General features: G+C 59.0%; 52 protein-coding genes (1 of these 52 cut by a window edge). 16 read left to right on the top strand and 36 right to left on the bottom strand.

Translation table 11 applies throughout. The annotated features are described in order from the left end of the window. The 6 genes in view from H8S56_RS20665 to H8S56_RS20640 are tightly spaced (at most 11 nt apart) and all read right to left on the bottom strand, a layout consistent with a single transcriptional unit that may run on beyond the window. A protein-coding gene (locus H8S56_RS20665; RefSeq protein WP_024688922.1) for a type IV pilin protein crosses the window boundary here: on the bottom strand, positions 1-157 show its 5' portion. 245 nt of this gene lie to the left of the window's left edge; 157 of the gene's 402 nt are visible here — the first part of the coding sequence; its start codon is at positions 155-157; the stop codon falls past the left edge of the window. 10 nt (positions 158-167) lie between these two features. Further along, the gene (locus H8S56_RS20660; protein ID WP_187519626.1) at positions 168-3386 is read right to left on the bottom strand and encodes a pilus assembly protein; all 3219 of its coding nucleotides are present in this window, start codon (positions 3384-3386) and stop codon (positions 168-170) included. Then, positions 3370-3873: a pilus assembly PilX family protein gene (locus H8S56_RS20655; RefSeq protein WP_187519625.1), complete on the bottom strand. Its 504-nt coding sequence runs from the start codon at positions 3871-3873 to the stop codon at positions 3370-3372. Before H8S56_RS20655 ends, H8S56_RS20660 begins: the two co-directional genes overlap by 17 nt. 11 nt (positions 3874-3884) lie before the next feature. Next, positions 3885-4589, bottom strand: a complete 705-nt coding sequence (locus H8S56_RS20650) for a PilW family protein (protein WP_024696062.1) — start codon at positions 4587-4589, stop codon at positions 3885-3887. Continuing rightward, positions 4586-5101: a type IV pilus modification protein PilV gene (gene pilV / locus H8S56_RS20645; RefSeq protein WP_187519624.1), complete on the bottom strand. Its 516-nt coding sequence runs from the start codon at positions 5099-5101 to the stop codon at positions 4586-4588. Before pilV ends, H8S56_RS20650 begins: the two co-directional genes overlap by 4 nt. Further along, positions 5101-5562, bottom strand: coding sequence for a GspH/FimT family pseudopilin (locus H8S56_RS20640; RefSeq protein WP_024696060.1), 462 nt, complete (start codon positions 5560-5562; stop codon positions 5101-5103). Before H8S56_RS20640 ends, pilV begins: the two co-directional genes overlap by 1 nt. Before the next feature lie 131 nt (positions 5563-5693). On the opposite strand from H8S56_RS20640, the gene H8S56_RS20635 reads away from it, so the two are divergent. Then, positions 5694-6194, top strand: coding sequence for a GspH/FimT family protein (locus H8S56_RS20635; protein WP_187519623.1), 501 nt, complete (start codon positions 5694-5696; stop codon positions 6192-6194). A gap of 6 nt (positions 6195-6200) precedes the next feature. Here H8S56_RS20635 and ispH read toward each other — a convergent pair whose 3' ends face one another. The 6 genes from ispH to murJ all read right to left on the bottom strand — a co-directional run bounded on the left by ispH (position 6201) and on the right by murJ (position 13633). Further along, the gene (gene ispH, locus H8S56_RS20630; protein ID WP_187519622.1) at positions 6201-7148 is read right to left on the bottom strand and encodes a 4-hydroxy-3-methylbut-2-enyl diphosphate reductase; all 948 of its coding nucleotides are present in this window, start codon (positions 7146-7148) and stop codon (positions 6201-6203) included. A gap of 58 nt (positions 7149-7206) precedes the next feature. After that, positions 7207-7683, bottom strand: coding sequence for an FKBP-type peptidyl-prolyl cis-trans isomerase (locus H8S56_RS20625; RefSeq protein WP_024688930.1), 477 nt, complete (start codon positions 7681-7683; stop codon positions 7207-7209). Further along, the gene (lspA, locus tag H8S56_RS20620) at positions 7676-8191 is read right to left on the bottom strand and encodes a signal peptidase II (RefSeq protein ID WP_187519621.1); all 516 of its coding nucleotides are present in this window, start codon (positions 8189-8191) and stop codon (positions 7676-7678) included. Before lspA ends, H8S56_RS20625 begins: the two co-directional genes overlap by 8 nt. Next, a complete protein-coding gene (gene ileS, locus H8S56_RS20615) occupies positions 8184-11015 on the bottom strand; it encodes an isoleucine--tRNA ligase (protein WP_024688932.1) in 2832 nt (943 codons plus the stop codon). The genes lspA and ileS overlap by 8 nt, the downstream gene beginning before the upstream one ends. Next, positions 11012-11962, bottom strand: coding sequence for a bifunctional riboflavin kinase/FAD synthetase (gene ribF / locus H8S56_RS20610; protein WP_187519620.1), 951 nt, complete (start codon positions 11960-11962; stop codon positions 11012-11014). Before ribF ends, ileS begins: the two co-directional genes overlap by 4 nt. A gap of 132 nt (positions 11963-12094) precedes the next feature. Beyond that, a complete protein-coding gene (gene murJ / locus H8S56_RS20605; protein ID WP_187519619.1) occupies positions 12095-13633 on the bottom strand; it encodes a murein biosynthesis integral membrane protein MurJ in 1539 nt (512 codons plus the stop codon). 251 nt (positions 13634-13884) lie between these two features. On the opposite strand from murJ, the gene rpsT reads away from it, so the two are divergent. After that, the gene (gene rpsT / locus H8S56_RS20600) at positions 13885-14163 is read left to right on the top strand and encodes a 30S ribosomal protein S20 (protein WP_024688935.1); all 279 of its coding nucleotides are present in this window, start codon (positions 13885-13887) and stop codon (positions 14161-14163) included. Between the two features lie 308 nt (positions 14164-14471). On the opposite strand, the gene H8S56_RS20595 is transcribed toward rpsT, so the two are convergent. The 6 genes from H8S56_RS20595 to rplU form a co-directional block, all read right to left on the bottom strand. After that, positions 14472-15548, bottom strand: a complete 1077-nt coding sequence (locus H8S56_RS20595; protein ID WP_187519636.1) for an acyltransferase family protein — start codon at positions 15546-15548, stop codon at positions 14472-14474. A 575-nt stretch (positions 15549-16123) separates the two neighbouring features. Next, on the bottom strand, positions 16124-16594 hold the full coding sequence (locus H8S56_RS20590; protein ID WP_187519618.1) for a CreA family protein: 471 nt from the start codon (positions 16592-16594) through the stop codon (positions 16124-16126). A gap of 29 nt (positions 16595-16623) precedes the next feature. Beyond that, positions 16624-17742, bottom strand: a complete 1119-nt coding sequence (gene proB, locus H8S56_RS20585) for a glutamate 5-kinase (RefSeq protein ID WP_187519635.1) — start codon at positions 17740-17742, stop codon at positions 16624-16626. Positions 17743-17832: 90 nt separating this feature from the next. Beyond that, complete coding sequence (cgtA, locus tag H8S56_RS20580; protein ID WP_004884053.1) at positions 17833-19056, bottom strand: Obg family GTPase CgtA; 1224 nt, start codon at positions 19054-19056, stop codon at positions 17833-17835. Between the two features lie 216 nt (positions 19057-19272). Beyond that, positions 19273-19548, bottom strand: a complete 276-nt coding sequence (gene rpmA / locus H8S56_RS20575) for a 50S ribosomal protein L27 (RefSeq protein WP_002551972.1) — start codon at positions 19546-19548, stop codon at positions 19273-19275. Positions 19549-19580: 32 nt separating this feature from the next. Beyond that, positions 19581-19892 carry a 50S ribosomal protein L21 gene (gene rplU / locus H8S56_RS20570; RefSeq protein WP_002551971.1) on the bottom strand — a complete coding sequence of 104 codons (312 nt, stop codon included), beginning with the start codon at positions 19890-19892 and terminating at the stop codon, positions 19581-19583. Positions 19893-20132: 240 nt separating this feature from the next. Here rplU and H8S56_RS20565 point away from each other — a divergent pair, with 240 nt between their 5' ends. Next, complete coding sequence (locus H8S56_RS20565) at positions 20133-21101, top strand: polyprenyl synthetase family protein (protein WP_024688939.1); 969 nt, start codon at positions 20133-20135, stop codon at positions 21099-21101. A 370-nt stretch (positions 21102-21471) separates the two neighbouring features. Next, complete coding sequence (locus tag H8S56_RS20560; protein ID WP_024685451.1) at positions 21472-21714, top strand: PA4570 family protein; 243 nt, start codon at positions 21472-21474, stop codon at positions 21712-21714. Between the two features lie 80 nt (positions 21715-21794). Here the strand turns inward: H8S56_RS20560 and H8S56_RS20555 are convergent, their stop codons facing one another. The 5 genes from H8S56_RS20555 to H8S56_RS20535 all read right to left on the bottom strand — a co-directional run bounded on the left by H8S56_RS20555 (position 21795) and on the right by H8S56_RS20535 (position 26562). Continuing rightward, entirely contained in the window at positions 21795-22412 is a 618-nt protein-coding gene (locus H8S56_RS20555) for an FKBP-type peptidyl-prolyl cis-trans isomerase (protein WP_004884050.1), read from the bottom strand. 152 nt (positions 22413-22564) lie between these two features. Further along, positions 22565-22873, bottom strand: coding sequence for a DUF6482 family protein (locus H8S56_RS20550; protein ID WP_024685452.1), 309 nt, complete (start codon positions 22871-22873; stop codon positions 22565-22567). Between the two features lie 145 nt (positions 22874-23018). Further along, the gene (locus H8S56_RS20545; protein WP_004884048.1) at positions 23019-23525 is read right to left on the bottom strand and encodes a TIGR00645 family protein; all 507 of its coding nucleotides are present in this window, start codon (positions 23523-23525) and stop codon (positions 23019-23021) included. Positions 23526-23617: 92 nt separating this feature from the next. Further along, complete coding sequence (locus H8S56_RS20540) at positions 23618-23953, bottom strand: PA4575 family protein (RefSeq protein WP_187519617.1); 336 nt, start codon at positions 23951-23953, stop codon at positions 23618-23620. Positions 23954-24126: 173 nt separating this feature from the next. Beyond that, the gene (locus H8S56_RS20535; RefSeq protein WP_024685454.1) at positions 24127-26562 is read right to left on the bottom strand and encodes a Lon protease family protein; all 2436 of its coding nucleotides are present in this window, start codon (positions 26560-26562) and stop codon (positions 24127-24129) included. 290 nt (positions 26563-26852) lie between these two features. Between H8S56_RS20535 and H8S56_RS20530 the strand changes: the two genes are divergently transcribed. From H8S56_RS20530 to H8S56_RS20515, 4 genes are all read left to right on the top strand, one after another. Continuing rightward, positions 26853-27341, top strand: coding sequence for a DUF3015 domain-containing protein (locus H8S56_RS20530; RefSeq protein WP_024685455.1), 489 nt, complete (start codon positions 26853-26855; stop codon positions 27339-27341). 61 nt (positions 27342-27402) lie between these two features. After that, the gene (locus H8S56_RS20525; protein WP_187519616.1) at positions 27403-29256 is read left to right on the top strand and encodes an Lnb N-terminal periplasmic domain-containing protein; all 1854 of its coding nucleotides are present in this window, start codon (positions 27403-27405) and stop codon (positions 29254-29256) included. Positions 29257-29620: 364 nt separating this feature from the next. After that, a complete protein-coding gene (locus tag H8S56_RS20520) occupies positions 29621-29974 on the top strand; it encodes a hypothetical protein (RefSeq protein WP_024685457.1) in 354 nt (117 codons plus the stop codon). 78 nt (positions 29975-30052) lie between these two features. Further along, on the top strand, positions 30053-30553 hold the full coding sequence (locus H8S56_RS20515) for a GreA/GreB family elongation factor (RefSeq protein WP_024685458.1): 501 nt from the start codon (positions 30053-30055) through the stop codon (positions 30551-30553). Positions 30554-30803: 250 nt separating this feature from the next. On the opposite strand, the gene ettA is transcribed toward H8S56_RS20515, so the two are convergent. Next, complete coding sequence (gene ettA, locus H8S56_RS20510; protein WP_073168757.1) at positions 30804-32468, bottom strand: energy-dependent translational throttle protein EttA; 1665 nt, start codon at positions 32466-32468, stop codon at positions 30804-30806. A gap of 382 nt (positions 32469-32850) precedes the next feature. On the opposite strand from ettA, the gene H8S56_RS20505 reads away from it, so the two are divergent. Beyond that, positions 32851-36690, top strand: coding sequence for a sensor domain-containing protein (locus H8S56_RS20505; protein WP_328803440.1), 3840 nt, complete (start codon positions 32851-32853; stop codon positions 36688-36690). A 476-nt stretch (positions 36691-37166) separates the two neighbouring features. Continuing rightward, positions 37167-38420, top strand: coding sequence for a serine hydroxymethyltransferase (gene glyA, locus H8S56_RS20500; RefSeq protein ID WP_024684991.1), 1254 nt, complete (start codon positions 37167-37169; stop codon positions 38418-38420). Positions 38421-38513: 93 nt separating this feature from the next. Here the strand turns inward: glyA and yjiA are convergent, their stop codons facing one another. The 3 genes from yjiA to H8S56_RS20485 form a co-directional block, all read right to left on the bottom strand. After that, positions 38514-39491 (bottom strand): GTPase, encoded by a 978-nt coding sequence (gene yjiA / locus H8S56_RS20495; protein ID WP_187519615.1) that lies wholly within the window; start codon positions 39489-39491, stop codon positions 38514-38516. A gap of 95 nt (positions 39492-39586) precedes the next feature. Then, a complete protein-coding gene (locus H8S56_RS20490) occupies positions 39587-39784 on the bottom strand; it encodes a YbdD/YjiX family protein (protein WP_004884022.1) in 198 nt (65 codons plus the stop codon). 27 nt (positions 39785-39811) lie between these two features. Beyond that, positions 39812-41887, bottom strand: coding sequence for a carbon starvation CstA family protein (locus H8S56_RS20485; RefSeq protein WP_024684989.1), 2076 nt, complete (start codon positions 41885-41887; stop codon positions 39812-39814). Between the two features lie 282 nt (positions 41888-42169). On the opposite strand from H8S56_RS20485, the gene H8S56_RS20480 reads away from it, so the two are divergent. Next, positions 42170-42538: a PilZ domain-containing protein gene (locus H8S56_RS20480; protein WP_187519614.1), complete on the top strand. Its 369-nt coding sequence runs from the start codon at positions 42170-42172 to the stop codon at positions 42536-42538. A 6-nt stretch (positions 42539-42544) separates the two neighbouring features. Here the strand turns inward: H8S56_RS20480 and radA are convergent, their stop codons facing one another. After that, a complete protein-coding gene (gene radA / locus H8S56_RS20475) occupies positions 42545-43912 on the bottom strand; it encodes a DNA repair protein RadA (RefSeq protein WP_024684987.1) in 1368 nt (455 codons plus the stop codon). Positions 43913-44102: 190 nt separating this feature from the next. Between radA and mscL the strand changes: the two genes are divergently transcribed. After that, on the top strand, positions 44103-44549 hold the full coding sequence (gene mscL / locus H8S56_RS20470; protein WP_024694619.1) for a large-conductance mechanosensitive channel protein MscL: 447 nt from the start codon (positions 44103-44105) through the stop codon (positions 44547-44549). 185 nt (positions 44550-44734) lie between these two features. Here the strand turns inward: mscL and H8S56_RS20465 are convergent, their stop codons facing one another. After that, positions 44735-45511: a ferredoxin--NADP reductase gene (locus H8S56_RS20465; protein ID WP_024684985.1), complete on the bottom strand. Its 777-nt coding sequence runs from the start codon at positions 45509-45511 to the stop codon at positions 44735-44737. A 348-nt stretch (positions 45512-45859) separates the two neighbouring features. Between H8S56_RS20465 and H8S56_RS20460 the strand changes: the two genes are divergently transcribed. Continuing rightward, complete coding sequence (locus H8S56_RS20460; protein ID WP_235986828.1) at positions 45860-46096, top strand: helix-turn-helix domain-containing protein; 237 nt, start codon at positions 45860-45862, stop codon at positions 46094-46096. 108 nt (positions 46097-46204) lie between these two features. Beyond that, the gene (locus H8S56_RS20455) at positions 46205-47329 is read left to right on the top strand and encodes a methyltransferase (RefSeq protein ID WP_024684983.1); all 1125 of its coding nucleotides are present in this window, start codon (positions 46205-46207) and stop codon (positions 47327-47329) included. A 96-nt stretch (positions 47330-47425) separates the two neighbouring features. Here H8S56_RS20455 and H8S56_RS20450 read toward each other — a convergent pair whose 3' ends face one another. The 6 genes from H8S56_RS20450 to H8S56_RS20425 form a co-directional block, all read right to left on the bottom strand. Beyond that, positions 47426-47593: a DUF2474 domain-containing protein gene (locus H8S56_RS20450; RefSeq protein WP_032622535.1), complete on the bottom strand. Its 168-nt coding sequence runs from the start codon at positions 47591-47593 to the stop codon at positions 47426-47428. 21 nt (positions 47594-47614) lie between these two features. After that, positions 47615-48622 (bottom strand): cytochrome d ubiquinol oxidase subunit II, encoded by a 1008-nt coding sequence (cydB, locus tag H8S56_RS20445; protein ID WP_187519612.1) that lies wholly within the window; start codon positions 48620-48622, stop codon positions 47615-47617. 3 nt (positions 48623-48625) lie between these two features. Next, on the bottom strand, positions 48626-50065 hold the full coding sequence (locus H8S56_RS20440; RefSeq protein ID WP_187519611.1) for a cytochrome ubiquinol oxidase subunit I: 1440 nt from the start codon (positions 50063-50065) through the stop codon (positions 48626-48628). A gap of 405 nt (positions 50066-50470) precedes the next feature. Further along, positions 50471-52672 carry a xanthine dehydrogenase family protein molybdopterin-binding subunit gene (locus H8S56_RS20435; protein WP_187519610.1) on the bottom strand — a complete coding sequence of 734 codons (2202 nt, stop codon included), beginning with the start codon at positions 52670-52672 and terminating at the stop codon, positions 50471-50473. Next, entirely contained in the window at positions 52669-53658 is a 990-nt protein-coding gene (locus H8S56_RS20430; protein WP_187519609.1) for an FAD binding domain-containing protein, read from the bottom strand. Before H8S56_RS20430 ends, H8S56_RS20435 begins: the two co-directional genes overlap by 4 nt. After that, complete coding sequence (locus tag H8S56_RS20425) at positions 53655-54185, bottom strand: (2Fe-2S)-binding protein (protein WP_187519608.1); 531 nt, start codon at positions 54183-54185, stop codon at positions 53655-53657. The genes H8S56_RS20430 and H8S56_RS20425 overlap by 4 nt, the downstream gene beginning before the upstream one ends. Positions 54186-54462: 277 nt before the next feature. Between H8S56_RS20425 and H8S56_RS20420 the strand changes: the two genes are divergently transcribed. After that, positions 54463-55758, top strand: coding sequence for an NCS2 family permease (locus tag H8S56_RS20420; protein WP_187519607.1), 1296 nt, complete (start codon positions 54463-54465; stop codon positions 55756-55758). After that, positions 55755-56840 (top strand): tRNA (uridine(54)-C5)-methyltransferase TrmA, encoded by a 1086-nt coding sequence (trmA, locus tag H8S56_RS20415; RefSeq protein WP_187519606.1) that lies wholly within the window; start codon positions 55755-55757, stop codon positions 56838-56840. The genes H8S56_RS20420 and trmA overlap by 4 nt, the downstream gene beginning before the upstream one ends. Here the strand turns inward: trmA and H8S56_RS24430 are convergent. Further along, positions 56830-57130 (bottom strand): hypothetical protein (locus H8S56_RS24430; RefSeq protein ID WP_408003838.1); only part of this gene is annotated, 301 nt, incomplete at its 5' end. The genes trmA and H8S56_RS24430 overlap by 11 nt on opposite strands.

Raw genomic sequence — 57130 nt, 5'->3', positions numbered from 1 at the left:
CCTGGGTCTGTTCGGACAGCAGGCTGGCAATTTCAGCACGATGGGAGCGCTTCACGTACTCGGTGTAACTGGGGTACGCCACTGCGGCAAGAATACCGACAATCGCCACGACGATCATGAGTTCGATCAACGTAAAGCCCCTGGATGTTGCTCGCATGATTTTCTTCCTATTGGATTTGTCGCCACATGATGCGCTGGTTGACGCCACCCTTCTCCTGAAGGGGAAACGGCGCGGCAGCACTGGACGTACTGACGACTTTGATCTCAGGGGCCTCAGGGCCTGAACGGGTGGGCGAAACGATGACGGAGACGACCGGAATACCGGTACCGAACCCCAGACCGGCCACGTTCAGGTCAAAGCCGTTGATGCTGTTGTCTCCATTGGTGTCCAGCACCTGATAGTTGAGCATGCTGCCTGTTGCCGCATCGAGCTCGAAGAGTCGCCCGGTCCCGGTGCTTTCACAAGGGTCGGTGGAATTCACCGATGCGGTGGTAAAAATGATCCGCTCCCGGCTGGTCTGGGCCGGGTAGATGATCCGCTCTCCCGGATAAGGCGCTTGGGTCGCCAGCGGCATGAACCAGCCTTTTTTGGTGGCCCAATCGACATCGCGGCTGGTGGACGTGAAATAGGTGTTGCCGTTGCTCACCACACTGCCACTGACAGCTTGTGGCTGAAGATTCGCTTCGACGACACGGCCCGCGCCACCATCGCTGTCCCAGATCGCATAAAAGTCCTGAAGCGCGGTCGTCTGCTTATCAGCGGCTTCCAGAAACTTGCCCGTACCGAAGTAGACCAGTTTGCCGTTGAGTGGATGATTGAGTAGCAGCGGCTGAACCGTGATCGGCTGGTCAGCCCCTCTTGGCGCTGTGAACAACGGTGCACCACCAAAGGCCACAGACCAGCTCGAGGGATTGGATGCGCTCATGTCGAACTTCCAGAGACGCCCTTTCAAGTCTCCGGCATAAGCAGCCTGCACGATGTTCTGGGAATTGACGCGCAACTTCACCGACGACAGTCCGTTATCTGTTTCATTGCCGATGACGGGTGTGGGTATCTCGGCAATGAACGCCCCGGTATTGGCATTGAGGACAAACAGGGAAGCCCGGCCTGTGAAGCTGCCATAGCCGTTACCCACCACTACGATCCCGGTGCCATCGGCCATACGGGCAACCTCAGGCTTGGAGTAGGCATAACCCAGGTTGTTGAAAACGTTGGTGGTGGTGGAAGCATCAGGTGCCTTGACCTCCCAAAGCGCAACGGGCGTATTGCTGGCCACGTCATACAGCTTGATCGCAAAGAACGCCTTGCCGCCTGCCCCGGTACCGCCATAGGCAACGGTTCGCCAGGCCGACCCGGCGGACACCTGCGTGTCGAAGACCGAAATCTGACCGTCGACCGTGAACCGGTGAACGCCTGACCCATAAGTGCTGGAAGCGATGGTCGCCAGCGAGCCCAGCGCCGTCGATGGCATGTAGGCGTAACGGCGGGAACCGTTGGCAGGATTAATAATATTGAAATAGCCATCGTTGGCATTGACCAGAAGGCTGGCAGACATGCCCCTGGCTTTGGCCGCCAGATAGGTGGTGTAGCTGTCGTCACCCAGCAGGTCGACAGCGGTTTTCTGGGTCGGCAACCCAGAGCCCAGCGGACCGTTGATAATGTCCCCCAGCAATCGGGTTCGCGACCTCAGCTTGGCATTGGTGGCACCTTTGGACCATGCAATCAGCTCGGTGCCGGAGACATTGCTCGGCAACGTGGCGTTGAAAGCCGTTTGCTGGGGAGCGCTCAGGTTGGCGTAGTCGAGCGTGATCCTGGCGGACGTTGCGGTATTCCAGGACTCGAAAACAGGCGCAGTCGAACCGCTGACAATTACGCTGTCCGTGTTCCAGGCGACCGCGCCAAGCGCGCCGGTTATGGGGTCCAGGCTGTATGCCTTGATCGTACCGTGCCAGTCACTCGGGTCATAAATGGCCTGATAGAACTGGGTTCCGCTGGTAAGTGTGAACGAGTTAGCTGTGCCAGAGCTGCCCGACCCGACCTTGGCATAGATGTCGGTCAAGGCCAGGTTCAGCGCAGCGCTGAGGCCTGCGCTGTCATTGGCCTGGAAGTACTTGCCATGCCCATGATTGTCATCGGCGGCATCCAGCAGCATCTGGTTGTCGGTCGTGAAACCGATGGTGTAGGTCGACAGGTTCTGCCTGGTAAAGCCTGCGTTGTCCCAACTCTTGCCCGTCAGGTCCCCCGTCGAGTTCGAAGCGTCCTTGCGCAGATCGATGTCGTAGGCAAATTTCGCCAGATCGTCCAGATAAAGCGTATCGCCCTCGCCGTCGCCCTGCAGGTTGGGTCCATCGTTGGCGGCATTCAGGTCCCAATTGGGCAGCGAGCGCGCCGTATCAGCGAGGTCTTCAGGGTCATCATTGGGGAAGGTACGGTCGTAAGTCGGCAAGCCATCGGTGATCACCACGCCATAGTTCTTTTGGCAGCGGTACTGAATCGGGCTCGTGTACGTGGAACCGCTCGGATAATAGGGCGTCATCCCACGGAAATAACGAGTGATTTCGTAGTAGGTTTCTGCCAGCGGCGTGTTGGCAGACGGCGTCAACGCGGTAATCGCCTGCTTGAGAGCATTGACGTTGGTGGTGGCCTGCGTCTGGCTGACACCATTGGGCTGATAGGTTGTCGCGGGTACAGGAGACAAGTCCGAAACAACCCGGGCGATCTTGCCACCAGGCCCTCGGTCCGAGTTGTTCGGTTCGTTGAAAGACGCCAGCCCGATTCTTAGCGACAGATTATTGGAGACCAGTGTGCTCGCCACGGTTTTCGCCACGTTCATGCGGAAATCGTTCGGAATCACACCGTTGGTGTAGTTGCGAACGCCCCCATCAAGCAACCCCGGGGTAACCAGGTCGATCAGGTAGGACAGGTAGTCCGCGGTGTAACGTGTCAGCCCGTTGCCTGCCGGGTCAGGCAACACCATGCAATACCGTATGCCATTGCGGAAGATCGGGCGCCCGCCGAACAGGCACGACAAATTGACCCCGACAATGCTGGTGGAGTTGATGTCGCCCACTGACAGCGTCTGCTCTCCGGATATGGTGCTGCTGAACGGGCAAGGGACGGTAAAGAAACCATTGGTGCATTGAGTGGAGTAATAGCTGATGCTGGGCCGGACTACATTCTGGTCAAAACCGGACGCCCAGATAATGTTGTACATACTCCCCGAGTTGTCGACCATCAGCATGAGATTGGGTGGCACAGCCGAGGAGCTGAGCAGCGGGACTTGCGCAGGCGTGAACGCGTACACGGGCGTGGTCAGGTACAACGCCAGCAATGCACCGTAGACGTACTTCAGGGCACGACGAAGTGTCTTAGCAATTCGTGGCATAAATACTCTCCAGAACAGTTCGCGTTGGCCCCTGAATGGAAACGGCCGTGACCCGATACAGCGTGACCAGACTCGGATTCAACGTCTGGCACTTAAAGAGCGCAGCAGACGGATTGCCCAGATTCTGAACACCATAAAACCCCCCACCGTCTGCAATCCAGGTCACCCCTGAAGCGGCATTGCGTCCCGCAGCTGTCAAGACAGTGGATTCGACCGGAGGCGCGCACGTAGCAGGGCTGGTGCAGGGGGCCACGGCAAGGTTGGCTATCGCAGCTTCCCCCAGCCTCAGTACAGCCTCAGACTTTTGAAACGAGAGATTACGCACCGTCACGCTGCCCGCCATTTTTTCCTGCAGGGTCGCATTCTGCATGGAAGAAATACCCAGCAGTGTGAGCAACAAGAGGAACACCAGACTGACCAGTAACACCATGCCCCGCTGGTGGGCGGGAAAGGTTTTCATCCGTGTGAATCGTGCGGTCTTGATCATGCCAGGCCCGTTCAAAAGCGGTTACGCACATGGGCGACAACGCTGTAGCGCTGCTCCCTTACCCGATTGTTCGGGTCTTGCAGGGTCAATTCGATACGAATACTGCGTATATCGGCGGCATTGGCGACGTTGATGGTCGGGGTGTAGGACATGGGATCTCCCGCCATACCAAAGGTCACTACAAAGCGGCTGACGTTCTGCAGCAACGGCTGTGCATTGCCTCCCGCACCGAACCTTATCGTCAGGTCCGTACCATTGAGGGTGTAGACCAACTGGCGCAGTGGGAACGCCGTTTCCCCCGCCAGCGGCGCCCTTGTACCTGCGTACAGCTGGGTGTTGGTCCTGCAGTCCGAAATGATGGTCCAGGTGGGCGCACCGCCGGTGAAACCCACATCGGTGGTCACCAGGGTGAGGGTGTTGTTGGCGTTGTCCCACAGGACGGGATTATCGAGCGCCACAGGCCAGGCAATGGCCGGCGCTACCGGAGCGTAATTATTGAAGCTCAGGCACCCGTAGGTGCCCGCCATACGGATTTCCTGCACCAGTTTGCTCAGTACGAACCGGGCATCTTCCTGCATGCTCGCCGCCGCGTTCTGGCTCTGATACGTCGCTCTGGCGGCCGTGAATATCTGGATGATGCCCAGCGTCACGACCAGCCCGAGCACCACCGCCACCATGATTTCGATCAGGCCAAAACCTTTGCTCGATCGCCTCATGGGTTGACCCCAATGCGTGAAGTCAGGGTAAAGGTCTGCGTGGACACGGTCGCCGTGGCAGGTCCGGTGGCCTTGTCGCTCGCCACCGCAGCACGTGTGTCATCCCAGCCTATGGTAATGGTCACCTCCGGCGCTCTACTGACGTTGATGATTCCGGTCCCTGAGGTGCCGGCGAACGCCGTAATGTTGGTTCTGAAGTCCGCCAGGTCCTGATCGCGGGCGACGTTAAGGTTGGCGACAGGGGCAGCGGCCAGATTGGCCAGCGCGTAGGTCGCCAGGACATTGGTCGTGCCATTGTCAGAGGCATTGCCGTCCACGTTCGCACGAATCCGGTCCATCATGTCGTACGCGATAAAACTGGCCTGACTGCGCAGCGTAGCGCTGTCGGTGTACTTCAACGCGTTGAGCTGAATGGCAGCGGCTCCCAGCAAACCGATGGCGAGGATCAACACCGACACCAGCACTTCGATCAGGGTCATGCCATTCTGGCGATGTCGGTTTGTTCTAGGCATCAGCAACTTCCACCGAGCACGATCCGGCCGGTCAGACAGATATTCATGGTTCTGATGATCGAGCCTCGGGTGTAGGTCATCGCCACAGCATTGCCGGGCGCGATGAGACCGCCCAGGTTATTGAAATCCATTGCATTGACGTTGGCGGCCACAAGGGTGCCGCCGCTGCTCATGGGTGCGACCTTGCGCAGGACATTGTTCGCATCGGAGGCCGGATACACCTGCAGTTCGGTATTCCATGCATTTCCTGCAGTCGGAGCGATTCTTATGGTCACACCCCTGTTTATCGCCTCAAGCCGCGCATAGTTGAGCGCCCGCTGCAAATCATTGAGCTCGGTGTCGGCTTTGTTGCTCTGCAAGGTGCTGCTGAAATTGGGGATAGCGATAGCCGCCAGAATGCCCACGAGGGACACAGCGACTAACAATTCAACAAGACTGAATCCCTTGGCTCTATGACGCATTGAGTGTCTCCTAGACGTTACGACTATAAGGCAGCAATGCCGTCGGGAAATCTATAGCGGGACGTACGGTTGTTTTGCGACGACGAACGCCCGCACGCTTTTGTAACAGCCTTTCCAGGGAAGGAAAACAAATGAAGCAGGCAGGATTCACGCTCGTTGAATTGTTGGTGGTCGTCGCCCTGGTGGCGATTCTGGCCAATATCGCGATGCCCTCTGTGACAGAGTTGGTGGATGATCACCGCAGGCTCGTTGCGGCCCAGGAACTGGCTAGCGGCATCCGGTCGGCAAGGGTGGCGGCCATCACGCATAACCAATGGGTGACGATTCACGCTATCGAGAACGACTGGAGCAACGGCTGGCGGATGATTCTCGACGCAGACGGCAGGGGCCCTGACGATCAGGACGTGCTGCTCATCGAGCGTGCGAGGTCGGCAAACACCCGAATCGTCGGCAATACAAAAGTGGCTGAACACCTGACATTTACCGGGCTGGGCGGCCTGCGTAACGCGGCCAACGGGACAATACACGTGTGTATCAGGGATCAGCCGGTCAGTCACTATCGCGTGATAGTGGCCAGAACCGGCCGGGTCAGAATCGAGGATACGAAAGCTGAAGCGCCGCTGTGCGGCTGAGCAACCTCAGAGCAGCGATTTGACCCGCAACTCTTTGGGCATCGAGAACGTAATGTTCTCTTCACGACCCGCCAGCTCATCGGCTCCGGTTGCGCCCCATGCCTGCAACTGCCGGATCACACCCCGTACCAGCACTTCCGGTGCCGAAGCACCTGCGGTGATGCCGATGCGCTCGACGCCGTCGAACCAGCTGCGCTGCATGTCTTCGGCACCGTCGATGAGATAGGCAGGTGTGGCCATGCGCTCGGCCAGCTCACGCAGACGGTTGGAGTTGGAGCTGTTCGGGCTGCCGACCACCAGCACTACGTCGCATTCATCGGCCAGTTGCTTGACCGCATCCTGACGGTTTTGAGTGGCATAGCAGATGTCATCCTTGCGCGGTCCGCCGATGGCCGGGAATTTCTGACGCAATGCATCGATGACGCGACTGGTGTCATCCATCGACAACGTAGTCTGGGTCACGAACGCCAGCGAATCCGGGTTGCGCACCTGCAGGCTTGCAACGTCGGCTTCATCCTCGACCAGATAAATCGCCCCGCCATTGGCGGCATCGTACTGCCCCATGGTGCCTTCGACTTCCGGATGGCCTTCGTGGCCGATCAGAATGCATTCGCGACCATCACGGCTGTAGCGGGCGACTTCGATGTGGACCTTGGTCACCAGCGGGCAAGTGGCATCGAATACCTTCAGGCCACGGCTGGCGGCTTCAGTACGCACTGCCTGGGAAACACCGTGGGCACTGAAGATGACGATGACGTCGTCCGGTACCTGCTCCAGCTCTTCGACGAAGATCGCGCCACGCGAGCGAAGGTCTTCGACGACGAATTTGTTATGAACCACTTCATGGCGCACATAGATTGGCGGACCAAACACTTCCAGAGCGCGATTGACGATTTCGATCGCGCGATCCACACCTGCGCAAAAGCCGCGGGGGTTGGCGAGTTTGATTTGCATGCTGTGCCTCATGGTTACGTGCGAAGCAGCCCGGCCAAAGCCGGGCTCGATATCGGGATCAGGACGCCAGAATCGCCTTCACTTCGAAGATTTGCACTTCAAAGCTCAGCGTTTTGCCTGCCAGCGGATGATTGAAGTCGATGGTGACCTGCTCATCATCGAATACTTTCACCACGCCGGGCAGCTCAGTGTTCGCTGCGTCATTGAAGATCACCAGCAACCCTTCAGACAGTTCCATTCCCGCAAACTGCGAGCGTGGCATGATCTGCACGTTTTGTGGGTTGGGCTGACCAAAGGCGTTTTCCGGCAGAATCTGCACGGTCTTCCGGTCGCCTGCCTTAAAACCGAAAATGGCGGCTTCAAAACCTGGCAGCAGGTTGCCGTCACCGACCTTGAACGTGGCGGGTGCTTTGTCGAAGGTGCTGTCGACGGTGTCACCGTTTTCCAGACGCAGGGCAAAATGCAGTGTGACCTGCGTATTCTGGCCGATGCGCAGCTCGTCGGACGAACCTTGAATCGAAGACTGTTCAGTCATGGGCAGGCTCTCCGGTTTTCTTGCTTTTGAACATGTCCAGCGCCAGCATGATCGCACCCACGGTAATACCGCTGTCGGCCACATTGAACGCCGGGAAATGCCAGCGATTCTGCCAGTGGACCAGAATGAAGTCGATCACGTGGCCCAGCACGATACGGTCGTAAAGGTTACCCAGCGCGCCGCCCAGTACCAGCGCCAGCGCGATGGCCAGCCAGGTGTCGTCGCGCCCCAGACGCTTGAGCCAGACCACCAGCACGGCGCTGACCACGATGGCGATCAGGGCAAACAACCAGCGCTGCCAGCCAGCACCGTCAGCCAGGAAGCTGAACGCAGCACCGGTGTTGTACGCCAGCATCCAGCTGAAATAGTCAGGAATCACCACAATCTGTTCGTACAGGCCCAGGCGGTTCTCGAAGTAGAACTTGCTGGCCTGGTCGATGACCAGAACCAGCACGCTCAACCACAAGCAGCTCAGGCGGCCAAAACGGCCTGGAGCAGAATCACGCATAGTGACGCACCTCGCCCGCACCGCTGATGTTGTCCACACAGCGACCGCAGATCTCAGGATGCTCAGGGTTCACGCCCACGTCCTCACGGTGATGCCAGCAACGCGCGCATTTGGCGTGACCGGACTTGACCACTTTGAGCTTCAGACCGGCGACTTCGGTCACTACTGCATCAGCCGGGGCCGCTGCCAGAGGCGCAACGCTGGCGGTGGAGGTGATCAACACGAAACGCAGCTCGTTGCTCAGCTTCGACAGGTCCGCCACCAGCGAGTCTTCGGCGTACAGGGTCACTTCAGCCTGCAGGTTGCCGCCGATGGCCTTGGCAGCACGCAGGTTTTCCATTTCCTTGTTGACCGACGTCTTCACCGCCATGATCCGCTCCCAATAGGCGCGGTCCATTTCGAACTCGGCCGGCATCTCGGTCAGGCCTTCGTACCAGGTGTTGAGCATCACGGATTCGTTGCGCTCGCCCGGCAGGAACTGCCACAACTCGTCGGCGGTAAAGGCCAGGATCGGCGCGATCCAGCGCACCAGCGCTTCGGAGATGTGGAACAGCGCGGTCTGGCATGAACGGCGTGCCGTGCTGTTCGCCGCCGTGGTGTACTGACGGTCCTTGATGATGTCGAGGTAGAAACCGCCCAGCTCCTGCACGCAGAAGTTGTGGACCTTGGAGTACACGTTCCAGAAACGGTATTCGCCGTAGTGCTCTTGCAACTCACGCTGCAGCAGCAAGGTGCGGTCCACCGCCCAGCGGTCCAGCGCGAGCATTTCTTCGGCCGGCAAAATGTCGGTCGCCGGGTTGAAGCCAGACAGGTTGGAGAGCAGGAAGCGAGCCGTGTTGCGGATACGACGATAGGCATCGGCGCTACGCTGCAGGATCTGGTCCGACACCGCCATCTCGCCCGAATAGTCGGTAGCCGAAACCCAAAGACGCATGATGTCAGCGCCCAGCGAGTCGTTGACCTTTTGCGGGGCAACCACGTTGTTCAGCGACTTGGACATCTTGCGACCGTTCTCGTCGACCACAAAGCCGTGGGTCAGCAGCTCACGATACGGCGCATGGTTGTCGATGGCGCAACCGGTCAGCAGCGACGAGTGGAACCAGCCACGATGCTGGTCGGAGCCTTCCAGGTACAGGTCGGCACGCGGGCCGCTTTCGTGACCCATCGGGTGCGAGCCGCGCAGCACGTGCCAGTGCGTAGTGCCTGAGTCGAACCAGACATCCAGTGTGTCGGAGATCTTGTCGTACTTGGCTGCTTCGTCACCCAGCAACTCGCTGGCGTCCAGCTTGAACCACGCCTCGATGCCTTCTTTCTCGACGCGCTGAGCCACTTCCTCCATCAGCTCGACGGTACGTGGATGCAGCTCGCCGCTTTCCTTGTGCAGGAAGAACGGAATCGGCACGCCCCAGTTGCGCTGGCGCGAGATGCACCAGTCAGGACGGTTGGCGATCATCGAGTGCAGGCGCGCCTGGCCCCAGGCCGGAACGAACTCGGTGTCTTCGATGGCCTTGACCGCACGCTCACGCAGCGTATCGCCAGTGGCGGGCTGCTTGTCCATGCCGACGAACCACTGCGCAGTGGCGCGGTAGATCAGCGGCGACTTGTGACGCCAGCAGTGCATGTAGCTGTGGCTGATGGTTTCGGTGTCCATCAGGCTGCCGACTTCGGCCAGCTTGTCGATGATGTTCTGGTTGGCCTTGAAGATGAACTGGCCACCGAAGAATTCCAGCGATTCGACATACACGCCGTTGCTCTGCACTGGACTGATGATGTCGTCGTTGCTGATGCCGTAGGCCTTGCAGATGTTGAAGTCATCCACGCCATAGGCAGGCGAGCAGTGAACGATACCGGTGCCAGCGCCCAGCTCGACGTAGTCAGCCAGGTAGATCGGCGACAGGCGGTCGTAGAACGGGTGACGGAAGTTGATCAGTTCCAGCGACTGGCCGGTGGTGGTCGCGATGACCGTGCCTTCCAGCTTGTAGCGAGCCATGCAGGACTCGACCAGCTCTTCGGCCAGCACCAGCAGCTTGTCGCCGACATCGACCAGCGCGTAGTTGAATTCAGGATGGACGTTCAGCGCCTGGTTCGCCGGAATGGTCCACGGGGTGGTGGTCCAGATGACGATGGACGCAGGCTTGTCCAGCGACGTCAGGCCGAACGCAGCGGCCAGTTTCGCTTCATCGACGATCGGGAATGCGACGTCGATGGTCGAGGACTTCTTGTCCTGATATTCGACTTCAGCTTCGGCCAGTGCAGAGCCGCAATCGAAACACCAGTTGACCGGCTTCAGGCCCTTGAAGACGAAACCGCCCTTGACCATCTCGGCCAGCGCGCGGATTTCCCCGGCTTCGTTGGAGAAGTTCATGGTCAGGTACGGATTGCTCCAGTCACCCAGCACACCCAGACGGATGAACTCGGACTTCTGGCCTTCGATCTGCTCGGCCGCGTAGGCACGGCACAGCTCACGGGTTTTATCGGCAGACAGGTTCTTGCCGTGGGTCACTTCGACCTTGTGCTCGATCGGCAGACCATGGCAGTCCCAGCCCGGCACGTACGGGGCATCGAAGCCCGCCAGGGTCTTGGAACGCAGAATCATGTCCTTGAGAATCTTGTTGACGGCATGACCGATGTGAATATTGCCGTTGGCGTACGGAGGGCCGTCGTGCAGGACGAACTTCGGACGATCCTTGCCAATTTCGCGCAGCTTCTGGTACAGGCCAATGCTGTCCCAGCGCTGCAGAGTTTGCGGCTCGCGCTGGGGCAGGCCGGCCTTCATAGGGAAGGCGGTGTCCGGAAGGTTTAGCGTGGCTTTATAGTCGGTCATTTCAGGCTCTTGGTTAGCGGTTGACCATGCCAATGGGCACGGGCGGCGGCGACGTCCGCATTGATCGCCGTCTTGAGCGCCTCCAGAGAGGCAAAACGCTGCTCATCACGCAGCTTGTGGTGGAAAGCCACCGTCAAACGCCGGCCGTAAAGGTCGCCGGCAAAATCCAGAAGATGCACCTCAAGGTGGGCACTGCCATCACCCGCCACAGTCGGGCGCACGCCTATATTGGCGACGCCCGGCCAGGCCTTGCCATCAATGTCCACACTGACCAGGTAAACCCCGCGCAGCGGAACGCGACGACGCTTGAGTTGCACATTGGCGGTGGGCGTACCCAACTGACGCGCCAGCTTCTGGCCATGCAAGACCCGTCCGGTAATCTGGAACGGGCGACCGAGCATGCGCTCGGCCAAGGCAAAATCCGCGGCAGCCAAGGCTTTACGCACCTTGGTACTGCTGACCCGCAGGCCATCGATTTCTACGGTCTGCGCCGCTTCCACCGTAAATCCACACGCCGTTCCAGCCTGCTGCAGGAAGTCGAAATCGCCGACCCGGTCGCAGCCAAAACGAAAATCATCGCCGACCTCAAGGTGCTGGATACCCAGCCCGTCGATCAGGACGGTTTCCACGAAGCTGGCGGCACTGAGCTTGCTCAGGCGCTGATTGAAGGACAGGCACAGGACCCGGTCCACACCTTCGGCGCTCAGCAGTTCGAGCTTGTCGCGCAGACGTGCCAGACGCGCCGGAGCGGTCTCAGGCGCGAAAAACTCACGCGGCTGGGGTTCGAAGATGACCACGCAGCTGGGCACACCCAACTCGACAGCGCGTTCACGCAAGCGCGCCAGGATGGCCTGGTGGCCGCGGTGAACACCGTCGAAATTGCCAATCGTGGCGACGCAACCCCGATGCTGGGGACGCAGGTTGTGAAGACCTCTAACCAGCTGCATAACGCACTTCTTGCTCATAAAGTGGCCGATTATAACCACACAAGTCCCCGGACGACAGGCAACACGCCAGGACCCGATCAAAGCGGTCGGTGCACAACGCGCAAACCCGACTGCCCACCTTTGAAATACCGCCTACATGATCGCCTTGCGGGCAAAATCCCGTAGCCTGAAACCCAGCAGCAAAAGCATGACAAAGTAGGTCACCACACCCGCCGCCACCAACGCGCCCAGGCGCAGGAACCGCTCAAGCATGCGCCCTTCATCCCAGGCCGGCATGAAATGCATCATGCCCAGCAGGACGCCTGACATCACGGCCACCGCAACCAACAGTTTAAACAGAAACTTCGCCCAGCCCGGCTGCGGCTGAAACAACGCCTGCTTGCGCAATTGCCAGAACAACAGGCCTGCATTAATGCAAGCCCCGACACTGATCGCCAGCGCCAGACCCGCATGCTGCAACGGCACGATAAAGGCCAGATTGAGCAGCTGAGTCACTATGAGGGTGAAGATCGCGATTTTCACCGGGGTGCGAATATTTTGCTGCGCATAAAAGCCGGGAGCCAGCACCTTGATGAGGATGATACCCAGCAAGCCAACCGAATAGGCCACCAGCGCACGCTGGGTCATGGCCGCGTCCAGCGCATCGAATTTGCCGTATTGAAACAGCGACACGGTCAGTGGCTCAGCCAGTAACCCTAGCGCCAGGGTGCAAGGCAACACCAGCACGAAGCACAGGCGCAGCCCCCAGTCGAGAATCCGCGAATACTCCTGACGATCACGCTGGGCGTAGGTTTTCGACAGGATCGGCAGCAGGATTGTGCCCAGTGCGACACCCAGCACCCCGGACGGCAACTCCATCAAGCGGTCGGCATAGTACATCCACGACACTGACCCGGCGACGAGGAATGAAGCAAATATCGTGTTGATAATCAGAGAAATCTGACTGACGGAGACGCCAAGGATGGCCGGCAGCATCTGCTTCATCACTCGCCACACACCCGAGTCACGCAGATTCAGACGTGGCAGCACCAGCATGCCGATCTTTTTCAGGTGGGGCAGTTGATACAAAAGCTGCAAAAGCCCGCCCACCAGTACCGCCCAACCCAGCGCCATGACCGGCGGGTCGAAATAGGGCGTCAGGAACAGCGCGAAAAAGATCATGCTGACATTGAGCAGGGTCGGCACGAAGGCGGGCACCGAGAAACGGTTCCATGTGTTGAGGATCGCGCCCGCCAGCGAGGACAGCGAGATCAGCAATATATAAGGAAACGTCACCCGCAACAGATCCGAGGTGAGCGCAAACTTCTCGGGCGTATCGACAAAGCCCGGCGCCGTGGCCCAGATCACCCAAGGCGCAAAGATCACACCCAATAGCGTCACCAGCGCCAGGGCAAGCGTCAGCAGCCCGGTGACATACGCCACGAACGTGCGCGTCGCCTCCTCGCCCTGCTGACTCTTGTATTCAGCCAGAATCGGCACGAATGCCTGTGAAAACGCCCCTTCGGCAAAGATACGGCGTAACAGATTGGGCAGCTTGAACGCGATAAAGAACGCATCGGTCGCCATTCCGGCTCCGAACGTGCGCGCAATAATGGTGTCGCGGATAAAACCCAGAACCCGGGAAACCATTGTGATAGAGCTGACGGCGGCGAGTGACTTGAGTAGATTCATGGAAAGAGTTGTGTGCCTTGGCAAAGGATGGGCGATTAAGCTCTCCATTTATGCGATACTTCGCGCCGCTAAAAAGCCCGAAGCCAAAGGCCGCGAGTTTACAGGTCATACGCCGGAAATGAATCATCCGGAAAAATGTAGCGACCACTCGGCGGAACACCTTAACTGCCCTTGACAAGACTTCAACTCATCGGCATGATTCGCGGCCTATTTTGTTTGCTATTTCACAAAGTCTTTCGAGGAGCTCGACGGTGGCCAACACACCTTCCGCCAAAAAACGTGCAAAACAGGCTGAGAAGCGTCGCAGCCACAACGCCAGCATGCGTTCCATGGTTCGTACCTACATCAAGAATGTAGTGAAAGCCATCGAAGCAAAAGACGCCGAAAAAGCGCAAGCTGCTTATGTTCTGGCTGTACCTGTTATCGACCGTATGGCCGATAAAGGCATCATCCACAAGAACAAAGCTGCTCGCCATAAAGGTCGCCTGAACGGTCACATCAAGGCTCTGAACCTTGCTGCTGCAGCCTAAGCGATCCGCTTGTTAAAAAACCGACCCCAGGGTCGGTTTTTTATTGCCTGCGGGAAAGCCACCCCGACCCAGGCGTATCACCGATCATTTCCGGACAAGCCGACTGGCTCGCAACTCGGTGGCTACAGATATTGCGGCAACGGCTTTTAATGCGTTGAGCGAGACTGCGCAGAGCGCTCATGTCCCGACCCAGAAAGGCTGCACTCCACAAGGAATAGCCTCTTTGGCGGCCGCACCGACAGCGAACACAGGCCGTTCAAATCTCCCCTCCTGAGCTCACCACAATCAGCACGCACACCGCCCAGACTTTAGCGCGGAGGAAATTTCTGCCGAACAGATAACATACGAGCCACTTTTCTCCCCACATTGATGGACGGTTTTTCAACCCACTCAAACATGAAAAAAGCCAACACGATGCTTGCAGCGATCGACAGGATGAACACCCCTGCCTTCTCAATGGAGAGCTCATTGCCAGGAAAAAATTGAATCAAGAAAACCATCAGGGAGTAATGAACAAGATAAAGCGAGTAGGAGATATCACCGAGAAAAACCAATGTAGCATTACCCCCTGCTTCAGAGCGATCACCGAGTATAACAGCCGACGACACAATGATTAATGCGAGCCAAAAACCACCACTGATACCGAGGGGCTGCTCACCCACAATGAAAACACTTAGTGTCGCCAACAAAAGGATCAGCCGCACAAGCATTCGCCCTGGCGGCGCCAGATCTGGCAGCCTGTTCGCAAGCATTAACTCGGCCAGCATCATGCCGGCGACAAACTCGAACGTGATGGTGTTGCTCATCAGCTTAATCCAGACCTGCCATACATGCTCGACAACAATATCGGGCGAGGACTGTGATGAAAAATCAAAATGACCATTGTAATACAGCTGAAACCCTACCGAAGACACCAGAAAAACCAGTGCGCAGACGTAGCTGCGGTAGCGGTAGCTGAGACTCATTGAAAGGGTGAATACAAGGTAGAACATGATCTCGTAGGTGAGGGTCCAGGGCGGTCCCAGCGCACTGTATCCGAACGAAGGTGCCGCGAGACTGTAGTCCTGCAGACAAAAATACAGAATGCATGCCATCTGATCGAGGGCTCTTTCAGGGTAAACAAATAGATAGGAAATCAGCCACACCACACACAAGGCCGGCCAGACCCGAAAGAAGCGCCTGACCATAAAAGATATCGACCCTTCAGGCGACTGGTAAGTGATTAACGTCATAATGAAACCACTTACAATGAAAAAAATATCCACGCCCAGCGGGGCAGGTATATGCGCATTCCAATCCGTCCCCCAAAAAAGAAATACGCCATGCCCCACCACCACAAGTAATGCAGCGAGCCCCCGCAAATACTGTAATGAGACCATCCTCACTGGCTTATTATTCATCGGGCCCACCTAACGCTTTAACTAAGTAAGCTTTATTGAACGCGACTATTACCTCATAACGTTTTTGACACACCACACTTAACAGCCATAGAAATGGTAGTTGCAGCCTGATAAACCCGGACAGGGTATTAACAGCCACCACGATTGCTCATGGTGTATTCAAACCAGAACGACAGTCGACTATTAGGCAATCGCTACATCAAGCCACTTCGCTCATCCAACCGTCTACTGTCAGAAATAACAGGTGGGGCGTTTTTTCGATCAGCGGCAGCAAGCCTGATGCCACTTACCAAACGACGCGATTAAGCGGCCCGTACAAGCTTCCGGGCAAGGGACAGGGCTGGCTGGCAGCAAGACTCAATGCACGCTGGCGCTTTTTTTGAGGCGAGCGACGAAAAAGTGCAGCCTGACGGGTCTGGCACCAGCAGTGGCAGTGGCGCCTTGCCAAAAGCATAAGCCGTACCCGTGATGCACCCTCTATTGCAAAGGGCTGCGGATAGCCGACGCAGAGCGCCGCCACCATGCCTTGACATGGCAGGCGCACCCCACGCCGAGGAGGATCAAGGTGCGGGCGCGGGCGACCATGGCAGGATCGGGATGGCCGTTACCGCATTCTGTGGACTACCTTCGATGATACGGTCGCTATAGACCAGATACACCAGCGAATTGCGCTTCTTGTCGAAGAAACGCACCACCTGCATGGTCTTGAACACCAGCGAGGTACGCTCCTTGAACACCTCATCACCATCCTTGAGGCTTTCCTTGAAGTGGATCGGCCCCACCTGACGACAGGCAATCGATGCTTCCGCCCGATCCTCAGCCAACCCCAGACCACCTTTGATTCCACCCGTCTTGGCTCGCGACAGATAACAGGTCACACCGTCAACTTTCGGATCATCGAACGCTTCGACCACGATACGATCGTTAGGCCCGACCATTTTGAATACTGTCGAAACCTGACCGATCTCCTCTGCCGAAACCAGCACAGGCACGAACAACAGAGCAGCCAAAACACTTTTCATGACGCGCATCGAGCCTTCCTTCCTGAGAGTGACCTGAATCAGACGAGAATCAGATTGTCGCGATGAATCAATTCCGGCTCAGCCATATACCCCAACGCCTTAACAATAGCCTCAGATGACTGACCGATGATCTTTTGCGACTCGACCGCACTGTAATTGCTCAAGCCACGAGCGATTTCCCGGCCATCCTGCGCCACACACACCACCATCTCGCCACGTCGAAAGCTGCCCTGCACCAACTTGACGCCGACCGGCAGCAAGCTCTTGTGATCGCGAGCAAGCGCCGAGACTGCGCCATCGTCCAGCACCAGGGTGCCACGCGTCTGCAGATGCCCTGCCAGCCACTGCTTGCGCGCCGCCAGCATGCCGCGCTCAGGCGACAGCAATGTACCCAGTCGCTCACCGCTCTTGAGCCGCGCCAGGACACGCTCGATGCGACCACCGACGATCACGGTGTGCGCCCCGGAACGGGCCGCCAGGCGCGCAGCGCGCAGCTTGGTCTGCATTCCGCCACGCCCCAGCGCACCACCGGTGCCGCCCGCAACGGCATCCAGCGCAGGATCATCGGCACGCGCTTCGTAAATCAGTTGTGCGTCAGGATTGTTGCGCGGATCAGCATCGAACATACCGTCGCGATCCGTGAGGATCACCAGCAGATCCGCCTCGACCAGATTGGCAACCAGCGCCGCGAGCGTATCGTTATCACCGAAACGGATCTCATCAGTGACCACCGTATCGTTTTCGTTGATAACTGGCACGACGCCCAGCTCGACCAGGGTGCGCAGCGTGCTTCGGGCGTTCAGGTAGCGCTTGCGATCCGACAGGTCATCATGGGTCAGCAGAATCTGCGCAGTGTGCCGGTCATGCTCGGCAAAGCTCGACTCCCACGCCTGGACCAAGCCCATCTGACCAATCGCAGCAGCCGCCTGCAGCTCGTGCATCGCACTGGGTCGAACGGTCCAGCCAAGGCGACTCATCCCGGCAGCCACCGCCCCGGAAGAAACCAGCACCAGCTCGACGCCCGCCTCATGCAGCGCCACCATCTGCTCAACCCACACACCCATCGCCGTGCGATCCAGCCCCTTGCCATCCGCCGTCAGCAAAGCACTGCCAATCTTCACAACCCAGCGCTGGGCACTCGTCACTTTGCTGCGCATCATCTTCCAACCTTAGCCAGAGAGTTTTCAAATTCGGGATACAAAAACGCCGCTAACAAACGTAGCGGCGTTCAAGTTTACTTCAAGCGATCAGTCACGGACGTAAATGATTTCCGGACCATCTTCATCGTCCACATCTTCTTCATCCCAGTCATCATCGCCGATGTCATGCACGCTCTTCACACCACTGCGACGCAGTGCGCGCTGATCATCCAGCGCCTGCAGCTGCGCACGCGCCTCATCTTCGATGCGCTGATCCAGCTCGGCCAGCTCTTCGGCGTAACCAGGCTCCTCGGCGATGCGCAGGCTGCGCTCTTCGAGATAACGCATGATGTCGCGCGTCAGTTGCTCAGTGCCTTCTTTGGCGATGGCCGAGATCACGTAGACCGGACCGGTCCACTCCAGACGATCAACGATTTCTTGCTTGCGGGCTTCGTGCTCTTCTTCAAGCAACTGATCGCACTTGTTCAGCACCAGCCAGCGATCACGATCTGCCAGGGACGGACTGAACTTGACCAGTTCGTTGACGATGATTTCAGCCGAATCAGCGGCACTGGTTTCATCCAGTGGAGCCATGTCGACGAGGTGCAGCAGCAGACGCGTACGCGCCAAATGCTTGAGGAAACGAATCCCCAGGCCAGCGCCATCGGATGCACCTTCGATCAACCCTGGAATGTCGGCAACGACGAAGCTCTTCCAGCGATCGACACTGACCACACCCAGGTTCGGCACCAGCGTGGTGAACGGATAGTCGGCCACTTTCGGCTTGGCAGCGGACACCGAGCGAATGAAGGTACTTTTGCCTGCGTTCGGCAGACCCAGCAGACCGACGTCAGCCAGCACTTTCAATTCCAGCTTGAGATCACGCTGATCGCCAGGCTTGCCCGGCGTAGTCTGACGTGGAGCACGGTTGGTACTGGACTTGAAACGCGTGTTACCCAGACCGTGCCAGCCGCCCTGGGCAACCATGATGCGCTGACCGTCTTTGGTCAGGTCACCGATGATTTCCTGAGTGGTGGCGTCGATGATGGTGGTGCCGACCGGTACGCGCAGCACCAGCTCCTCACCCTTGCGCCCCGTGCAATCGGTGCTGCCACCGTTGGAACCGCGCTCGGCATCGAAGTGACGCGTGTAGCGGTAGTCGACCAGCGTGTTCAGGTTGACATCGGCCATCATGTAGACCGAACCACCATCACCACCGTCGCCACCGTTAGGGCCACCGTTCTCGATGAATTTTTCGCGACGGAAGCTCATGCAACCGTTGCCGCCGTCACCAGCCTTTACTCGAATGGATACTTCATCTACAAATTTCATAACGCACGCCTCCCGCCACAGGGACGAGCAGAACCACATAAATTACATAAGACTCTTGCAAAAATGAGCGTTGCGATACCGATCAGAAACCAGCGACCCCAAGGGTCAACATCACAACAGCCCGCACAAACAGTTTTGCAAGAGACTCACCTGACTCTCTACCTCTACAAACGAAAAAGCCCCGTCGCAAGACAGGGCTTTTAAGCTACTGCGTGATTACGCTGCGGAGACTTCAGTCTTCGGAACGATGCTCACGTAGCGGCGACCGAAGGCGCCCTTGACTTGAAACTTGATCACGCCTTCCACTTTCGCGAACAGGGTGTGATCTTTACCCATGCCAACGCCGTAGCCAGCGTGGAATTGGGTGCCGCGCTGACGCACGATGATGTTGCCCGGAATGATAGCCTGGCCGCCATACATCTTCACGCCAAGGCGTTTGGCTTCTGAGTCGCGCCCGTTACGGGTACTACCACCAGCTTTTTTGTGTGCCATGAGTCAATTCTCCAAATGAGGATTAGGCTGAATTAAGCCTGAATACCTGTGATTTTGATCTCGGTGTACCACTGGCGGTGGCCCATGCGCTTCATGTGGTGCTTACGACGACGGAACTTGATGATGCGAACCTTATCGTGACGACCTTGCGAAACCACTTCTGCCACGACAGTAGCGCCAGCAACAACCGGAGCACCGATATTGACGTCGTCGCCATTACCGACCAGCAGAACGCGGTCGAAAGTGACGGATTCGCCAGTAGCGATTTCCAGCTTTTCAATTTTCAGGTATTCACCTGGGGCGACTTTGTACTGCTTGCCACCGGTAACAATTACTGCGTACATGGTATTTCTCCGAAAATCCTGCTCACCCAGCTCTTTATAAGAAGAGTATCGGCTGGCATGGCTGCATAGGGCTGGAACGGCCCGTTTGCAATTGCGTAAGGCAGGTGCTGCCCAGGAAAGTTAGGGTGCGCGATTGTACGCAAGCCGATCATGGGTTGCAAGAGGCCGCTCGTCATACCTTGACACGCTCTACCCCGCGACCTAGCATGCGGCGCAACCTATCCGGAGCACGTGTCGCTGATGCAACCCCAAGCCTTCTACCGCGCGGTGGCGGACGACTTTAGTGCCGTTGACGTTATCATCAAAAAGCAACTGACGTCACGCGTACCGCTGGTCTCGAAAATCGGCGACTACATCACGTCCGCTGGCGGCAAACGTCTGCGTCCCCTGCTGGTGTTGCTGTGTGGCAAGGCGTTGGGCCGTGAGGGCGACGACGTGCGTCTGCTGGCCGCCACCATCGAATTCCTGCACACCGCCACCCTGCTGCACGACGATGTCGTCGACATGTCCGGCATGCGTCGCGGCCGCTCGACTGCCAACGCGCTGTGGGGCAATGCACCCAGCGTGCTGGTGGGCGACTTTCTGTACTCGCGCTCGTTCGAGATGATGGTCGAACTCGGCTCGATGGACGTGATGAAAATCCTGTCCAAGGCCACTCGCGTCATCGCTGAAGGCGAAGTGCTGCAGTTGTCCAAGGTTCGCGACGCCAGCACCACCGAAGAAACCTATATGGAAGTGATTCGCGGCAAGACAGCCATGCTGTTCGAAGCCTCGACCCATAGCGCCGCAGCCCTGTGCAACGCCTCCCCGGAGCAGAGCGAAGCGCTGCGTACGTTCGGCGATCACCTTGGCGTGGCGTTCCAGTTGGTCGACGACCTGCTGGACTACCGTGGCGATGCCGAGACACTGGGCAAGAATGTCGGTGACGACCTCGCCGAGGGCAAGCCTACGCTGCCGCTGATCTACACCATGCGCGAGGGCACCCCCGAGCAGGCAGCGCTGGTTCGTCAGGCCATTCAGAAAGGCGGCCTGGAAGATCTGGAAAGCATCCGTAACGCTGTCGAAAGCGCCGGAGCGCTGGATTACACCGCACAAATGGCCCGTGATTACGCCGCCAAAGCCATTGCCTGCCTGGACGCCCTGCCGCCCAGCGAGTACCGCGACGCACTGATCGAACTGAGTGAGTTCGCCGTAGCGCGTACCCACTGATCACTTTCAGGCAACACGAAAAAGCCCGTCCTTGTGACGGGCTTTTTGTTGCACTGATCGTTCCTCACGCTCATCGCTCCACACAAGTCTTGCTGCAACCAATGGACGGTGGGAGGCGGCTTGCCGGCGATGTTTTTTCTGGAGCGACCTATCGGTGACTGAACTGACGCCATCGCCGGCAAGCCGCCGAATTCAGTCAGGCACTTTCGCTATTGCCGCGTTTTGCATGCCTTCCACACTTGCGCCGATCATCATCCGAATTCACTGACCCAAATCAACCACTCGGCGCAAAATGAGAATTAATCTCAATAGAGCCTTGCTATTATCCCAATACGAATTATTCTCATCAAACCGATACAGGAGATGGAACATGACTTATTTGATCGATGCATGGCTGGACCGGCCCCACCCTTACCTGAGAATTCTTCATCGAGAAACCGGGGAGGTGTGTGCCGTACTTGAGGAGGAAGCGCTGGAGGAGTTGCGCGATCAGGGCGATCTGGATGTGCACAGCCTGAGCTCCAGCGAGCCGGTGGTGCTCAAGGAACTGGTGCGCAATCTGTTTCTGTTTTGCTATGCGCGGGCGTTGCGCCCGATGGGCGAGTTGCACTGAGCATGAAGCATCAGCACAACTCCCCTTGCTGAACGAATCGGGAAGACTCGTTCAGCAGCCTTGCGTACCGCCTGAAAACCTTACAGAACGGCCAGCAGCTCCACATCGAACACCAGCACGCTGTGCGGTGCGATGCTGCCAACGCCTTGCGCGCCGTAAGCCAGTTCGCTCGGCACATACAGACGCCATTTGCTGCCGGTATTCATCAGTTGCAGCGCCTCGGTCCAGCCAGCGATCACGCCGCCGACCGGGAATTCAGCCGGCTCACCACGATCATATGAGCTGTCGAAGACGGTGCCGTCGATCAGCGTGCCGTGGTAATGAGTGCGAACCTGATCTTCACGCGTCGGCTTTGGACCCGTACCCGCAGTCAGCACTTCGAACTGCAGACCGGAGGCCAGTGTGGTCACGCCTTCACGCTTGGCATTTTCAGCCAGGTAAGCCAGACCGGCACCAGCAGCTTTCTCAGCCTTGGCGGCCGCTTCGGCCTGCATGATTTCACGGATGACCTTGAAGCTGGCGGACATTTCTTCCTGACCCACGCGGCTCGGCAGACCGTTGAACGCGTCGGTCAGTCCCGCCAGGATGGCGTCCAGGTTGACGCCCGGTGGTGGATTGTCGCGCAGTTGGTCGCCCAACTGACGGCCAATGCCGTAGCTGACGCGGGTTTCGTCGGTGGACAGATTGACTTCGGACATGACACTGCTCCGCAAAGGGGCGCGCTGTGGGCGGACACGAAAACCTGTGTGGCAATCACGACACGCTCAGTTGCACCCCGAACCAAAAGGGCGAGCAGACTAGCACAATTGACCTGACAGCCCCTACCGCAGCGGCGAAGCGCGCGTCAGGGTCAGGACCAGGACGAGTGAAAGGAGATCGGCAGACGCATCTCGGAGCGGTCATTGACCGGCATGCCGCACAGCTCGTCATGCACCACGCAGTGGACCAGATAGAACGGCACCACCGGCAGATTCTTGAGCAGGTCCCGCGCGTGCTCGACCGAGCGCAGATGCAGGGTTTTGCCAGCCTGATCCTTGAGCATCCCGGAGCTGCCGTCCATCAGTACCTCCAGCAGGTAGATGCCGCCTTCGATAGAGATCAGATTCAGCTCATTGATCCGACCCGCCTGGGCATGATCGGTAAATTCCTGATAATTCATGATCGAGCCTCTTTCGTCGTTTGCTGAAAGCATCACAGCGGACTTTTTACAGCACGCCGCAACAACAATCCAGAAACGAAACCGCCTGCCTCTCGCTCGTTTCAAGCGCGGGGCAGGCGGATGTGAGCCTGAAGCAGCGACGGGTTTACTGCTTGGTCATCTTGTCCAGTTTGGTCAGCTTGTCCAGATAGCCCATCGCGAACGCCGAGATCACGAAGGTCATGTGGATGATCACGTACCACATCAGGTATTCGGTCTTGATGTTAGTGGCGTCCATGAATACGCGCAGCAGGTGGATGGACGAAATCGCCACGATGGACGCTGCGACTTTCATCTTCAGCGACGAGGAATCCATGGTGCCCAGCCAGTTGAGCTTTTCCTTGTCCTCGTCGATGTCCAGTTGCGAGACGAAGTTCTCGTAGCCAGAGATCATGACCATGACCAACAGACCGCCCACCAGCGCCATGTCGATCAACGACAGCAGCACCAGGATCAGATCGGCTTCGGCCAGACTGAAGATATTGGGGAGGACGTGAAAGATTTCCTGAAAGAATTTCAGGCACAGCGCCAGCAACCCAAGGGACAAACCGAAATAGATCGGTGCCAGCAACCAGCGCGATGCATACATGGCATTTTCGAAGAAACGTTCCATTGGTACTCGCAAGTGTTTTGAAAAGACGCGCGAGTATATCAGCGGGAACGAGCGGCTCTAGAGATGCGACAAAATATCGCAGAGAACCTGCGTCAGACCTGAAACGGGGAAGACCGCTGAACACTGGATCTGCCGCTGTTGATACGACGCAACTCGGCCTGCATGTGCAACGCCCAGATCGGCATATGGTCGGTGGCCTGATAACCGCTGAGCACGAGGTTTTCAGCGATGCTGTCCAGCATGGACTGAGCCTGAGCCGTATCACTGAACGGCCCTTGAGAGCGGATGGCAGAGGGTTGCTCGCCTGACATTCCGGCAGCAAACAGCAGCATCCACAGACTCTCTTCACCCGGTACAGGCCGGATGACGCATTCGACACGGGTCATTAACCCGAGGCATTCCCGGATGAGGCAGAGGCTACGCGGCATGGCGAGCTCCTTGTCAGCAGCGGTATCACCCTCCTCTACAGCAGGAAGATGCGCCAGTCCATTTGGCCACCACGATCAACTGACAGAATAGAAGAAAAGTCGGGCTGTGAAACCAGGACTGATGAACGGACATCGGGTGACCCCAGGATCACCCGATATCTGTCATGACCGCATTACACCTTGAGTTCAGGCTGCAACTGGGCAGGTTCCTTCTCCAGCTCTTCCTTCAGGTCTTCATCGCTGAGCATTTCGGCGATGTCACGCAAGCGTTCCACCACCCGGGCATTGACGCTGCCCTCGGGGAACTCGCCGTGCTCGTCCGGCTCGCCAGCGGGCTCGCCCACCAGCAGGCTCAAGGCCTCGTCGGCCTGACGCACGGCGTAGATGTGGAACTGACCATCGCGAACCGCCTGCACGACCCGTTCGTCGAGCATCAAGGTCGTCACGTTGGCGTGGGGGATGATTGCACCCTGCTCGCCGGTCAGGCCACGCGCCTCGCACAGCCGGAAGAAACCTTCGATTTTCTCGTTGACCCCACCGACGGCTTGCACTTCACCGAACTGGTTGATGGAACCTGTGATCGCGAAGCACTGCTTGAGCGGCGTGCGCGACAGCGCCGAAATCAGCGTACACACCTCGCCAAGCGAAGCGCTGTCACCATCGACATAACCATAGGACTGCTCGAGCGCGATGCTCGCCGAGATCGCCAGCGGGAATTCCTGCGCGTAACGGCTGCCCAGGTAACCGGTCAGGATCATCACGCCCTTGGAGTGAATCGGCTGGCCGAGATTGACCTCGCGCTCAATATCGACGATCCCGCTGCCGCCAGGGTAAACCGTCGCAGAGATACGGGCCGGCACGCCAAAGGCCGAATCACCGACTTCCAGCACGGTCAGGCCGTTGCACTTGCCGACAGCTGCACCTTCCGTGTCGATCAGAATGACACCTGCCAGCATGTCATCGAGGATGCGTGCCGACACACGTCCGGTACGCGTAGCCTTGGCCTTCAATGCACGCTCGATGTGGCCGGCGTCCGTTTTGTCGTCGCTGGCCAGTTGGCGAATGAAATCCGCCTCACTGACCAGTTGAAACAGGTCGCCGATGCGTGCCGACAAACGACCCTGATGCTCGGCCAGACGCGCACTGTAGGTCGCCAGACGCGCAACAGCGTCGGCGGTCAACGGCGCCATGCCCTCCTCCGAGGTGCGGGTTTTCAGCAACTGGGCAAATTGCTCCAGGGTTTCGTCGACCATCGGAATTTCTTCGTCGAAGTCGACCAGCACACGGAACATCTCCTGGAAGTCCGGATCCAGGTCCTGCAGCGTGTAGTACAGCGAACGCGAGCCGATGATGACGATCTTGACGTTCCACGGGATGACCTGCGGCGTCAGTGTCACCGTTGCCACGCGCCCAAGCTCACCCAGCGGCGATTCCATTTTCAGCTTGCGCGATTGCAGGGTGCGCTTGAGCGCATCCCACACGAAAGGCTCGCTGAGCATCTTTTCCGCTTCCAGAATCAGGAAGCCGCCGTTGGCACGGTGCAACGCGCCGGGGCGCAACTGGCGGTAGGTCGTGTAGAGCGCGCCCTGATCAGTGCTGTACTCGATACGGCCAAACAGGTTGTCGTAGGTCGGATGCGGTTCGAACACCACCGGCGCGCCGCCATCGTGGGTGTTACCCACAACCAGGCTCGGGCTGTATTGCTCTTCCAGAAGCTTGCGCGCCTGGGCATCGGTCTTGCTGTCATCGACCAGTTGCTCGACCAGCGTCTTGAGCAGGTAAACCTGCATCGCCTGCAAGTAAGCGCAGACGGCGGCGTTCTCGGCGTACTTTTCAGACAGCGGTGCCAGCAAAGGCTGAAGGGTCAGGGTAATGGTTTCTTCGTTGAGCTGACGCAGCTGGTTGTTCGACTCACGCTTCCATTGCGGCAGGCTGGCCAGTTCCTCATTCAGACGTTCTTCAAGGGCAGAAATGTCTTCATGAAAACGCTCGCGGTCTGCTTCTGGCAGTTGCGAGAACTCGGCTTCGTCCAGCGCCTTGCCGTCGGCCATCGGGGTGAAGGCAATGTTGGTGCTGTCGCGGTACAGCGCAATGTCCTTTTCCAGCGACAAGCGCTCGATCACGTCCAGCGCGCGGTCATAGCGCTGATTGAACGCGCGATCAATCGAACTCTTCTTTTGCTGATACGAGGGATGCTCGAACACCGCCGGAAACGTCACCAGCAGGTTGTCGATCAGACCGCCAATGTCAGCCATGAAAGCGTGCGCAGTACCCGGCGGCAATTCCAGTGCCTTGGGCTCGCGGGGTTCGTCGAAGTTGTTGACGTAGACCCAGTCCGACGGCGTGTGCATCCGCTTGCCTTCGGCCTTGAGGTAGCGCTTCACGAACGAGAAACGGCCGGTGCCGGGCTCACCCATGACAAACACGTTGTAACCGGGACGCGGCATCGCGACCCCGAACTGCAAGGCTTCTACCGCTCGCTCCTGGCCGAGCACACCGCGAAAGGGTTCCAGATCGTTGGTGGTCGAAAAGCTGAACTGTTCAGCGGAAAACGGACGGGTCAGCGCGTGAGGCGCCAGGCGTAGGTTGGCTGCGACAGAATCGGGCATCAGTGTTCCTTACATCAGGCGGGGCAGATGTCGGCATTCTGGCGCTCGCCGCACACGACTTGCAAGGCAGGCGTTCACGCCAGAGGGCCACTGTATGATTTTCATCCCCATGAACGGCATTTCAGCCGCAATAAAAAATGCTGTTTTACGCAATATTCTGCAATCACTCACGGAACCCTTGGAACCGACCTAAGCTCAAAACTGCGCGGGTGGTTGTTAAACGGCTGTCCGCTGTGGTGTGACACCAAAGAAACTCGACCCTTGGCTGAACATAAATAGAGAAAAAAGCTATGAAACGGATTCTTCTCGGAACGCTCTTCGCTGCAGTTTCCATCAACGCCATGGCGCAAGCGCCAGGCGGCCCGGATTGCGGTTGGGGCAACATGCTGTTTGAAGGTCAACGCGGTACTCCCGCTCACTTCCTGGCTTCTACCACCAACGGTACTTCGGGCAACGCCACATTCGGCATGACCTCCGGCACCAACGGCTGCTCCACCAACAGCGCCCTGACGTATGGCGGCAAATCCTGGCTGGCCATGAACGGCATGATGGATGAGCTTTCCAAGGACATGGCCATGGGCCAAGGCGAAGCACTGACCACCTACGCGGTCGTGCTGGGCGTTGCACCGCAAGATCGTGCACGTTTCGCCGCCGTCACCCACGAGCACTTCTCGCAAATCTTCAGCAAGGCTGACGCCACTGCCGAAGACGTTCACACCAACACCGTCAACGTGTTGAAAAACGATCCAACCCTGGCCAAGTACGCTACCCAGGCTTAAAGTCGTTCGCCCGCCCTTCTTTCAGAGGGGCGGGACTCTTCTCCCTGACTAGTTGCCCTCTATGCTCAAACGTCTTGTCTTGCTGGCGCTGTTTGTGTGTGCCCCCTTGTCTGCCGCCCCACGTGTGGCTGCCGACCGTTTGCAGCAACTGGCCAACGAGCCATTCTGGATTTCACTGGGCCACTACGAGGCAGGCAAGCTCGGCGGCTGGCGCAGTTATGTTGACGACCCCAAATTCTTTCTCGCGGCTGATGGCGCGCATGACCCTAAGGCCGAGCTGAGCGCGACGCTCGATGCCATTTATGCCCCTGTCACCCACGAGCAGACCCACGCGCAGTGCGTTTACCCTGCAAGAACCCGCTGGCTGCGCGATCAGTTGAAGCTGACCGACCTGCCGGTGCTGGACTGCAAGGAATTCAAGACCTGGTACAAGGACGTGGCCCCGGACAGCACGGTGCTGATCTTCCCGGCGGCCTACCTCAACAGCCCTTCTTCGATGTTCGGCCACACGCTGCTGCGAATCGACCCCGCCAGCGCAAAAGCCAACAACACGACATTGCTCAGCTACGCGATCAACTTCGGTGCCTACATCGAAGGCATGGACAACAGCATTCTTTACGCCTGGAAGGGCCTGATGGGAGGTTATCCGGGCCTGTTCGCGCTGGTGCCTTATCAGGAAAAGCTATCGGAATACCGCAGCCTGGAGAACCGGGATCTGTGGGAATACCGATTGAACCTGACACCCGAGGAAACCGGGCGCATGGTCGAGCATGTGTGGGAGCTGAAACAGATTCGCTTCAGCTATTTCTTCTTCGATGAAAACTGCTCGTATCGTCTGCTTGAACTGCTGCAGGTCGCTCGGCCAGGGCTGCACCTGACTGAACAGTTCGGACTGACTGCCATTCCCACCGATACCGTCAAGGCAATCAAGGCTGCGGGTCTTGTGGAAAGCATCGATTACCGCCCTTCCCGCGAACGCGAACTGCTGAGCCGCGCCGAACCGCTTGATGCCGATGAGCAGCAATGGGTACTGAAGGTCAGCGCCGATCAGAAACAGCTGAAAGACAGCCAGTATCTGGCGCAGCCCAAAGAGCGTCGTGCGTTGATTCAGGACGCGGCCTATCGACTGGAGCGCTATCGCGCCAACGGCCTGGAACGTGACGCTGCGCGCTCGCAGCGCAGCTTCGAACTGCTACAGGCCATCAACCAGAATCCGCCGCCGCAACTGGACATCCAGCGCCCCGGCCTGCCAGAAGACGGGCACCAGTCACGCACCTGGCAATTGGGCGCGGGCACACGGAGCGACCGGGCTTTCGCTGAGTACGGCCTGCGCATGGCGTACCACGACCTGAACGACAATGCCTACGGCTTCCCGCTCGGCGCGCAGATCGAGATTCTGCAGCTCAAGGTGCGTCAATACGAAGGTAACGACTGGCAGGTTCAGCAACTTGATCTGGCGACGATCCGCTCGCTGACCCCACGTACCGAACTGCTGAAACCGTGGTCATGGCAAGTCACCGGCGGCCTCGAGCGCGTGCTGGGTAAACATGGCGATGAAAATCTGGTCAGCCATGTCAACGGCGGCGCAGGCGGCACCTGGCAATTGGGTGAAGAGGTACTGGGCTTCGCGCTGGGCACGGTGCGCGTCGAGCACAACAATGACTTTTCGGAATTCATCTCGCCAGCCGCCGGCTTCAATACCGGCCTGCTGTGGCGCAACCCGCTGGGCAACCTGAGCCTCGAAGCCAAGGGCGACTATTTCACCAATGGCGAAGTACGCCGCAGCATCAGCCTCAACCAGCAGTGGGAACTGTCGCGAAACGTCGGCCTGCGCCTGAGTGCCCAGCGTGAATTCAGCCAGATGAGTTCGCCACAGAACGAAGTGATGCTTGAGGTGAAGTGGTATCACTATTGATTGATACCGTGGGCGATGATGACGCCCCGCGGTAACCATCACTTGAGTTTGATGTCTGAGCGACGGTATCTCACGGTCCTGCGCCCTGTTGATACTGGCGGAATATTGACCGGCATCGGTCTGTGTAAACTCGGCAAAGCTCGCTAGCGCTCGATTTGGCTGATCTCAAGCTGCAAGTAAGATCTGATGGTGCCAGATGAGTGTCTGCGCAAGTCGTGAAAAACTGCAGCGGATGCGTGAAACCAGCGACTCAGCGTGAATCGTTCATCGGCTGGCACAGCGACACTACCTATTCCCTACATCGTTTTTACAAATAACTCACATATTCGCTTCTAGACTCACCTCATACGTCGAGGAAGTCGCCATGAAGCTGCATTGGGTGTTGTTGTCGCTGGCCATCGGGCTGGCAGGTTGTCAGTCCGCCCGTGACCAGATGCTGGCCGAAGGGTACCCGCCAGGCTTCGCCGACGGGTATCAGGATGGATGCGTCAGTGGCAAGGCGGCGGCAGGCTCGTTTTCCGGGCAGTTCCGAAAAAACGTCCCCCGTTACCTGAAGGATCGGCTTTACGCTCAAGGCTGGAGCGATGGCTTTCGTCAGTGCCAGGCGTCCGAGGACAGTCGCGACCGACTGAACCCTGGCCAGATATTCAATGACCGGGACCGCGACTGGGAGCGGGAAAAGACGCGTAGCGCCGCAAAAGCCTACCGCCCGAACTGATTGACACGTTGCATCCGGTATTTCAACGAAACCAATCACCTCGCACAGTGGCCCAAACCCAATTAGGGAGGACACTTTATGAGTCGCGCATTTGTAAACGAAGACAATGCGGCTGCGGATGCCAGTCAGCCGGTGGAGCGACTGGTCAGCGAACAGCCCAATTACGTCACTGCTCACGGCCTGGTGCTGCTGCAACGACAGGTGAGCGATCTTCAGGCTCAGCACAGCGCACAGACGGCGCTGAGCGACAACACCGACAAGCAGCGTCTGGCAGACCTGGAACGCGATCTGCGCTACTTCAATCAGCGGCTTCACAGCGCACAAGTCGTCACGCCCGCGCTTTCGACCGAAAAAGTGCAGATTGGCAGCTGGGTGACATTTGCCGATGAGGACGACCAACGACAGCGCGTGCAATTGGTCGGGGAAGATCAGGCCGATGCGGCCAATGGATTGATCAACTGGGGTTCGCCGCTTGGCCGCGCGTTGCTGGGCGCGCAATTGGGCGATGAGGTGCTGTGGAAGCGACCGCTCGGGGATCAGGTGATCGAAGTGGTGCTGATCGAGACAGACAAGGGGTGAGCTGACCAGGCGGCGTTCCGTTTGTCAGCGAATACTGTGCTTGAGTCACTGAATATTTGCCGGATGTGCCAGCCCTTTCGCGGACAAGTCCGCTCCCACAGAAAAAATATCGTTTCTTCAATGGGTTACACGTTGGCTGATGAGAGGCGGCTTGCCATTGATGGGGTTTATCCATCGCCCTGTCAGCGACTGAACTGACGCCATCGCCGGCATGCCGCCTCTCACAGTACAGCAGTGTTACAACGCTGGATTACGCCAGTTTCTTGTGACGTACGCGGTGCGGCTGGGCTGCAGCATCGCCCAGACGCTTTTTACGGTCGGCTTCGTATTCGGTGTAGTTGCCTTCGAAGAATACGGCTTGCGAGTCGTCTTCGTACGCCAGGATGTGAGTCGCGACGCGGTCAAGGAACCACCGATCGTGGGAGATCACAATGGCCGCGCCCGGGAAGTCCAGCAGCGCTTCTTCCAGTGAACGCAGGGTTTCAACGTCGAGGTCGTTGGACGGTTCGTCGAGCAGCAGCACGTTGCCGCCCTCTTTCAGGGTCAGAGCCAGGTGCAGACGACCGCGCTCACCACCAGACAGGTCCTTGACGAACTTCTGCTGATCGCCGCCCTTGAAGTTGAAGCGACCCACGTAGGTGCGCGACGGAATTTCGTAGTTGCCGATGCGGATCACGTCCGAACCATCCGACACCGCCTGGAACACCGACTTGCTGCCATCCAGGTCGTCACGGCTCTGGTCAACGCAGGCCAGTTGCACGGTTTCACCGATCTCGATGCTGCCCGAATCCGGCTGCTCCTTGCCCATCAGCATGCGGAACAGGGTCGACTTACCGGCACCGTTACCGCCGATTACGCCGACGATGGCGCCTTTAGGCATGGAGAACGACAGGTTGTCGATCAACACGCGATCGCCATAGCCCTTGGAAACGTTCTTGAACTCGATGACCTTGTCGCCCAGACGCGGGCCGGCCGGAATGTAGATTTCATTGGTTTCGCTGCGCTTCTGGAATTCCTGCGATTGCATTTCTTCGAAGCGTTGCAGACGGGCCTTGGACTTGGACTGACGCGCCTTGGCACCCTTGCGAACCCATTCCAGCTCGTCTTTCATGGCCTTTTCATGGGCCGACTGCTGCTTGGATTCCTGGGCCAGACGATCGGACTTGGCTTCAAGCCAGCCCGAATAGTTGCCCTCGTAAGGAATGCCCGCGCCGCGGTCGAGTTCCAGAATCCAGCCCGCAACGTTATCCAGGAAGTAACGGTCGTGCGTGATCGCAACCACGGTGCCCGGGAAGTCGTGCAGGAAATGCTCCAGCCAGGCGACAGAATCGGCGTCCAGGTGGTTGGTCGGTTCGTCGAGCAACAGCATGTCCGGTGCGGACAGCAGCAGGCGGCACAGCGCTACGCGGCGCTTTTCGCCACCCGACAGCACGGAAATCTGCGCATCCCAGGCGGGCAGACGCAGCGCGTCGGCGGCAACTTCCAGCTGGCGCTCCAGGTTGTGGCCGTCGCTGGCCTGCAGAATCGCTTCTAGCTTGGCCTGCTCGGCAGCCAGCTTGTCGAAGTCGGCATCAGGGTCGGCGTATTCGGCGTAGACCTGATCCAGACGCGCCTGAGCGTCCTTGATGACGCTGACCGCTTCTTCCACCACCTCACGAACGGTTTTGGTGGGGTCAAGTTGCGGCTCTTGCGGCAGATAACCCACGTTCAGTTCAGGCATCGGGCGTGCTTCGCCATCGAATTCGGTGTCGACGCCAGCCATGATTTTCAACAGCGTGGACTTACCCGAACCGTTGAGACCCAGCACGCCGATCTTGGCGCCGGGGAAGAAAGACAGAGAGATGTTTTTGAGGATTTCCCGCTTCGGCGGCACAACTTTGCTCAGCCGATGCATGGTAAAGACGTATTGGGCCATGGAATGAAAACCTGGTGTCTGTGATAAGGACCGATTAAGTGCGCGAGCTTAAAGCTCCGGCCGGAAAAAAGCTTTTATTTGTCTTTCAGACTTGCCGCCTGGCCGTTACAGGCCTTGAATCAACGCAAGCAGAAACGGATTCGAGGGTAACGGCAACTATAAAGCTGGATCAGTGTTTGCAAGCAGTGGAGTCACTCATGCAGGAGTCGGGCAGTCATCGCGCGTTGCGCAAAGCTACCCGAATGCGGCCTGCAGGGCAAACGATCCGGCCCGGCAGGACTGGCACTCTGCCACAACTCAAGGCATGCTAGCCGCCCTTCGGGCGACCGGCTTATATTGCATAACGCATCGCTGCTTCAGTTAAGTAGTCAGGAACAACGATTTGCCCACGTCAACGTCCTCCTCATTGTCATCGCGTATCGCCAAAGATTGTACGAGCGGGCCTCTGCGCGGCTCATTGAAAGGCGTATTGGCAGCGTTGGTGCTCATGATGCTGGCACTGCTGCTCTGGCAACAGCTCGACCAGTTTCATCAGACACAGGCAAGTATGCGCCAGCGTAGTCTGGACTACGCCAATCAGCTTTCCGACAGGCTGAATCTGAACATGGCACTGAATGCGCAGATCGCCATGAATTTTCTGGACGAGGGAGCCAGTGAGGAAGGCGATCTGGAGCAGGCTGCAACGCTCGATACCTTGCGCAGTGCCCTTCCCGCTCTGCGCAGCGTAGTCAGCCTCAACCCGACAGGCGAGGTGATCAAAGACAGCGCAGCCGCCACCAGTGATGGGGTTTTCCTGAAAAATGCACTCACACAGGCTTTGGGCCGCCCTTACTTCTATACCAGTGACGAACAGGGCACGCAGATCTACCTGCTGATACGTCAGGGCAATGGCAGAAGCGGCAATTACTGGGTGCTGCGTCTGGTGCCCGAAGCACTCAAGGGCTTCATCCAGCAACCCGCGCAAGACTTCCAGCACCTCTGGCGCCTGGAGAAACGCGCCACACGAAACGTGATCCTGCGTGAAACAGCGTCCGACGATGACGCGGACACAGGCCACACTGAAACCATCCTGCTGCAGTCCCTAAGTAACAGCGACTGGCAGTTGCGCGGCCTGTTCGACACACAGAAGATGCGGAGTGACCTGCTCGCACCGCTGATAGCAAAATGCCTGATAGGCCTGCTGTTCTCGATTGTACCGCTGGTGGCGCTGCTCAGTCTGCGACGTCGTCAGCGTCAGTTGCTTGAGAGCCGCCGGCGTTATCGGGATATTTTCGAGGGCGCGGGCGTTGCGATCTGTGTCATGGACATGTCCGGTCTGCCCGAGCGACTGGAGACCCTGCATATCCGCACCAGCGAGGACCTGGACCTTTTTCTCAAAACCCAGCCGGGCAGCCTCAGGCACCTGCTGCAGCACTTGCGTATCAACGAGGTCAACAATGTCGCGCTGGACCTGTTGGCGGTCCAGTCCAGCGAGCAAGCATGGCAGCGTTTGATCGAAGGCGAGTCGCGCGCGCACCCGGGTATTGGTGTCGAGGTGATTCGCGCGATTCTGGACAAGCAATCGCGACTGGAGCTGGAAACCCGTCTTGTTCAGGACAGTGGCCAGGATCAGCACTTGTGGCTGGTGCTCAGGCTGCCTGAAAGCCGCAGCGACTTCGACGCAGTGATCCTCAGCATCGGCGACATTACCAGCCGCAAGCAGATCGAGCTGTCGCTGGTGGAACGCGAAAGCTTCTGGTCGGATGTGGTGCGCACGGTCCCGGACCACCTGTATGTACAGGATGTGCTCAGCCAGCGCATGATCTACAGCAACCACCACCTTGGGCATACCCTGGGATACAGTAAATCCGAGCTGCACGCGATGGGCGAGTTCTTCTGGGAAATCCTGCTGCACCCGGACGACGCCAAGCCTTATCAGGACATGCGCCTGCGTCAGCGCCACCACGGCCACAACGAACTGCTGCAGTGCGTGCTGCGCTTTCGTGATCGTGACAACAACTGGCGGTGCTTCGATGTTCGCGAGCAGGCCCTGGCGCGCGACAGTCAGAGCCTGGTGACCCGCATCATAGGCGTGGCCAAGGACATCACCGACCAGGTTGCGTCCAGCCAGTCACTGCGTGACAGCGAGCAGCGTTATCGCATGCTCGCCGAAAGCATCAGCGACGTGATCTTCTCGACTGACAGCCAGCTTGAGGCCAACTACGTCAGCCCGTCTGTGCAGAGCGTGCTGGGCTACAGCGCCGACTGGATCCTGACCCACGGCTGGGGCGCGGCGGTCGCCAACCCGCAGCAACTGGTGGGTTTCGACGCGCTGATGAGGTCCATCAGCAAAGTACTCGACAAGCCCGAGGAACTGGCACGCCTGCGCAGCGACACAGCGCCGCGACTGTTCCTGTTCGACTGCCTGCGGGCTGACGGCCGCAAGATCCCGGTGGAGCTGCGTCTGGTGCTGGTGTGGGACGAGCACGATAACTTCGAAGGCATTCTCGGTGTCGGCCGCGACATCAGTCAGCAGCGGCGCGCCGAAAAAGACCTGCGCATGGCAGCGACGGTGTTCGAACACTCGACCTCGGCCATCCTGATCACCGATCCTGCAGGCTACATCGTCCAGGCGAACGAAGCGTTCACCCGGGTCAGTGGCTATGAGGTGGTTCAGGTGCTCGACCAGTTGCCGGGCATGCTGACGGTGGAAGCCGGGCAGGAAGCACACGTGCACTACATCCTCACACAACTCAAACAGAGCGGCTCCTGGGAAGGCGAGATCAGGCTCAAGCGACGCAGCGGCGAGCATTATCCTGCGTGGGTCGGCATCACGGCGGTGGTTGACAATGAAGGCGACCTGGCCAGCTATGTGTGCTTTTTCAGCGACATCAGCGAGCGCAAGGCCAGCGAACAGCGCATCCATCGACTGGCCTATTACGACGCCCTGACGCACCTGCCCAACCGCACGCTGTTCCAGGATCGTCTGCATTCGGCCCTGCAGCAGGCCGAACGTCAGCAGGCCTGGGTGGTGCTTATGTTTCTGGACCTTGACCGTTTCAAGCCGATCAATGATTCCCTGGGCCATGCCGCAGGCGATCGCATGCTCAAGGAAATGGCCACGCGCCTGCTGGCCTGCGTGACCGACGACGACACGGTTGCACGCATGGGCGGAGATGAATTCACCCTGTTGCTGCAGCCAGGCCCTACCCGGGACAGCGCACTGAAGCGCGCCATTCATGTGGCCGAAAAGATCCTCACCAGCCTGGTGACGCCCTTTGTGCTCGAAGGGCGAGAGTTTTTCGTGACGGCCAGTATCGGCATCGCCTTGAGCCCTCAGGACGGCAATGAACTAAGTCAGTTGATGAAAAACGCTGACACCGCGATGTACCACGCCAAAGAGCGCGGCAAGAACAACTTCCAGTTCTATCAGGCAGACATGAACGCCACGGCCCTGGAACGCCTGGAGCTGGAGAGCGACCTGCGCCATGCGCTGGAGCAGAAGGAATTTACGCTGTATTACCAGCCGCAGTTCAGCGGAGACGGCAAACGCCTGACCGGGGCCGAGGCGCTGCTGCGCTGGCGTCACCCGCGTCGCGGGCTGGTCCCGCCCAACGACTTCATTCCGGTCCTTGAAGAGCTGGGCCTGGTCGTTGAAGTGGGCGACTGGGTGCTGACCGAAGCCTGCAGCCAGCTCAAGCAGTGGCATCAGGCCAAAGTGCGCGTGCCGAAAGTCTCGGTGAACATCTCGGCACGGCAGTTCTCGGACGGCCAGCTTGGCAAACGCATCGCCAACATCCTTGATCAGACCGGCCTTTCACCCGCGTGCCTGGAGCTGGAGCTGACCGAAAGCATCCTAATGCGCGAGGTCAATGAAGCCATGCAGATTCTCGACGGCCTCAAGAACCTGGGCCTCAGCATTGCGGTGGACGATTTCGGCACGGGTTACTCGTCGCTGAACTACCTCAAGCAATTCCCGATCGACGTCTTGAAAATCGACCGCACCTTCGTCGACGGCCTGCCTTCCGGCGAACAGGATGCGCAGATCGCCCGGGCAATCATCGCCATGGCCCACAGCCTGAATCTGGCGGTGATTGCCGAAGGCGTGGAAACCCAGGAGCAACTGGATTTCCTGCGCGAACACGGCTGCGACGAAGTCCAGGGCTACCTCTTCGGCCGCCCGATGCCCGCCCACCAGTTCGAAGCACAGTTCAGCAATGATGCATTGTTCATGCTGGACTGAACGCGCTTGTGGCTGATGCTGATTGGGCGTTTTACACAGGTATCGCAGGATAAACGCACACTCTGTGGGAGTGAGCTTGCTCACGAAGAGGCCGGCACATCCGCTGAAGCAGGGTCGTCTGACCCATGGCTTTCGCGGACAAGTCCGTTCCCACGGAGTGAAAATCGGTCCCATTAGCCAGTGGGAGCGGACTTGTCCGCGAAGGGGCCAGTACACTCAGCCAATGTGTGGCGCCTGAAACTCAGTCTTCGCGGACAAGTCCGCTCCCACGGAGTGTTCAGCCAGCCATCACCGTTCAGCTCGATTCCAACGTCCTTTTTGACGTGTGCATGACGCTGAGCACTGAAGCGCGGAAACCCTTCGACTGGCCCAAGCTGCACCCCATTCATCCGTCACATGACTGCCTTTCATATGCCAGATAAAACCCGATGGGTTAGAATAGCCCCCTTTTCCGCCATGCCCCCTTGAGGACTGCCATGTTCAGCCGTGATTTGACTCTCGCGAAGTACGACGCCGATCTGTTTGCCGCCATGGAGCAAGAAGCTCTGCGTCAGGAAGAACACATCGAGTTGATCGCCTCGGAAAACTACACCAGTCCGGCCGTCATGGAAGCTCAGGGCTCGGTCCTGACCAACAAGTACGCCGAAGGCTACCCAGGCAAGCGTTACTACGGCGGCTGCGAATACGTAGACGTGGTTGAGCAACTGGCCATCGACCGTGCCAAGGAACTGTTCGGCGCCGATTATGCCAACGTCCAGCCGCACGCAGGCTCGCAAGCCAACTCGGCTGTGTACCTGGCGCTGCTGCAGGGCGGCGACACCATTCTGGGCATGAGCCTGGCCCACGGTGGTCACTTGACCCACGGCGCGAGCGTTTCGTCGTCGGGCAAGCTGTACAACGCCGTGCAGTACGGCATCGACGCCAACGGCATGATCGACTACGACGAAGTCGAGCGTCTGGCCGTTGAGCACAAGCCAAAAATGATCGTGGCCGGTTTCTCTGCCTACTCGCAGATTCTGGACTTCCCGCGCTTCCGCGCCATCGCTGACAAGGTCGGTGCCTACCTGTTCGTCGACATGGCCCACGTGGCCGGTCTGGTCGCCGCTGGTGTCTACCCGAACCCGGTGCCTTTCGCTGACGTCGTGACCACCACCACCCACAAGACCCTGCGCGGTCCACGTGGCGGTCTGATCCTGGCTCGCGCCAACGCCGACATCGAGAAAAAGCTGAACTCGGCCGTATTCCCGGGCGCACAAGGCGGCCCGCTGGAACACGTCATCGCCGCCAAGGCCGTGTGCTTCAAGGAAGCGCTGCAGCCTGAGTTCAAGGCGTACCAGCAGCAAGTGGTCAAGAACGCCAAGGCCATGGCCGGCGTGTTCATCGAGCGCGGTTTCGACGTGGTATCCGGCGGTACTGAAAACCACCTGTTCCTGCTGTCGCTGATCAAGCAGGACATTTCCGGTAAAGACGCCGACGCCGCCCTGGGTCGCGCCTTCATCACAGTCAACAAAAACTCCGTCCCGAACGATCCACGCTCCCCGTTCGTCACCTCCGGCCTGCGCTTCGGTACCCCGGCAGTGACCACTCGCGGCTTCAAGGAAGCAGAGTGCAAAGAACTGGCTGGCTGGATCTGCGACATCCTGGCTGACCTGAACAACGAAACCGTGATCGACGCGGTACGCGAGAAGGTCAAGGCCATCTGCGCCAAGCTGCCGGTTTACGGCGCTTGATCTGATCCATTTGACGCGATAACGAAAAACCCCGACTCGAAAGAGCCGGGGTTTTTTATTGCGCGCACGTTTGAGGGATTCGCTTTACAGCAGCTACGCCGAAATCCTCGCAAACCCCGCCCGAATCTTCTCCTCCGGCAGCTCGTCGGCGATGAACACGATCACGCTCTCGCGCGGCTCGCCTTCGGCCCATTCGGTGTCCCAGTCGAAGCCATACAGCTTGAGCACGCCCTGAAACACCATGCGCCTGTCTTCACCCGCGATGTTGAGCACACCTTTGTAGCGCAACAGTTGTTTGCCGTGGTCTTCCAGCAGTTCGTTCATGAATTCGCTGAGACGGTCCAGATCCAGGGGCTTGTCGCTGCGCAGGACGAGGCTGGTGATGCGGTCGCCGGAGTTACCGACAGGTGCCAGCGGACGCAAGATCATCCCGCCGCCAAGGTCGGCATTGAGGTTGAAGCCACGCACGTCGAGCAATTCGGCCAGATCGATCTTGCCGTGCTCGACAATACGGATCGGAGCCCGGCGGTTGATGCGGGTCAGGCGCGCACTGAGGGCTTCAAACGCGGCGTCGTCGACCAGATCGCGCTTGCTCACCAGCAACCGGTCGGCAAAGCCGATCTGCGCCTGGGCGATGGTCTGGGTCAGGTGAGTATCGGCGTGCGCGGCATCGACCAGGGTGATGATGCCGTCGAGGATGTAGCGCTCACGCAGTTCTTCGTCGATGAAAAATGTCTGCGCAACGGGAGCAGGATCGGCCAGGCCGGTGCATTCGATCACCAACCGGTCGAAGGCGATTTCGCCGCTGTCCAGGCGTTCGAGCAGCAGGTACAGCGCTTTGGTCAGGTCCGTGTGGATGGTGCAGCAGACGCAGCCATTGGACAAAGTCATGACTTGCACGGGGTCAGTGCCCAGCAACTGGCTGTCGATGCCGGCATCGCTGAACTCGTTCTCGATCACGGCAATCTTCAGGCCATGCTCGGCCTTGAGCAGATGGCGCAAGAGCGTGGTCTTGCCTGCGCCGAGAAAGCCGGTCAGCACAGTGACGGGGATAGGTTGCAACTCGCTCATAAAGCTCCAGGCATGATGCATTTGGCTGAAATGAAAACGCGCCACAGGTAACAGCCTGTGGCGCGTCGAGTCAAACGATAACGCAGATCAGAGGATCAGCAGCACTTCGGACCGCCCTTGCCGCCGTAACGCGCCTCTTGCCGCTCCCGAAAGAACTGCTCGTAGGTCATCATCGGCTTGTCCGGGTGCGTGGTCTGCATGTGCTCGACGTACGTGTCGTAGTCCGGCATGCCTACCATCAGGCGGGCGGCCTGACCGAGGTACTTCCCGAGACGACTCAGGTCATTGAACATTAGCAAATCCTCTGTGGGCGACCATCATCACACCTGCGACGCTGGTGGCATGGCCTGGAACGGTGATTCTTTATCGGTCCGCTCCTTCTTGCCCCAGGCCGCGATACCGACTTTCAGGGCGTAGAACAGAATGCTGAACACCACGAACAGGAACAGGATGGTCAGACCCGCGTTGGTGTACGCGTTGAAGATCACATGCTGCATCTGGTCCATGGTCTTGGCCGGAGCAAGAATCTGACCGGCGTCCGCTGCTGCGCTGTATTTCTTGGCCAGGGCCAGGAAGCCAACGGCAGGGTTGGAGTCGAACAGTTTGATCAGGCCTGCGGTCACGGTGCAGATCAGCAGCCAGGTAGCGGGCAGCATGGTGACCCAGACGTAGCGCTGACGCTTCATCTTGATCAGCACGACACTTGCGAGCATCAGCGCGATACCGGCCAGCATCTGGTTGGAGATACCGAACAGCGGCCACAAGGTGTTGATGCCACCCAGCGGATCGATCACGCCCTGATACAGCAGGTAACCCCAGAGTGCGACACAACCACCGGTGCCGATGGCGTTGGCAGTCCAGGACTCGGTGCGTTTAAGCGCCGGAACGAAGCTGCCCAGCAAGTCCTGCAGCATGAAGCGACCGGCGCGTGTGCCGGCGTCAACCGCCGTCAGGATGAACAGGGCCTCGAACAGGATTGCGAAGTGGTACCAGAACGCCATGGTGTTTTCACCCGGCAGGACCTGGTGCAGGATCTGCGCGATACCGACCGCAAGCGTCGGAGCACCACCGGCACGGGCCAGAATGGTGTTCTCGCCGATGTCCTTGGCCACCGCCGTCAGTTGCTCAGGCGTAATGGTGAAGCCCCAACTGGTGACGGTCTGTGCAACCGCTACCACGTCGCTGCCGACCACGGCCGCCGGGCTGTTCATGGCGAAGTAGACACCTGGCTCGATCACCGAAGCGGCAACCATCGCCATGATGGCCACGAAAGACTCCATGAGCATGCCGCCGTAACCGATGTAACGGGCGTTTTTCTCGTTATCCAGCAGCTTGGGCGTGGTGCCCGAAGAAATCAGCGCGTGGAAGCCCGATACCGCACCGCACGCGATGGTGATGAACAGGAACGGAAACAGAGCGCCCTTCCAGACAGGACCCGTGCCGTTGGTGAACTGGGTCAGGGCCGGCATTTTCAGCTCGGGCGCCAGAATCAGGATGCCGATCGCCAGTGCCACGATGGTGCCGATCTTCAAAAAGGTCGACAGGTAGTCACGGGGTGCCAGCAGCAGCCAGACCGGCAGCATCGCCGCCACAAAGCCGTAGCCCACCAACATCCAGGTGATCTGTATGCCGGTGAACGTGAACGCCGGGCCCCAGGTCGGGTCGGCCGCGACTGCGCCGCCGACCCAGATGGAGGCCAGCAGCAGAATCACGCCGATGATGGAGATTTCACCGATACGGCCCGGGCGGATGTAGCGCATGTAAATGCCCATGAACATCGCAATCGGGATGGTCGCCATGACGGTGAACATGCCCCACGGACTTTCTGCCAGGGCTTTCACCACGATCAGCGCCAGCACCGCGAGGATGATGATCATGATCAGGAAGCAGCCGAACAAGGCGATGGTGCCGGGAATACGGCCCATCTCCTCGCGCACCATGTCGCCCAGCGAGCGACCGTTACGGCGTGTGGAGAGGAACAGGATCATGAAGTCCTGTACCGCACCGGCCAGTACCACACCGGCAATCAGCCACAGCGTGCCGGGCAGATACCCCATCTGCGCCGCCAGTACCGGACCGACCAGCGGGCCTGCGCCTGCGATGGCCGCAAAGTGGTGACCGAAAAGAATATGTTTGTTGGTCGGCACATAGTCCAGACCATCGTTGTTGACCACTGCAGGCGTTGCGCGCAGCGGGTCGAGTTGCATGACGTGATTGGCGATGAAAAGACTGTAGTAACGATAAGCAACCAGATAGATGGCGACCGCTGCGACCACTATCCACAAGGCGTTGATCGCCTCACCGCGGCGCAAGGCCACGACCCCCAGAGCACATGCTCCAACAATTGCGACGATGAGCCAGGGAACATGGCGCATCAGACTATTATTATTTTTCATTTTTTTATTCCAGCAGAGTTGACTAGAAGGCAAGCAGTGCGAGTTTAGCGCTGTCGCAGCGAAAGGCCACCCCCCACGATGGTCTAGACCGAAATTTGATCAATTAAGGCAGATACCCGGCATAGAGCGGTTCGCATGCGCTCGCGGACAGATGGGCAATAAAACTGTGATGGCCATCTGTCCGAAGGCCTCTTTCAGGTCTATGGTGCATGAAAGACCGTATTGATCAGCCGCAACGCCATGCTCCTGGCACCGGGAAGCCGCAACGAGAGAGTTCACTTGATGACTGACTCACCTGCAGATCGCCGACGTTTCAAACGCATCGCTTTCGACGCCACAACCGACCTGATGCAAGGCGACAACCACTGGAAAGTACAACTGGTCGACCTGTCGCTCAAGGGTCTGCTGATCGAGCGGCCCGATCCCTGGACGGGAGACCCCGCGCAGGACTTTCAGGTCGACATCCACCTCAGCACTGATACCTACGTGAAAATGGATGTGCACCTGACCCACGACAACAACCGCCAGTTGGGTTTTGTGTGTCGGCACATCGGCTTGCAGTCGATCAGCCACTTGAAGCGGCTGGTCGAGCTGAACCTTGGCGATGAAGAAGAACTGGATCGCGAGCTGGCGGCGCTGATCGAAATCTAGCGCCGCTTACTCGAACAGCGCATCCAGCGCCTGTTCAAGACGGGTCACGGCAATGATCTGAAACCCCGGAGGCGCTTCTTTCGGCGCGTTGGCCTTGGGCACGATGGCCCGCTTGAAACCATGCTTGAACGCCTCTTTAAGACGCTCCTGCCCGCTGGGCACCGGCCTCACCTCGCCTGAAAGGCCCACCTCGCCGAAGACCAGCAAGTCATGGGGCAACGGCCGATTGCGCAAGCTCGACATGACGGCTGCCATCAGCGCCAGGTCGGAAGCCGTTTCCAGCACCTTCACACCGCCCACTACGTTGAGAAACACGTCCTGGTCGTGAGTCGGAATGCCTCCGTGCCGGTGCAGAACCGCCAACAGCATCGCCAGTCGATTCTGATCAAGACCCAGCGTGACCCGACGTGGATTGGACATATGGCTGTCGTCCACCAGCGCCTGGACTTCGACCAGCATGGGACGCGTACCTTCCCACGTGGCCATGACCACACTGCCCGGCACTTCTTCCTGGGCACGAGTAAGAAAGATCGCCGACGGGTTAGAGACCTCTTTCAGGCCCTTGTCGGTCATGCCGAACACGCCCAGTTCGTTCACCGCGCCGAAACGATTTTTCACTGCGCGCAGCAGACGCAGGCGGCCGTCAGACTCACCTTCGAAATACAGCACAGTGTCGACCATGTGCTCCAGCACGCGAGGTCCGGCCAGCGCGCCTTCCTTGGTGACGTGTCCGACCAGAAAGATGGCCGTGCCACTCTGTTTGGCGTAGCGCACCAGTAGCGCGGCGCTTTCACGCACCTGTGCCACGCCGCCCGGCGCGGATTGCAGCTGTTCGGTGAAGATCGTCTGGATGGAGTCGATCACCATCACCTTGGGCTGCTCGACCCGCGCCGTGGCGATGATGGATTCGATACAGGTCTCGGTCATGACCCGCAGCTTGTCCTGCGGCAGCCCCAAACGACGGGCGCGCATGGCAACCTGCTGCTGGGACTCCTCGCCCGTCACGTACAGCGCAGGCATGCGTTGCGCAATGTTGCACAGGGTTTGCAGCAGGATTGTGGACTTGCCGATGCCGGGATCACCGCCGATCAACACCACAGAGCCGTCCACCAAACCGCCGCCCAGCACGCGGTCCAGCTCGGCGGAATTGGTCGAAAAACGAGGGATTTCCTCGACGCTGACCTCAGCCAGGGTCTTGATCTGCGCTTGCGCGCCGGTCCAGCCTGCACGACCGCTCGGCGCAGCCGCCGCGCCGCTTTCGATCATGGTCTCGACAAGGGTGTTCCAGGCACCGCAGTCGCTGCACTGGCCCGCCCATTTGGGAAATGTCGCGCCGCATTCTGTGCAGCCGTACAAGCGTTTGGCCTTGGCCATGACAACCCCAATCGTAAAAGCGCACATGATAACGCAGGTTGCGACACCCGTTGGCCGGTCATCGAAGCTGGGCGTTCAAGACCGATAAAACTTCCACGAATCAGCCCGGTCGATTGAACATGCACGGGCAACACCCGGGTGAGTGCATTACACTTGACCGGGTCATTTAAGCTGTAACAAGGAATTACTCATGAGCGTATTAAGCGAGTTCAAGGCATTCGCGGTCAAAGGTAACGTGGTCGATATGGCCGTCGGTATCATCATTGGCGCGGCATTCGGCAAAATCGTTTCGTCGTTCGTCGGCGATGTAATCATGCCGCCACTGGGGCTATTGATCGGTGGCGTTGACTTCAGTGACCTGGCGGTGACCCTGCGAGCCGCTGACGGAACAGCCCCGGCCGTGCTGCTGGCCTACGGCAAGTTCATCCAGACCGTCATTGACTTCATCATCGTCGCATTCGCCATCTTCATGGGCGTCAAAGCCATCAACCGCCTGAAGCGTGAAGAAGCCAAGGCCCCTACCCTGCCGCCAACACCTTCGAAAGAAGAAGTGCTGCTGGGCGAGATCCGCGACCTGCTCAAGGAGCAGAACAAGCCAATGACGCCGATCACCGTGGACCCCGCTCGTCCGGTGTGAGGATGCGCGCTGTTTGATCTGCCCCCAAGAAGTCAGATGGATGTCCAGCTTTTGGGGTGCGGATCAGTTTTGTGGGAGCGAGCTTGCTCGCGAAAGGGCCGGTACATCCAACAACTATTCAGCGACACGGCACGCCGCCAGGTCCGCTCCCATGAAGGGTACAGACTGTCTGACAGGGCGGCGACCTACCAATAGGTCTCCACCGCCACTTGCCCCGGCTTGCGTGAAAGACTCAGGCGCATGTCGCGCTGTTTCAGCAAGGCGCGGGTGTCGTCGATCATTTGCGGGTTGCCGCACAGCATCACACGCGAATGCTCGGGCGTGATCTCAATGCCAGCTGCGCGTTCCAGTTCGCCATTTTCAATCAACTGCGTGATTCGGCCGTTCAAGGCGCCCGGGTGCTGCTCGCGGGTGACAGTGGGCAAGAACAGGAACTTATGGGCGTATTCGGCCAGGTACTCACGCTCCATCAGCTCGGCAATCAGCGATTGATACGCCAGTTCCCTGGTCTCGCGCACGCTATACACCAGAATCACACGCTCGAATTTTTCCCACACTTCGAAGTCCTGCAGAATCGACAGAAACGGCGCAACGCCGGTGCCTGTGGATAACAGCCACAGATCACGCCCATCGATGAAACGGTCCAGCGTGAGATAACCGAAGGCCTGTTTCTCCACCATCAGGCTGTCACCCTCGCGCAGGCGGCTCAACTCGCTGGTGAACTCGCCGTCAGGCACCACGATGGAGAAAAACTCCAGAAACTCGTCATGCGGGGACGACACCATCGAATAGGCGCGCCAGACCGTGGTGCCATCCGCCTTGGTCACACCCAGACGCGCGAACTGCCCCGCCCGAAATCTGAAGCCAGGGTCGCGGGTCACGCGCAGCGTGAACAAATTGGGGGTCAATGGCGTGACACGCTGGAGCGTCTGCCGAGTGAACTTGTCTTCGCTGACGGTCATGGTGCGTCTCGGACTCCCGAATATGAAAGGTGGTGAACAGTGTCCCGCAAAGCGCGTGCGATAAACACCTCCGGTTTGTAGGGGCTGCCGGACCAAAACGCTGCGCGGCTTAGAGCATTTGGTTCTTGCGCTGCCTTGCACTCGGATCGAACCGTTTTAGCCCATTCACGACGAGACGCGCTGTAACGGGTGTTTTGGCCAGATTACGCCTTTGGGAGTACGTAAAAGCCATCATTCCACCCGTCTGGACCCCTGCTTACTCCCAAAACTCGTGATTGATCTTCTCTAGACTGGATAAAAGCACAGCAAACTTTCGCCATCAAAGGTATGGAGGCGATCAGGAACATCATGGACATCAACGCTTGGCACCTTCCCCATCCCAAAGAATTGACACAGAGAGAAATCGAGGTTCTTCAATGGTCTGCCGAGGGCAAGACCGCAGCCGATATCGCCATCATTCTGAGCCTCAAGGAGCGCACGATCAATTTTCACGTTGCCAGTGCCATTTTGAAAATGGGCGCTACCAACAAAACCGCAGCAGTGGCCCGAGCGGTAAAAAGCGGGGTTATCCAGCTAGACCTTTGATAGTGCAGCAATGGGCAGGTGCCAAAGCGAGAAAAGTACGTAAAATCACCTCTCTCAGCGAGCCCGTAAGTCAACGGGCTTACGTGCCTGCCCAGAGTTGTCCTGCCAATGCCCTTGCTCATCAGCCCTTTTGCTCAACTTGACCTCATTCGCCAACCCGAACAGCAAGATGAGCCGCTACAGGCATTCGATGCCGCTGACGAGTACCTGCTCAATTTCGTCGCAGAAACCGGGCTGGCCCTGCAAAGCCGCGTGTTGGTCCTCAATGACAGCTTTGGCGCACTGGCGGCCAGCCTTGCGCCTCATGCAACAGTGGTCAGCAGCACCGACTCGTTCCTCGCCGCCCAAGGCCTTGAGAAAAACCTGACGCGCAACGGCCTGGCCTACGACAGCGTGCCGCTGATCCCCGCCAGCGCGCCACTGACGGGCCCGTTTGACTGGGTACTGATCCGGGTGCCCAAGACGCTGGCCCTGCTTGAAGAACAACTGATTCGTCTGCAAGGCCAGTTGGCCCCCGGTGCCCGCGTGATTGCGGCGGCGATGATCAAACACTTGCCACGCTCGGCCGGCGATCTGCTCGAAGAGTACGTGGGGCCGGTGCAGGCCTCGCTGGCGGTCAAGAAAGCCCGTCTGCTGTTCGCGACACCGCAGATCAAGGAGATCAGGTCGTCGCCCTACCCCACGCGCTACACGCTCGACGAGCCTGCCATCGAGCTGCTTAACCATGCCAATGTGTTCTGCCGGGAAGGCCTGGACATCGGCACGCGTGCCTTTCTGCCCTATCTGCCAAAAAACCTCGGCGCAGCACGGGTCGCCGATCTGGGCTGCGGAAACGGTGTACTGGCGATTGCCAGCGCACTGGACAATCCCCAGGCGCAGTACACGCTGGTGGACGAGTCATTCATGGCCGTGCAGTCCGCCGCCGAGAACTGGCAAGCCCGCCTGGGCGAGCGAGACGTGGTGATCCGCGCCGCCGACGGCCTGGCGGGTCAAGAGCCAGATTCACTGGACGTGGTGCTGTGCAACCCCCCCTTCCATCAGCAGCAGGTAGTCGGCGACTTCCTGGCCTGGCGCATGTTCCAGCAGGCCCGCGCAGCCCTTGTAACAGGCGGCGCGCTGTACATCGTCGGCAACCGTCATCTGGGCTATCACACCAAGCTGTCGCGGCTGTTCCGGGGTGTCGAGCAGGTGGCAGCAACGCCCAAGTTCGTGATCCTCAAGGCCCGCAAGTAACACCCCGCTTTTCGCAGCTCAAAAAAAACCCTCCGAAACCGGAGGGTCTGTAAAACGTGTCCGTGGACACGGTGCGGGAATGCGTTGCGTGGCCGATCAGTGCGTGGTCAGGCCAGCCGCACTCATGAACATGCGCATCAGGCTGGCGACGATGAACAGCGCAAGCACACTGCCCGCCCAGATGCCGACCAGCCAGGCCACTCGTTGCCAGAGCGGTTTGCTGAGTGCCGGATCCGGGTCGTGCATGGTTTTTTTGCCAGACATGATCAATCTCCTCTGTTCGGACTAGTGATAACCGTCTTCTGCGGTGACTTTGCCGCGGAACACGTAGTAGCTCCAGAAGGTGTATCCCAGGATGAACGGAAGGATGAACAGCGTGCCGACCAGCAAGAAGCCCTGGCTTTGCGGCGGCGCGGCGGCGTCCCAGATCGAGACCGACGGCGGAATGATGTTCGGCCACAGGCTGATGCCAAGCCCGCTATAACCCAGGAAGATCAACAGCAGGGTCAGCAGAAACGGCGTGTAGTGCGCGTTGCGTGCCACGGCCTTGAACAGCCCGTACATGGTCACCAGCACCAGAATCGGCACCGGCATGAACCAGAACAGGTTCGGCATGCTGAACCAGCGATGCGCGATGTCAGGGTGCGCCAGCGGCGTCCACAGACTCACCACCCCCATGACCACCAGAACGGCCACGGCCAGAGGGCGCGCCAGGTCATGCATCGCCTTCTGCAGCGAACCTTCGGTTTTCATGATCAGCCAGGTGCAGCCCAGCAGCGCATACGCCACGATCAGGGCCAGGCCGCAGAACATCGGGAACGGTGCCAGCCAGTCGAGCGAGCCGCCTGCGAACTGGCGATTCACCACCGGAATGCCCTCGATGAATGCGCCTAACGCCACGCCCTGAAAGAAGGTCGCGGCCAGAGAACCACCGATAAAGGCCTTGTCCCACAGGTGACGCTTCTTTTCGGTAGCCTTGAACCGAAACTCGAACGCCACGCCACGGAAAATCAAGCCTAACAGCATGAACATCAAGGGCAGGTACAGCGCCGACAGCACGACCGAGTAGGCCAGCGGAAACGCGCCGAACAGTGCCGCGCCCCCCAGTACCAACCAGGTTTCGTTGCCATCCCAGATCGGCGCGACGGTGTTCATCATCACGTCCCGGTCGGAACTGTCTTTCATGAACGGGAAAAGAATCCCGATACCCAGGTCAAAGCCGTCCATCACGACATACATCATGATGCCGAAGATGATGATGACGGCCCAGATCAGCGGAAGATCGATACCCATGGCTTAATTCCCCTTGCCGAGCGCGTCAACATTGTCGCCATCGTCTACGCCTTCAATCGCGGCAGAGAGCGGACGGGCCGGTGTACGTTTCTGACCGGGGCCACCTTGTGGCACGTGATCGACGTACGCTTTCGGACCTTTGCGCACCAGACGCATCATATAGCCCAGACCCGCGCCGAACAGCACGAAGTACACGACCACGAACAGCGCCAGAGTGATGCTCATCTGCGCCACGCTGTGGTTGGACGAAGCATCGGCGGTACGCATCAGGCCGTAGACGACCCACGGCTGGCGGCCGACCTCGGTGGTAAACCAGCCTGCGAGGATTGCCACCAGACCCGAAGGCCCCATCCACAAGGTCAGGTACAGGAAAGGACGCGACTGATAGAGCGTACCGCGCTTGCGCAGCCACAGGCTCCACAGGCCGGTCAGAATCATCAGCATACCCAGTGCAACCATGATCCGGAACGACCAGAACACGATGGTTGAATTCGGACGGTCTTCAGGCTTGAACTCCTTCAGAGCCGGGACTTGCTTGTCCAGGCTATGCGTCAGGATCAAGCTGCCCAGGTACGGAATTTTCACCGCGTACTTGGTGCGTTCTTCCTTCATGTCAGGAATGCCGAACAGAATCAGCGGTGTCGGCTCATCGCCAACGTTTTCCCAGTGACCTTCCATGGCGGCAATCTTGGCTGGCTGGTGCTTGAGGGTATTCAAGCCGTGGAAGTCACCCACGACAGCCTGAATCGGCGCAACGATCAGTGCCATCCACATCGCCATCGAGAGCATCTTGCGCACGGCGGGCGTGTCGCGGCCACGCAACAAGTGCCAGGCGGCCGAAGAGCCGACGAAGAACGCTGTCGCGACAAAGGCAGCAATCGCCATGTGTGTCAGGCGATACGGGAACGACGGGTTGAAGACGATGGCAAACCAATCGGTCGGGATCACACGACCGTCGATGATTTCAAAGCCTTGCGGGGTCTGCATCCAGCTGTTGGACGACAGAATCCAGAAGGTGGAAATCAGCGTACCGACGGCGACCATCACCGTGGAGAAGAAATGCAGTTTGCGTCCAACGCGGTTCCAGCCGAACAGCATCACACCGAGGAAACCGGCCTCAAGGAAAAACGCCGTCAACACCTCGTACGTCAGTAACGGTCCAGTGACCGCGCCTGCGAAGTCGGAGAAGCGGCTCCAGTTGGTGCCGAATTGATAGGACATGACCAGTCCGGACACAACGCCCATGCCGAAGTTGACGGCAAAGATCTTGGACCAGAAGTGGTACAGGTCGCGATACACATCTTCGCGGGTCTTCAGCCACAAGCCTTCGAGCACAGCCAGGTAACTTGCCAGACCAATGGTGATGGCAGGAAACAGGATGTGGAACGAAATCGTGAATGCGAACTGAATTCGGGCGAGATCGAGAGCCTCAGAACCGAACATAAGTGTACCTCTCTCAGGTGAAACCGACCGACGGTAGCGAACCGGCAGCGAATGCCCCCACGGCTGTGGAGCGTTTGTCTCTCTGTTTGTTATGACCGTCATGCAAATTGACGGGTTGGCCCACATCTGCGGTCAATCCGCGATGACACGGATCAACCGACAGCTAAAGAGTAGTCCCATTCAGCCACTTAAGCCGTGTGGTCTTTTGTCGCGTGACGGGATGACTCACCCGGGGCAGCGGGAGGCCTCTCTGTGTCTTCGATATAAGGCTGCGACGCAGCACTTGAAGGGGCCGTGGGAGTGAGCCTGCTTACTAACGGGCCGGTACATCCGCTCACTGTCTGGCGTCTGTCCGGCCGTTTTCGCGAGCACGCTCGCTCCCACGAGGATGTCGCATCGATAGGCTTACAACAGCTTGTCCAGCGTAATCGGGAACTCGCGCACCCGCTTGCCAGTGGCGTGGTAGATGGCGTTGGCAATCGCTGCCGGAACACCCACGATGCCGATTTCGCCGACGCCCTTGGAGCCCAGTGCATTGACGATCTCGTCGTGTTCTTCGACGAACAGCACATCAATGTCACCGATATCGGCATTAACCGGAATGTGGTACTCCGCCAGACTGTGATTCATCGGCCGACCCAGGTCGTGATCCAGCATGGCTTCCTCCTGCAAGGCCATGCCCATACCCCACACGACGCCGCCAAGGATCTGGCTGCGGGCCATCTTGGGATTGACCACGCGACCGGCCGCAATGGCGCTGACCACCCGATTGACCTTGATGGTGCCTAGATCCTCGTCCACCAGCACTTCAACGAATACCGCCGAGTGGGTAGCCGCCGCGTAGGCCTCGCGCTTCTTGTCAGGCTCGGCATCGACCTGGACTTCGATCACGCCACTGGCTTGAGCCGCCGCCAGTTCAGCCATCGAAACGATCTGATCACCCAGATACAGACTGCCCGACTCAAACCGCACCTCATCCGGCGTGGCCGAGGCGTACTGTGGATACCTGCCCTTCGCGACTTCCAGCAACTGACGCTGCAAGGCCTGACACGCTTGCTGCACCGCTGTACCGACTGACGACACGGTGAACGAGCCGCCTTGCAGCGGCGCGGTCGGCAGCGACGAATCGCCCAACAGGAAGGTCACGTCTTCCACCGCCAACCCCAAGGTTTCGGCGGCAATCTGGGTCATGACCGTGTATGTGCCGGTGCCGATGTCAGTGGTTGCACTGCTGACCACCAGCTTGCCGTCCGAACCAAGGCGCGCCTTGGCGCTGGCTTTCATCTGCATCGCTTCCCAGACACCACCGGCCATACCCCAGCCGACCAGTTGGCGGCCTTCACGCATGCTGCGCGGTTCAGGGTTACGACGTTCCCAGCCAAAGCGCTCAGCGCCCTGTGCATAACACTCGCGCAGTTCCTTGCTGGAATACGGCTTGTCTTCGTTGCCGTTGCGCTCGGCGAAATTGGTCAGGCGCAAGCGCACGGGGTCGATGGCCAGCGCACACGCCAGTTCATCCATCGCACACTCAAGACCAATCATGCCCAACGCCGCGCCCGGCGCACGCATGTCCAGCGGCGTGAACACGTCCAGCGGCACTAGCTTGTAGGTCAATTGCACGTTGTCGCACTGATAGAGCATGCCGCTCCATTCCACGACGTGCTCGGTGAAGTCCTCGAAGCGCGACGTCTGACCAATCGCTTCATGCCCGATGGCCAGCAAGCGCCCGTTGGCCGCTGCGCCCAGACGCAATCGTTGCACCGTACGCGGACGGTAACCGAAGGTGAACATCTGCTGGCGCGTCAGCGTGACCCGCACCGAACGCTTGAGGTGCAAGGCGGCCATGACGGCCAATGGCAGTTGGTATTGCGGACGCAGACCGGAACCGAAGGCACCACCGACAAACGCAGCCAGCAAACGAATCTTGTCCTTTTCCAGGCCGAAGACCTCGTGCAGGTAATCCTGACAATTCTGCGTGCCCTGAGTCTTGTCGTGAATCTGCAGGCTGCCGTCGGCTTGGTACAGCACGGTCGACGCGTGCGGCTCCATCGGATTGTGGTATTCGCTGGGCGTGCTGTAGGTCGCATCGACACTCAGCGCGGAACTGGCCAGTTCCGCCTCGAAATTGCCGCGTGGTTTAGGCAGCTCGGACGATACATCGTGAGCCTGCCCCAGTTCGGCCAGCAAGTCGGTCTGGTGCGCCTGCTGATCGTATTCGATACGAATCAGCGAGCCTGCATGCCGGGCCATTTCCAGGGATTGAGCCACGACTAGCGCCAACGGCTGGCCGCTGTACAGCACGTTGTCGTTATACAGTGGCCGAAACGGAGAACCGTCCGCCGAATCGGCGTCTTCGTAGTTCTCGTCGTAACTGGCCAGCGAAGGACGATTGGTGTGATCCAGAATCGCGACCACGCCCGGCACCTTCAACGCCTCGGACGTGTCGATGCTCAGCACACGACCGTTGGCGATGGTGCTGGAAACGACGCTGCCGAACAGCAGGCCGTCTTCCGGGTATTCACCGGCATAGCGCGCGCCGCCTGTGACTTTCAGTTTGCCGTCGACGCGGTCCACGGGCTTGCCCATCGGGGAGAAGGAAACATTCATTGGGCAGTACCTCCCAGTGCCGCGTCGCTCAGGGCGCGAATGATCGCCCGGCGCGCCAGCCTGACCTTGAAAGCGTTGTGCTCAAGCGGTTGTGCATCCGCCAACATAGCGTCTGCTGCGGCCGCAAAATGCTCGCGTGTGGCGGGCTTGCCGATCAGCAACCGCTCGACTTCCTTGTCGCGCCACGGCTTGTGCGCTACACCGCCAAGCGCCAGACGCGCCTCGCTCACCACATCGCCGTTCAGTTCCAGCGCAGCGGCGACAGACACCAGCGCAAACGCATAAGAAGCGCGGTCGCGCACTTTCAGATAAGCGCTGTGACCAGCGAAACGCGGGGCAGGCAGCTCAATGGCCGTGATCAGTTCATCGTCGGCCAACTGATTGTCACGCTGCGGCGCATCGCCTGGCAGACGATGGAAGTCGGCAAATTCGATGGTGCGACGACCTGCGCGGCCCTCGACATGCACCACCGCTTCCAGCGCAGCCATAGCCACGCACATGTCGGAAGGATGCGTGGCGACGCAGTCGTCGCTGGCACCGAAGATCGCATGAATACGATTGAGGCCGTCCTTCGCAGGGCAGCCGCTGCCTGGCTCGCGCTTGTTGCACGGCACGCTGGCGTCGTAAAAGTAGTAGCACCGGGTGCGCTGCAACAGGTTGCCGCCCGTGCTGGCCATGTTGCGTAACTGTGGCGACGCGCCCGCCAGCAACGCCTGGCTCAACAACGGATAACGCGCTTCGACCAGCGGGTGCCAGGCCAGGTCGGCATTGCTGACCAGCGCACCGATCATCAACCCGCCCGAAGCCGTCTCGCTCACGTCTTTGAGCGGCAGATCATTGATGTCGATCAGATGCTCGGGGCGAGCGACATTTTCTTTCATCAGATCGAGCAGGTTGGTGCCGCCTGCAATAAACCGTGTGGCCGGGCCACTCAGATCAATGGCGGCGCGAATATCGGCAGGCTTGCTGTAGGTGAACGGATTCATCGGCTCACCTCCTGCGCTTTGGTCGCATCGTGGAACTGCGGCAAGGCCTCTTCCACTGCGGCCAGAATGTTGCTGTAGGCACCGCAGCGACAGAGGTTACCGCTCATCAGTTCCTGAATCTCGGCACGGGTGCTGGCGCGCCCTTCATTGGCGAGGCCCACAGCCGAGCAAATCTGCCCTGGCGTGCAATAACCGCACTGGAACGCGTCATGCTTGATGAAGGCCTGTTGCATCGGGTGCAGCGTATCGCCATCAGCCAGGCCTTCGATGGTGGTCAGCTCGGCGCCGTCGCACATGATCGCCAGGGTCAGGCAGGCATTGATACGCTTGCCGTCGCGCAGCACGGTGCAAGCACCGCACTGGCCGTGATCGCAGCCTTTCTTGGTGCCGACCAGATCGAGCCGGTCGCGCAACAGATCAAGCAAGGTGGTCCAGGGCTGTACATCGAGTTGACGCAGTTGCCCATTGAGGGTCAGGGAAATCGCGTGACTTGCGACATCCTTTGGAATCGGGTTCGGAACATTCATGGCAGCCTCACGGTAGGTACTCATTCAGCGCATTTTTATGCGTCTTAGGGGGTACGACTTCGCGTGATTTGCAACGTTCAGGGTTTCTCGGCAGCGATAGACAAGCGTGCAGATCATCCAAAAGCCGTCATCCACAAGCACCTATCGCGTTTGCCTGCTGGTATGATGCGCGGCTTTTTCCGACCCGCCATAAATTCTGCGGACTGCTCAGGCAGTCTGTGCTTTGCTGGTGGAGTCGAATCATTCACGACGCAGGCCGCGTCCCGGAGAGCCCGACATGCTGGAAAGGCTGTTTCAACTCAAGGCACATAACACCAACGTAAGAACCGAAATCCTTGCGGGCGTCACGACCTTTCTGGCGATGGCTTACATCCTGTTCGTCAACCCGAGCATCCTTGGCGAGACCGGCATGGATAAAGGGGCGCTGTTCGTTGCGACCTGTCTGGCCGCCGCCATCGGCTCGGCCGTGATGGGCCTGATCGCCAACTACCCGATTGCCCTGGCACCGGGCATGGGCCTGAACGCCTTCTTTACTTACACCGTGGTCCTGCACATGGGGCATACCTGGCAGGTGGCGCTCGGCGCGGTGTTCCTGTCGGCGGTGATGTTCTTTCTGCTGTCGATCTTTCGCATCCGTGAGTGGATCATCAACAGCATTCCCCTGCCCCTGCGCTCGGCGATTGCGGCCGGTATCGGTCTGTTCCTGGCACTGATTGCCTTGCAAAACGCCGGTATCGTGGTCAGCCATCCGGTCACCATGCTCAGCATGGGCGATCTCAAGCAGCCCGCCCCGATTCTGGCTACGCTGGGCTTCTTTCTGATTATTGCGCTGGACAAGCTCAAGGTTAAGGGCGCGGTGCTGATCGGCATTCTGGCGGTGACGCTTGCTTCCATTGCGCTGGGCTTCAGCCAATTCGCCGGCGTCATGTCGATGCCGCCCTCGCTGGCGCCGACCTTCCTGCAACTGGATATTCTGGGCGCGCTGGACGTCGGTCTGGTCAGCATCATCTTCGCCTTCCTGTTCGTCGATATCTTCGACAACTCCGGCACCCTGATCGGCGTCGCCAAGCGCGCCGGGCTGATGGGCAAGGACGGCCACATGCCGAAAATGGGTCGCGCCCTGATTGCGGACAGCACGGCAGCCATGGCCGGTTCGCTGCTGGGCACCTCGACGACCACCAGCTACATCGAGTCGGCTGCGGGCGTCAGCGCCGGCGGACGTACCGGCCTGACGGCCATCGTCGTAGCAGTATTGTTTTTGCTGGCGCTGTTCTTCGCGCCATTGGCCAGCAGCGTGCCAATTTACGCGACCGCGCCTGCCCTGCTGTTCGTCGCCGTGCTGATGGCCTCTGGTATGGCCGAGATCGACTGGGATGACATCACTGTCGCAGCACCTGTGGTGATTACTGCGCTGGCCATGCCATTCACGTATTCCATCGCCAACGGCATCGCTTTTGGTTTCATTTCCTGGACGGCGATCAAGCTGTTGTCGGGTCGCGGGCGTGAGCTGAATGCTGCGCTGGTGATCCTGTCGATCCTGTTCGTGATCAAGCTGGGCTGGTTCAACGCATGAGTGTTCCCTTCGACCCCGCGAGCTACGACCGTCAGTTCGCAGAAAAGACCGCACGCCTGCGCGAGTTGCTGGCCCCGTTCGATGCGCCCGAGCCGCAGGTGTTCGACTCGCCGCGTGAGCATTACCGCCTGCGAGCCGAGTTCCGCCTGTGGCGCGAAGACCAGAAGCGGTATTACGCGATGTTCGCGCCCGGCGACAACAAGACCCCGATTCTGCTCGACGGCCTGCCGATTGCCAGCGAGCGGATCAATGCCTTGATGCCGGTGCTGCGCGAGCGCTGGGAAGCCAGCCCGACGCTGAATCACAAGCTGTTCCAGGTGGACTTTCTGACCACCCTGGCGGGCGATGCGATGATCACGCTGTGTTATCACCGCCCGCTGGACGACGTCTGGCAAGCCGAGGCCGAGGTGTTGGCGGCTGAACTGAAGGTGAGCCTGATTGGGCGCTCCAAGGGCCAGCGGCTGGTCATTGGCCACGATTACGTGACCGAGCAGTTCGACGTTGCCGGGCGCATCTTCAGCTATCGCCAGCCGGAAGGTGCGTTCACCCAGCCCAACGGCACGGTCAATCAGAAAATGCTCAACTGGGCGTACGACGCGCTGGGCGAGCGTGATGACGATCTGCTGGAACTGTATTGCGGCAACGGCAACTTCACCCTGCCGCTGGCGACTCGGGTGCGTAAAGTGCTGGCGACCGAAATCAGCAAGACGTCAGTCAATGCCGCGCTGAGCAATCTGGAAGACAACGCCGTCGACAACGTCACGCTGGTGCGCCTGTCTGCCGAGGAACTGACCCAGGCCCTGAACGAGGTTCGCCCGTTCCGCCGCCTGCACGGTGTGGACCTCAAGCAGTATGAGTTCGGCAGCGTGTTCGTCGATCCGCCGCGTGCCGGCATGGACGCCGACACCTGCGAACTGACCCGTCGGTTCGAGCGCATCCTGTATATCTCCTGCAACCCGGAAACCCTGGCCGCCAACATTGCCCAGTTGCACGACACCCACCGAGTGGAGCGCTGCGCACTGTTTGACCAATTCCCTTACACCCACCATATGGAATCGGGTGTGTTGCTGGTCAGGCGTTGAGACCGACGATCGGTGCCCGTGCTGCGCCTGAGCGCAAGTCTCGCAGCAGGCACCGGATCGTGGGAAGCGGCTTGCCGGCGATGGCGTCAGTACAGTCACTGATGTAGCGCTTCAAAACCGCCTCGCCGGCAAGCCGCCTCCCACAGGTTAAGCATTCCGTCAGCGACGACCGTTTGAGTCCCGTGCTGCGCTTTATGCACAAGCCTTGCAGCAGGCACCAGATCGTGGGAGGCGGCTTGCCGGCGATGGCGTCAGTACAGTCACTGATGCGGCGCTTCAAAACCGCCTCG

The sequence above is a fragment of the Pseudomonas triticifolii genome, assembly GCF_014358015.1.
GTDB classification, from domain to species: domain Bacteria; phylum Pseudomonadota; class Gammaproteobacteria; order Pseudomonadales; family Pseudomonadaceae; genus Aquipseudomonas; species Aquipseudomonas triticifolii.
Note: the sequence above shows the minus strand (reverse complement) of the source record. Positions and strands in the feature narration are given on the sequence as shown.

What these genes read in the sequence shown, in the direction of transcription:
- H8S56_RS20660 (WP_187519626.1), bottom strand. Translation starts at nt 3,386, where the DNA reads ATGCCACGAATTGCTAAGACACTTCGTCGTGCCCTGAAGTACGTCTAC.
- H8S56_RS20655 (WP_187519625.1), bottom strand. Translation starts at nt 3,873, where the DNA reads ATGATCAAGACCGCACGATTCACACGGATGAAAACCTTTCCCGCCCAC.
- H8S56_RS20650 (WP_024696062.1), bottom strand. Translation starts at nt 4,589, where the DNA reads ATGAGGCGATCGAGCAAAGGTTTTGGCCTGATCGAAATCATGGTGGCG.
- pilV (WP_187519624.1), bottom strand. Translation starts at nt 5,101, where the DNA reads ATGCCTAGAACAAACCGACATCGCCAGAATGGCATGACCCTGATCGAA.
- H8S56_RS20640 (WP_024696060.1), bottom strand. Translation starts at nt 5,562, where the DNA reads ATGCGTCATAGAGCCAAGGGATTCAGTCTTGTTGAATTGTTAGTCGCT.
- H8S56_RS20635 (WP_187519623.1), top strand. Translation starts at nt 5,694, where the DNA reads ATGAAGCAGGCAGGATTCACGCTCGTTGAATTGTTGGTGGTCGTCGCC.
- ispH (WP_187519622.1), bottom strand. Translation starts at nt 7,148, where the DNA reads ATGCAAATCAAACTCGCCAACCCCCGCGGCTTTTGCGCAGGTGTGGAT.
- H8S56_RS20625 (WP_024688930.1), bottom strand. Translation starts at nt 7,683, where the DNA reads ATGACTGAACAGTCTTCGATTCAAGGTTCGTCCGACGAGCTGCGCATC.
- lspA (WP_187519621.1), bottom strand. Translation starts at nt 8,191, where the DNA reads ATGCGTGATTCTGCTCCAGGCCGTTTTGGCCGCCTGAGCTGCTTGTGG.
- ileS (WP_024688932.1), bottom strand. Translation starts at nt 11,015, where the DNA reads ATGACCGACTATAAAGCCACGCTAAACCTTCCGGACACCGCCTTCCCT.
- ribF (WP_187519620.1), bottom strand. Translation starts at nt 11,962, where the DNA reads ATGCAGCTGGTTAGAGGTCTTCACAACCTGCGTCCCCAGCATCGGGGT.
- murJ (WP_187519619.1), bottom strand. Translation starts at nt 13,633, where the DNA reads ATGAATCTACTCAAGTCACTCGCCGCCGTCAGCTCTATCACAATGGTT.
- H8S56_RS20590 (WP_187519618.1), bottom strand. Translation starts at nt 16,594, where the DNA reads ATGCGCGTCATGAAAAGTGTTTTGGCTGCTCTGTTGTTCGTGCCTGTG.
- proB (WP_187519635.1), bottom strand. Translation starts at nt 17,742, where the DNA reads ATGCGCAGCAAAGTGACGAGTGCCCAGCGCTGGGTTGTGAAGATTGGC.
- cgtA (WP_004884053.1), bottom strand. Translation starts at nt 19,056, where the DNA reads ATGAAATTTGTAGATGAAGTATCCATTCGAGTAAAGGCTGGTGACGGC.
- rpmA (WP_002551972.1), bottom strand. Translation starts at nt 19,548, where the DNA reads ATGGCACACAAAAAAGCTGGTGGTAGTACCCGTAACGGGCGCGACTCA.
- rplU (WP_002551971.1), bottom strand. Translation starts at nt 19,892, where the DNA reads ATGTACGCAGTAATTGTTACCGGTGGCAAGCAGTACAAAGTCGCCCCA.
- H8S56_RS20565 (WP_024688939.1), top strand. Translation starts at nt 20,133, where the DNA reads ATGCAACCCCAAGCCTTCTACCGCGCGGTGGCGGACGACTTTAGTGCC.
- H8S56_RS20560 (WP_024685451.1), top strand. Translation starts at nt 21,472, where the DNA reads ATGACTTATTTGATCGATGCATGGCTGGACCGGCCCCACCCTTACCTG.
- H8S56_RS20555 (WP_004884050.1), bottom strand. Translation starts at nt 22,412, where the DNA reads ATGTCCGAAGTCAATCTGTCCACCGACGAAACCCGCGTCAGCTACGGC.
- H8S56_RS20550 (WP_024685452.1), bottom strand. Translation starts at nt 22,873, where the DNA reads ATGAATTATCAGGAATTTACCGATCATGCCCAGGCGGGTCGGATCAAT.
- H8S56_RS20545 (WP_004884048.1), bottom strand. Translation starts at nt 23,525, where the DNA reads ATGGAACGTTTCTTCGAAAATGCCATGTATGCATCGCGCTGGTTGCTG.
- H8S56_RS20540 (WP_187519617.1), bottom strand. Translation starts at nt 23,953, where the DNA reads ATGCCGCGTAGCCTCTGCCTCATCCGGGAATGCCTCGGGTTAATGACC.
- H8S56_RS20535 (WP_024685454.1), bottom strand. Translation starts at nt 26,562, where the DNA reads ATGCCCGATTCTGTCGCAGCCAACCTACGCCTGGCGCCTCACGCGCTG.
- H8S56_RS20530 (WP_024685455.1), top strand. Translation starts at nt 26,853, where the DNA reads ATGAAACGGATTCTTCTCGGAACGCTCTTCGCTGCAGTTTCCATCAAC.
- H8S56_RS20525 (WP_187519616.1), top strand. Translation starts at nt 27,403, where the DNA reads ATGCTCAAACGTCTTGTCTTGCTGGCGCTGTTTGTGTGTGCCCCCTTG.
- H8S56_RS20520 (WP_024685457.1), top strand. Translation starts at nt 29,621, where the DNA reads ATGAAGCTGCATTGGGTGTTGTTGTCGCTGGCCATCGGGCTGGCAGGT.
- H8S56_RS20515 (WP_024685458.1), top strand. Translation starts at nt 30,053, where the DNA reads ATGAGTCGCGCATTTGTAAACGAAGACAATGCGGCTGCGGATGCCAGT.
- ettA (WP_073168757.1), bottom strand. Translation starts at nt 32,468, where the DNA reads ATGGCCCAATACGTCTTTACCATGCATCGGCTGAGCAAAGTTGTGCCG.
- glyA (WP_024684991.1), top strand. Translation starts at nt 37,167, where the DNA reads ATGTTCAGCCGTGATTTGACTCTCGCGAAGTACGACGCCGATCTGTTT.
- yjiA (WP_187519615.1), bottom strand. Translation starts at nt 39,491, where the DNA reads ATGAGCGAGTTGCAACCTATCCCCGTCACTGTGCTGACCGGCTTTCTC.
- H8S56_RS20490 (WP_004884022.1), bottom strand. Translation starts at nt 39,784, where the DNA reads ATGTTCAATGACCTGAGTCGTCTCGGGAAGTACCTCGGTCAGGCCGCC.
- H8S56_RS20485 (WP_024684989.1), bottom strand. Translation starts at nt 41,887, where the DNA reads ATGAAAAATAATAATAGTCTGATGCGCCATGTTCCCTGGCTCATCGTC.
- H8S56_RS20480 (WP_187519614.1), top strand. Translation starts at nt 42,170, where the DNA reads ATGACTGACTCACCTGCAGATCGCCGACGTTTCAAACGCATCGCTTTC.
- radA (WP_024684987.1), bottom strand. Translation starts at nt 43,912, where the DNA reads ATGGCCAAGGCCAAACGCTTGTACGGCTGCACAGAATGCGGCGCGACA.
- mscL (WP_024694619.1), top strand. Translation starts at nt 44,103, where the DNA reads ATGAGCGTATTAAGCGAGTTCAAGGCATTCGCGGTCAAAGGTAACGTG.
- H8S56_RS20465 (WP_024684985.1), bottom strand. Translation starts at nt 45,511, where the DNA reads ATGACCGTCAGCGAAGACAAGTTCACTCGGCAGACGCTCCAGCGTGTC.
- H8S56_RS20460 (WP_235986828.1), top strand. Translation starts at nt 45,860, where the DNA reads ATGGACATCAACGCTTGGCACCTTCCCCATCCCAAAGAATTGACACAG.
- H8S56_RS20455 (WP_024684983.1), top strand. Translation starts at nt 46,205, where the DNA reads ATGCCCTTGCTCATCAGCCCTTTTGCTCAACTTGACCTCATTCGCCAA.
- H8S56_RS20450 (WP_032622535.1), bottom strand. Translation starts at nt 47,593, where the DNA reads ATGTCTGGCAAAAAAACCATGCACGACCCGGATCCGGCACTCAGCAAA.
- cydB (WP_187519612.1), bottom strand. Translation starts at nt 48,622, where the DNA reads ATGGGTATCGATCTTCCGCTGATCTGGGCCGTCATCATCATCTTCGGC.
- H8S56_RS20440 (WP_187519611.1), bottom strand. Translation starts at nt 50,065, where the DNA reads ATGTTCGGTTCTGAGGCTCTCGATCTCGCCCGAATTCAGTTCGCATTC.
- H8S56_RS20435 (WP_187519610.1), bottom strand. Translation starts at nt 52,672, where the DNA reads ATGAATGTTTCCTTCTCCCCGATGGGCAAGCCCGTGGACCGCGTCGAC.
- H8S56_RS20430 (WP_187519609.1), bottom strand. Translation starts at nt 53,658, where the DNA reads ATGAATCCGTTCACCTACAGCAAGCCTGCCGATATTCGCGCCGCCATT.
- H8S56_RS20425 (WP_187519608.1), bottom strand. Translation starts at nt 54,185, where the DNA reads ATGAATGTTCCGAACCCGATTCCAAAGGATGTCGCAAGTCACGCGATT.
- H8S56_RS20420 (WP_187519607.1), top strand. Translation starts at nt 54,463, where the DNA reads ATGCTGGAAAGGCTGTTTCAACTCAAGGCACATAACACCAACGTAAGA.
- trmA (WP_187519606.1), top strand. Translation starts at nt 55,755, where the DNA reads ATGAGTGTTCCCTTCGACCCCGCGAGCTACGACCGTCAGTTCGCAGAA.